The 57671-nt window shown below is 66.5% G+C and carries 45 protein-coding genes and 1 pseudogene (1 of these 46 running past the window's edge); 25 read left to right on the forward strand and 21 right to left on the reverse strand.

Annotation, left to right across the window (positions count from 1 at the left end):
* Positions 1–173: 173 nt before the first annotated feature.
* The 3 genes from ABE571_RS06455 to ABE571_RS06465 are packed head-to-tail and all read right to left on the reverse strand — an operon-like array spanning position 174 to position 5296.
* On the reverse strand, positions 174–3347 hold the full coding sequence (locus ABE571_RS06455) for a multidrug efflux RND transporter permease subunit (RefSeq protein ID WP_313210660.1): 3174 nt from the start codon (positions 3345–3347) through the stop codon (positions 174–176).
* A gap of 15 nt (positions 3348–3362) precedes the next feature.
* On the reverse strand, positions 3363–4637 hold the full coding sequence (locus ABE571_RS06460; RefSeq protein WP_346493394.1) for an efflux RND transporter periplasmic adaptor subunit: 1275 nt from the start codon (positions 4635–4637) through the stop codon (positions 3363–3365).
* A complete protein-coding gene (locus ABE571_RS06465) occupies positions 4637–5296 on the reverse strand; it encodes a TetR/AcrR family transcriptional regulator (RefSeq protein WP_313210664.1) in 660 nt (219 codons plus the stop codon). The genes ABE571_RS06460 and ABE571_RS06465 overlap by 1 nt, the downstream gene beginning before the upstream one ends.
* A gap of 347 nt (positions 5297–5643) precedes the next feature.
* On the opposite strand from ABE571_RS06465, the pseudogene ABE571_RS06470 reads away from it, so the two are divergent.
* The 3 genes and pseudogenes from ABE571_RS06470 to ABE571_RS06480 form a co-directional block, all read left to right on the forward strand.
* Positions 5644–10536 (forward strand): annotated as a pseudogene (locus ABE571_RS06470) (NAD-glutamate dehydrogenase domain-containing protein); the annotation flags it as partial.
* A gap of 275 nt (positions 10537–10811) precedes the next feature.
* Positions 10812–11582: an NAD kinase gene (locus ABE571_RS06475; RefSeq protein ID WP_070470529.1), complete on the forward strand. Its 771-nt coding sequence runs from the start codon at positions 10812–10814 to the stop codon at positions 11580–11582.
* A gap of 79 nt (positions 11583–11661) precedes the next feature.
* The gene (locus ABE571_RS06480; RefSeq protein WP_088434636.1) at positions 11662–12609 is read left to right on the forward strand and encodes a 5'-nucleotidase; all 948 of its coding nucleotides are present in this window, start codon (positions 11662–11664) and stop codon (positions 12607–12609) included.
* An 86-nt stretch (positions 12610–12695) separates the two neighbouring features.
* Here ABE571_RS06480 and ABE571_RS06485 read toward each other — a convergent pair whose 3' ends face one another.
* The 11 genes from ABE571_RS06485 to asnS form a co-directional block, all read right to left on the reverse strand.
* Positions 12696–13277, reverse strand: a complete 582-nt coding sequence (locus ABE571_RS06485) for a DUF2939 domain-containing protein (RefSeq protein WP_313210671.1) — start codon at positions 13275–13277, stop codon at positions 12696–12698.
* A gap of 61 nt (positions 13278–13338) precedes the next feature.
* Entirely contained in the window at positions 13339–14025 is a 687-nt protein-coding gene (locus tag ABE571_RS06490) for a DUF2461 domain-containing protein (protein ID WP_346493395.1), read from the reverse strand.
* On the reverse strand, positions 14022–15461 hold the full coding sequence (sbcB, locus tag ABE571_RS06495; RefSeq protein ID WP_346482527.1) for an exodeoxyribonuclease I: 1440 nt from the start codon (positions 15459–15461) through the stop codon (positions 14022–14024). The genes ABE571_RS06490 and sbcB overlap by 4 nt, the downstream gene beginning before the upstream one ends.
* Positions 15461–16828 (reverse strand): NAD(P)/FAD-dependent oxidoreductase, encoded by a 1368-nt coding sequence (locus ABE571_RS06500; protein WP_346493396.1) that lies wholly within the window; start codon positions 16826–16828, stop codon positions 15461–15463. Before ABE571_RS06500 ends, sbcB begins: the two co-directional genes overlap by 1 nt.
* A gap of 34 nt (positions 16829–16862) precedes the next feature.
* The gene (kynU, locus tag ABE571_RS06505; RefSeq protein ID WP_346493397.1) at positions 16863–18140 is read right to left on the reverse strand and encodes a kynureninase; all 1278 of its coding nucleotides are present in this window, start codon (positions 18138–18140) and stop codon (positions 16863–16865) included.
* A 421-nt stretch (positions 18141–18561) separates the two neighbouring features.
* Entirely contained in the window at positions 18562–19089 is a 528-nt protein-coding gene (locus ABE571_RS06510) for a 3-hydroxyanthranilate 3,4-dioxygenase (RefSeq protein ID WP_346493398.1), read from the reverse strand.
* A 24-nt stretch (positions 19090–19113) separates the two neighbouring features.
* Positions 19114–19776: a carbonate dehydratase gene (can, locus tag ABE571_RS06515; protein ID WP_313210683.1), complete on the reverse strand. Its 663-nt coding sequence runs from the start codon at positions 19774–19776 to the stop codon at positions 19114–19116.
* A gap of 74 nt (positions 19777–19850) precedes the next feature.
* A complete protein-coding gene (locus tag ABE571_RS06520; RefSeq protein ID WP_346493399.1) occupies positions 19851–20489 on the reverse strand; it encodes an FMN-binding negative transcriptional regulator in 639 nt (212 codons plus the stop codon).
* Between the two features lie 6 nt (positions 20490–20495).
* Positions 20496–20810, reverse strand: coding sequence for a hypothetical protein (locus tag ABE571_RS06525; protein ID WP_046273331.1), 315 nt, complete (start codon positions 20808–20810; stop codon positions 20496–20498).
* A complete protein-coding gene (locus ABE571_RS06530) occupies positions 20807–21112 on the reverse strand; it encodes a hypothetical protein (protein WP_102787980.1) in 306 nt (101 codons plus the stop codon). The genes ABE571_RS06525 and ABE571_RS06530 overlap by 4 nt, the downstream gene beginning before the upstream one ends.
* 23 nt (positions 21113–21135) lie before the next feature.
* A complete protein-coding gene (asnS, locus tag ABE571_RS06535; RefSeq protein WP_313210690.1) occupies positions 21136–22530 on the reverse strand; it encodes an asparagine--tRNA ligase in 1395 nt (464 codons plus the stop codon).
* A gap of 184 nt (positions 22531–22714) precedes the next feature.
* Between asnS and ABE571_RS06540 the strand changes: the two genes are divergently transcribed.
* The 6 genes from ABE571_RS06540 (at position 22715) to zipA (ending at position 29440) form a co-directional block, all read left to right on the forward strand.
* Positions 22715–23053: an iron-sulfur cluster assembly accessory protein gene (locus ABE571_RS06540; protein WP_313210692.1), complete on the forward strand. Its 339-nt coding sequence runs from the start codon at positions 22715–22717 to the stop codon at positions 23051–23053.
* A gap of 167 nt (positions 23054–23220) precedes the next feature.
* Entirely contained in the window at positions 23221–23661 is a 441-nt protein-coding gene (gene rpsF, locus ABE571_RS06545) for a 30S ribosomal protein S6 (RefSeq protein ID WP_088434172.1), read from the forward strand.
* 11 nt (positions 23662–23672) lie between these two features.
* Positions 23673–23903 (forward strand): 30S ribosomal protein S18, encoded by a 231-nt coding sequence (gene rpsR / locus ABE571_RS06550; RefSeq protein ID WP_002804494.1) that lies wholly within the window; start codon positions 23673–23675, stop codon positions 23901–23903.
* A gap of 155 nt (positions 23904–24058) precedes the next feature.
* On the forward strand, positions 24059–24511 hold the full coding sequence (gene rplI, locus ABE571_RS06555) for a 50S ribosomal protein L9 (protein ID WP_123729653.1): 453 nt from the start codon (positions 24059–24061) through the stop codon (positions 24509–24511).
* A 640-nt stretch (positions 24512–25151) separates the two neighbouring features.
* A complete protein-coding gene (gene smc / locus ABE571_RS06560) occupies positions 25152–28655 on the forward strand; it encodes a chromosome segregation protein SMC (RefSeq protein WP_313210695.1) in 3504 nt (1167 codons plus the stop codon).
* Between the two features lie 47 nt (positions 28656–28702).
* Complete coding sequence (gene zipA / locus ABE571_RS06565) at positions 28703–29440, forward strand: cell division protein ZipA (protein WP_346493400.1); 738 nt, start codon at positions 28703–28705, stop codon at positions 29438–29440.
* A 33-nt stretch (positions 29441–29473) separates the two neighbouring features.
* On the opposite strand, the gene ABE571_RS06570 is transcribed toward zipA, so the two are convergent.
* Positions 29474–30595: a pyridoxal phosphate-dependent aminotransferase gene (locus tag ABE571_RS06570; protein WP_313210699.1), complete on the reverse strand. Its 1122-nt coding sequence runs from the start codon at positions 30593–30595 to the stop codon at positions 29474–29476.
* Positions 30596–30721: 126 nt separating this feature from the next.
* Here ABE571_RS06570 and ligA point away from each other — a divergent pair, with 126 nt between their 5' ends.
* The 7 genes from ligA to ABE571_RS06605 all read left to right on the forward strand — a co-directional run bounded on the left by ligA (position 30722) and on the right by ABE571_RS06605 (position 42171).
* On the forward strand, positions 30722–33184 hold the full coding sequence (ligA, locus tag ABE571_RS06575) for an NAD-dependent DNA ligase LigA (RefSeq protein ID WP_346493401.1): 2463 nt from the start codon (positions 30722–30724) through the stop codon (positions 33182–33184).
* Positions 33185–33198: 14 nt separating this feature from the next.
* On the forward strand, positions 33199–33684 hold the full coding sequence (locus ABE571_RS06580) for a GNAT family N-acetyltransferase (protein ID WP_313210703.1): 486 nt from the start codon (positions 33199–33201) through the stop codon (positions 33682–33684).
* Positions 33681–34625: an EF-P lysine aminoacylase EpmA gene (gene epmA / locus ABE571_RS06585; RefSeq protein WP_346462667.1), complete on the forward strand. Its 945-nt coding sequence runs from the start codon at positions 33681–33683 to the stop codon at positions 34623–34625. Before ABE571_RS06580 ends, epmA begins: the two co-directional genes overlap by 4 nt.
* A gap of 109 nt (positions 34626–34734) precedes the next feature.
* Positions 34735–35457, forward strand: coding sequence for a DUF3011 domain-containing protein (locus ABE571_RS06590; RefSeq protein WP_346493402.1), 723 nt, complete (start codon positions 34735–34737; stop codon positions 35455–35457).
* A gap of 43 nt (positions 35458–35500) precedes the next feature.
* Complete coding sequence (gene mtnA, locus ABE571_RS06595; protein WP_313210709.1) at positions 35501–36565, forward strand: S-methyl-5-thioribose-1-phosphate isomerase; 1065 nt, start codon at positions 35501–35503, stop codon at positions 36563–36565.
* A gap of 212 nt (positions 36566–36777) precedes the next feature.
* Entirely contained in the window at positions 36778–39477 is a 2700-nt protein-coding gene (gene gyrA / locus ABE571_RS06600; protein ID WP_313210711.1) for a DNA gyrase subunit A, read from the forward strand.
* Between the two features lie 201 nt (positions 39478–39678).
* Positions 39679–42171, forward strand: coding sequence for a membrane-bound PQQ-dependent dehydrogenase, glucose/quinate/shikimate family (locus ABE571_RS06605; protein WP_346493403.1), 2493 nt, complete (start codon positions 39679–39681; stop codon positions 42169–42171).
* A gap of 83 nt (positions 42172–42254) precedes the next feature.
* Here ABE571_RS06605 and ABE571_RS06610 read toward each other — a convergent pair whose 3' ends face one another.
* Positions 42255–42647, reverse strand: a complete 393-nt coding sequence (locus tag ABE571_RS06610) for a DUF3037 domain-containing protein (RefSeq protein WP_313210715.1) — start codon at positions 42645–42647, stop codon at positions 42255–42257.
* The gene (locus ABE571_RS06615; RefSeq protein WP_346493404.1) at positions 42625–43401 is read right to left on the reverse strand and encodes a HipA family kinase; all 777 of its coding nucleotides are present in this window, start codon (positions 43399–43401) and stop codon (positions 42625–42627) included. Before ABE571_RS06615 ends, ABE571_RS06610 begins: the two co-directional genes overlap by 23 nt.
* Before the next feature lie 273 nt (positions 43402–43674).
* Between ABE571_RS06615 and ABE571_RS06620 the strand changes: the two genes are divergently transcribed.
* From ABE571_RS06620 to ABE571_RS06635, 4 genes are all read left to right on the forward strand, one after another.
* Positions 43675–46083, forward strand: a complete 2409-nt coding sequence (locus ABE571_RS06620) for a prolyl oligopeptidase family serine peptidase (protein ID WP_346493536.1) — start codon at positions 43675–43677, stop codon at positions 46081–46083.
* Positions 46084–46337: 254 nt separating this feature from the next.
* Positions 46338–48647 carry a patatin-like phospholipase family protein gene (locus tag ABE571_RS06625; RefSeq protein ID WP_346493405.1) on the forward strand — a complete coding sequence of 770 codons (2310 nt, stop codon included), beginning with the start codon at positions 46338–46340 and terminating at the stop codon, positions 48645–48647.
* Positions 48648–48722: 75 nt separating this feature from the next.
* Positions 48723–49055, forward strand: a complete 333-nt coding sequence (locus ABE571_RS06630) for a hypothetical protein (protein ID WP_346493406.1) — start codon at positions 48723–48725, stop codon at positions 49053–49055.
* A 15-nt stretch (positions 49056–49070) separates the two neighbouring features.
* Positions 49071–49742, forward strand: coding sequence for an HAD family hydrolase (locus ABE571_RS06635; protein ID WP_346493407.1), 672 nt, complete (start codon positions 49071–49073; stop codon positions 49740–49742).
* 32 nt (positions 49743–49774) lie between these two features.
* Here ABE571_RS06635 and ABE571_RS06640 read toward each other — a convergent pair whose 3' ends face one another.
* Positions 49775–50314 carry a thioesterase family protein gene (locus ABE571_RS06640; protein WP_313210727.1) on the reverse strand — a complete coding sequence of 180 codons (540 nt, stop codon included), beginning with the start codon at positions 50312–50314 and terminating at the stop codon, positions 49775–49777.
* Positions 50315–50396: 82 nt separating this feature from the next.
* On the opposite strand from ABE571_RS06640, the gene ABE571_RS06645 reads away from it, so the two are divergent.
* The 5 genes from ABE571_RS06645 to ABE571_RS06665 all read left to right on the forward strand — a co-directional run bounded on the left by ABE571_RS06645 (position 50397) and on the right by ABE571_RS06665 (position 53456).
* Positions 50397–50972 carry a TetR/AcrR family transcriptional regulator gene (locus tag ABE571_RS06645; protein WP_313210729.1) on the forward strand — a complete coding sequence of 192 codons (576 nt, stop codon included), beginning with the start codon at positions 50397–50399 and terminating at the stop codon, positions 50970–50972.
* A gap of 58 nt (positions 50973–51030) precedes the next feature.
* The gene (locus ABE571_RS06650) at positions 51031–51792 is read left to right on the forward strand and encodes an SGNH/GDSL hydrolase family protein (RefSeq protein ID WP_313219213.1); all 762 of its coding nucleotides are present in this window, start codon (positions 51031–51033) and stop codon (positions 51790–51792) included.
* Positions 51793–51794: 2 nt separating this feature from the next.
* On the forward strand, positions 51795–52178 hold the full coding sequence (locus ABE571_RS06655; protein ID WP_313218769.1) for a hypothetical protein: 384 nt from the start codon (positions 51795–51797) through the stop codon (positions 52176–52178).
* Between the two features lie 81 nt (positions 52179–52259).
* Positions 52260–52481: a hypothetical protein gene (locus ABE571_RS06660; protein WP_313210733.1), complete on the forward strand. Its 222-nt coding sequence runs from the start codon at positions 52260–52262 to the stop codon at positions 52479–52481.
* Between the two features lie 207 nt (positions 52482–52688).
* Positions 52689–53456: a cyclic nucleotide-binding domain-containing protein gene (locus ABE571_RS06665; RefSeq protein WP_346493408.1), complete on the forward strand. Its 768-nt coding sequence runs from the start codon at positions 52689–52691 to the stop codon at positions 53454–53456.
* Positions 53457–53483: 27 nt separating this feature from the next.
* Here the strand turns inward: ABE571_RS06665 and ABE571_RS06670 are convergent, their stop codons facing one another.
* From ABE571_RS06670 to hutU, 3 genes are all read right to left on the reverse strand, one after another.
* A complete protein-coding gene (locus ABE571_RS06670; protein ID WP_346493409.1) occupies positions 53484–55616 on the reverse strand; it encodes a TonB-dependent receptor in 2133 nt (710 codons plus the stop codon).
* Positions 55617–55850: 234 nt separating this feature from the next.
* Positions 55851–57281 (reverse strand): serine hydrolase domain-containing protein, encoded by a 1431-nt coding sequence (locus tag ABE571_RS06675; protein ID WP_346493410.1) that lies wholly within the window; start codon positions 57279–57281, stop codon positions 55851–55853.
* 116 nt (positions 57282–57397) lie between these two features.
* Positions 57398–57671 carry the end of a urocanate hydratase gene (gene hutU, locus ABE571_RS06680; protein ID WP_346465926.1) on the reverse strand. Its footprint extends 1394 nt past the window's final position, so the window shows 274 of its 1668 coding nt (coding positions 1395–1668); its start codon lies off the right edge, out of view; the stop codon is at positions 57398–57400.

Below are 57671 nucleotides of genomic sequence, written 5' to 3' on the forward strand. Positions count from 1 at the left end.
GGCCGGCAACCAGGCGGCCCTTCCCGGGCAACCGGAGGAGCCGGCCAGCGGCCGGCACTACCGGCATCGCTTCCGGTCAGCCACACATGGTGTGGCTCTACCCGTCATGCACCGCCCACAAAAAAGCCCCGGCTCGCGCCGGGGCTTTTCCGTTTCAGGGCGTCACCGCCGGATCAACGATCCGGACGGTGGGCCGTATTGGCTTCGCCCTGGCGCTCCAGGAACTCCTTGGACGGTTCGTCCAGCTTGTCACCCAGCATGCGGCGGACCACCACGAAGAACACCGGGATCATCAGCAGACCCAGGAAGGTGGCGAACACCATGCCGCCGATCACGCCGGTACCGATCGCGTGACGTGCGTTGGCGCCGGCACCGGTGGAGATGGCCATCGGCACCACGCCCATGATGAAGGCGAACGAGGTCATCAGGATCGGGCGGAAACGCAGGCGGGAGGCTTCGATGGTCGCCTCGCGCAGGTTCTTGCCCGCCGCCCGTTGCTCCACCGCGAACTCCACGATCAGGATCGCGTTCTTCGCCGCCAGGCCGATCACCGTGATCAGGCCGATCTTGAAGTACAGATCGTTCGGCAGGCCACGGGCGAGCGAGAAGGCCAGGGCGCCGAGGACACCCAGCGGCACCACCAGCAGCACCGCCACCGGGATCGACCAGCTTTCATACAGTGCGGCCAGGCAGAGGAACACCACCACGATGGACAGCACCAGCAGCAGGGTCGCGGCGTTGCCGGCCAGGATTTCCTGGTAGGACATGCCCGACCAGTCGTAGCCGAAGCCGGCCGGCAGGTCGTCGTTGACAATCCGTTCCATCGCCTGCATCGCCTCGCCCGAGCTGCGGCCTTCCGCCTGCGAACCGACGATGTTGACCGCCGAGTAACCGTTGTAGCGGCTCAGCGACGGCGGGGCGGACACCCACTCGGACTTCACCACGGTGCTCAGCGGAATCATCGCCTGCGTACCGTCGGCGTTGGTCTGCAGCGTGCTGGGCGTGTAGAAGCTGTTCAACGACTCCGCACCGGTGCGGTACGGGCCATCCGCCTGCAGGGTCACGCGCTTGATGCGGCCTTCATAGAAGAAGTCGTTGACGTACACCGGGGCCAGCATCAGCTGGATGGTGCTGTAGACGTCCGAGACCGACAGACCCATGGTCTGCGCCTGCACGCGATCCACGTGCAACTGCAGCTGCGGGGCGTTTTCCAGGCCGTTCGGGCGCACGCCGGTCAGCAGGTCGCTTTCCTGCGCCGCCTTGCCGAGCAGGATGTTGCGGGCCTGCGTCAGCTGCTCATAGCCCACGCCGCCACGGTCCTGCAGCCACATGTCGAAGCCGCCGAACTGGCCCAGGCCCTGCACGGTCGGCAGGTTGACCACGAAGATCTGCGCTTCCTTGATGCCGAAGAACGCGCCGTTCATGTTGTTGATGAACTCGGGCACCGTGATGTCGCGGTCCGCCCAGGGCTTGAGGCGGATGAAGCCCATGCCCACGTTTTCACCGGAGCCGACGAAGCTGAAACCCGCCACCTGCAGCATGCCTTCGAAGCCATCCTGCTTTTCCAGGATGCCGCGCATCTGGGCAAAGGCGTGGTTGGTCTGCGACTTGGTCGAGCCCGGCGGCAGCTGCACGATCGCCAGCGCATAGCCCTGGTCTTCTTCCGGCAGGAAGCTGCCCGGCATGCGCGTGAACAGGAAGCCGCAGAGCGCGGTCAGCACCACGAACAGGATCATCCAGCGCGGGGCATGCTTCACCGCCGAGGTGATGTGGCCCACGTAGGTGTTGCTGACCTTGTCGTAGTACTTGTTGAAGGTGCGGTAGACGATGTTCGGGTTGTCGTTGTGCGTCGGCTTGAGGAACGTCGCGCACAGCGCCGGGGTGAAGCCCAGGGCCAGGAAAGCCGAGAAGGCCATCGCGATGGCGATCGTCAGCGCGAACTGCTTGTAGATCTCACCGGCGGCGCCGCCCTGCAGGGCCGACGGAATGAACACCGCTGCCAGCACCACGGTAATGGCCACCACTGCACCGGTGATCTGGGTCATGGCCTTCTGGGTGGCGGCCTTGGGCGGCAGCTTCTCCTCGGTCATGATGCGTTCGACGTTCTCGATGACCACGATCGCGTCATCGACCACGATGCCGATTGCCAGCACCATCGCAAACAGCGTCAGCTGGTTGATGGTGAAGCCGATGATGCTCATGCCCAGGAACGTACCCAGCAGTGCGACCGGGATGACCAGGGTCGGGATCAGCGTGGCGCGGAAGTTCTGCAGGAAGATCAGCATCACCAGGAAGACCAGCACGACCGCTTCGATCAGGGTCTTGACCACTTCCTCGATCGAGATCTTCACGAAGGTGGTGCTGTCGTACGGCGAGAACCAGCTGACACCGGCCGGGAAGCTCGGCTTGAGCTCGTCCATCTTCGAGGTGACCGCATTGGCCACGTTCAGCGCGTTGGCGCCCGGCAGCAGCTGGATCGCGAACGCACCGGTCGGCTTGCCGTTGTACTGGGTATCAAAGCCGTAGTTGTTCGCACCGAAGGCGATCCGGGCGATGTCCTTGAGCAGCACGCGCGAGCCGTCTGCATTGGCGCGCAGGATGATGTTCTCGAACTCTTCCGGCGAGCTGAAGCGGCCTTCGGCCGACACGGTCGCGGTGAAGTAGTGCCCCTCGGGCGAGGGATCCGAGCCCAGCGAACCGGCCGCGAACTGCACGTTCTGGTCCTTGATCGCGGCCAGCACCTGCGTGGCCGACAAGCCATAACCCTGCATCTTTTCCGGGTTGAGCCAGATGTTCATGGCGTACTCGGAACCGAACTGCTGGGTGCTGCCCACGCCGGGGATACGCGAGATCTGGTCGAGCACGCGCGAACCGACGATGTCGTTGAGCGCATCGCGGTCGATCGAGGCGCTGTCGGACTGCAGGGCCACCACCATCAGGAAGCCGGCGTTGGCCTTGGCCACCACCACGCCCTGCTGGGTCACTTCAGTGGGCAGGCGAGGCGTTGCCAGCGAGACCTTGTTCTGCACCTGGACCTGGGCGATATCGGCATCGGTGCCGGTTTCGAAGGTCAAGGTGATGGTGACGCGGCCGTTGGAGGCCGAAGAGGAGCTGAAGTACAGCAGGTGATCGATACCGGTCAGCTGCTGCTCGATCACCTGGGTGACCGACTTTTCGGCGGTGTCGGCGCTGGCGCCGGGGTAGGTGGCGCTCACCGTCACCTGGGGAGGCGCGATGCTCGGGTAGGACTCCACGCCCAGACCCAGGATCGAGATCACGCCCGCAAGCGAGATCAGGATCGCGACCACCCAGGCGAATACCGGGTGTTCAATGAAAAATTTAGGCATGACGGAGGATTCCCGTTATTGCTTGTTCGGTTCGGCAGCCGGAGCGGCGTCGGACTTTGCGGCGGCATCAGCCGGGGCGGCCGCGGCGTCAGGTTTGGCGGCAACCGCCGGAGCGGCCCCTGCCGGAGCAGCACCCGCCGGGGCCTGGCCATTGCCGTTGCCGGCGGCCGGGTTCCACGGGGCGGCCTTGGCCGGTTCGCCTTCCTTGACCTTCTGCACGCCGGCCACGATCACCTGATCGCCGGCATCCAGACCACCGCTGACCAGCCAGTTGCTGCCCTGCTGGCCTTCGCTCTTCACATTCTTGCGGGCGACCTTGCCGTCCTTGCCCACCACCAGCACGTAGCCGCCGGTGGTGTCGCGCTGCAGCGCCTGCAGCGGGACCAGGTAGGCGTTGTTGCGCTCACCCAGCGTCGCCTGGAAGCTGACGAAGGCACCCGGCAGCAGGATCTGCTGCGGGTTCGGCAGCACCGCGCGCAGCGAGACCGCGCCGGTGGCCGGGTCGACCGTGGTCGAGGAGAAATCCAGCGTGCCCGGCTGGTCATAGACCGTGCCGTCGGCCAGCTTCACCTGCACGGTGGACTTGCCGTCACCACTCAGGGCCAGTGCGCCCTTGGCCTGCGCCGCGCGCATCTGGGTCAGCTCATCCACGCTCATCGAGAAGTTCACGTACAGCGGGTCGAGCTGATCCACGGTGGTCAGCAGGGTCACATCGCCCTGGCCAACCAGCGCACCTTCAGTGACCTGCTGCTTGCCGGCGCGGCCGCTGATCGGCGAGCGCACTTCGGCATAGCCCAGGTTGATCCGCGCGCTGGCCAGCGAGGCCTGGGCCTGCTGCACGGCGGCAGCGGCAGTGCGCTCGGTGGCTTCGGCCGCATCCAGATCGGACTTGGAGACGTAAGCCTGCGGGGCCAGCGAGCGGGCGCGGTTGGCGGCGGCCTTGGCGTTGGCGGCGGTGGCCTGCGCCGACGCCAGCTCGGCCTGGGAGGCATTGAGTGCTGCACGCAGCGGCGCCGGGTCGATCAGGAACAGCACCTGGCCTTCCTTCACATCCGAGCCTTCCTGATAGACGCGCTTGAGCAGCACGCCTGGGACGCGGGCGCGCACATCGGCGCTGCGGAACGGCGACAGACGGCCGACCAGCTCACGCTGCAGCGGCAGGGTCTGCGGCTTGGCCTCGATCACGCCCACCTCCGGCGGCGGCGGGGCCTGCTGCTCTTCCTTTTTGCAGGCGGTCAACGCAAGGGCGACTGCGCACGTCAGGGCAAGGGTGCGGAGTGGGGCGATCATCAGGAGAAGCTCCGGTGTTGGTTTGAATACGAAGCCGTGGCCGCATCGGGCGCAGCGAATGCGCGCAGGAAGCTGTCGACGGAGAATTCTGCCCAGCGGCGGCGCACGGCGGCGTCATCGCGGTGGGGGATGTGGAAACGCTGTTTCTCGAAATCCAAGCCGGCGATCATGCTCAATAGCAGTTCAGCCATGAAGTGCGGGTCGTCATGCCTCAGCTGACCCTCGGCGGAACGCGTTGCCAGCCATTCAGAAACATGAAGTGCCAAGGCTCCGGCCCCGTTCTGGTAGAGCGTACGGGCTTCCTGCGGGAACTGACTGGACTCGGCGGCGATCAGGCGGCGGGCCTGGACCACATGCGGCTGGTTGAAGTGATCCAGATAGTCGTTGGCGAACCGCAGCAGACTGCCGCGCAGGTCGTCACCGTCGAGTGAGCGCAGCCCAGCGGTGGCGCGGCAGACGTGCCGCTGCATCACCCGCTTCAGCAGTTCCTGTTTATTGCCATAACGGCTGTAGAGGGTCTGCTTGGAACATCCAGCGTGCTGTGCCACCGCGTCCATGCTCAGTTGCATGCCCTGGCTGGCAAGCAGTTCGCGCACGGCATCGAACACGCGGTGATCGCGCGCGTCCAGGGTGCTGGCGGCGGGGGGTGGGGGAGTCACGGGGTGGACTATACCGTCCAGTTCAGAATTGTAGAAGCCTTGTTTTTCAGCGGCGTTTGATAGCCAACGTCAAGTGGCAACGGAAGCGGCCGATGCTGCGTCGGAGGAAACCCCGATGCGTTGATCCGTACTCGGCCGAATTGATCGTGCCGATGTAAACGGGACCCAACCCGAAAGACCTTATTCCGTCCTGCAGCAAGGTATTTCTGTGCGGTAGGCCTACAATTTCATTTTCCCAACTGAGCATCACGCACCGCTCCGTCATGAAACCGCAAAAACCAGCAGCCAAGACCGTGAAAAACAAATCCAAACCAGCCGATACGCAGACTGTTTCGCCAGTGGGCTTCTCGCTGGAGCCGGTGTACACGGCCTTGCGCAAGCGCTACCCGGCGGCCGGGCAGGCCGAGGCAGTGGCTTTTGCCGCCGACTTCTACAAGCGCATGGAGGCGGACGAGTTCCCGCACCACAGCGCCGAGGAGTGGGCCGCACTGGCAGCGGACACGCTGGAATTCGCGCGTGTGCGCAAGTCCGGCAAAGCCAACGTCCGCGTGTTCAACCCGACGCTGAAGAGCAACGGGTGGGAGTCGCCGCATACGGTGTTGCAGATCGTCAACGACGATATGCCGTTCCTGGTCGACACGGTGACGATGTCGCTGGCCGAGCATGGCGTGGGCGTGCATGTACTGGGTCACCCGGTGATCCGCTTCGCCCGTGACAAGGCCGGCAAGCTGACCGGTGTCAGCGACGGCACCGCCGAATCGGTGATGCTGCTGGAGATCGACCGCCAGCCGGCCGAGGCCATGGCCGACGTCGAGAAGGCCATCATCAAGGCGCTGGACGAGGTGCGTGCCATCGTCCGCGATTGGGACGCGATGCGTGCCAAGGCGCAGAGCCTGGCCGACGACCTGGGCAGCCGCCAGCTGCCGGTGGATGCCGCCTCGCGCGCCGAAGCGCAGGAATTCCTGCGCTGGGCCGCCGACAACCACTTCACCTTCTTCGGCTACCGCGAGTACCGCGTCGAGAAGCAGGGCAAGGAAGACGTGCTGGCGCCGCTCAACGACACCGGCCTGGGCCTGATGCGCGGGCAGGACAAGTCCGCTGCACGTCCGGTCAAGACGCTCGCTGCGCAGGGCCTCAATGCCACCACCGGGTTGAAGGACGCGCTGATCCTGACCAAGACCAATGCCCGCTCGCGCGTGCATCGCGCCGGCTACATGGATTACATCGGCGTGCTCGAATTCGACGCCAAGGGCAAGATCATCGGCGAGCAGCGCTTCCTGGGCCTGTTCACCTCCAGCGCGTACAACCGCCGCCCGTGGGAGATCCCGCTGGTGCGTCAGCGCCACGAGTACGTGATGAGCAAGTCCGGCCTGGCACCGAGCAGCCACAGCGGCAAGGCCCTGCGCCACATTCTGGAAACCCTGCCGCGCGAAGAGCTGTTCCAGTCCAGCGAAGATGAGCTGTTCCGCACCGCCATGGGCGTGCTGGGCCTGCAGGAGCGCGTGCGCAGCCGTCTGTTCCTGCGCCGTGACAAGTACAGCCGTTTCATCTCCGCGCTGGTGTACCTGCCGCGCGAACGCTTCAACACCGATGTGCGCCTGCGCATCGAAGCCATGCTCAAGGATGCCCTGCAGGGCGAGTACGTGGACAGCTCGGTCGTGCTCGGTGAGTCGCCGCTGGCCCAGGTGCACCTGATCGTGCGCCCGAAGGCTGGCCAGACCCTGGAAGTGGATACCAGCGCACTGGAGCAGAAACTGGCCCAGGTGCTGCGCAACTGGCAGGACGATCTGCGCGAAGCGCTGGTGGCCCGTCACGGTGAGGGCGAAGGCCTGCGCATCGCGGCGCGTATCGGCAAGGCGTTGCCGGCCGGTTACATCGAAGACTCCAGCACCGAGATCGCCGCCAACGACGTCAGCCAGCTCGACGCGCTGACCGGTCCGGACGACCTGCGCCTGAGCCTGCAGGCCGTGCAGCGCGAAGGCGGCGATGGCCTGCGCCTGAAGCTGTACCGCCAGCTGGACGATATTCCGCTGTCCGATGCGTTGCCGATGATGGAAAACATGGGCCTGCGTGTCATCGCCGAGCGTCCGTACCGTCTGACGGTCGATAACGCCCCGGTGTATGTGCAGGACTTCGAAGTGGAATCGGTGGCCGGTGCGATCGATGCGCCGAGCGTCGATGCCGCCTTCGGTGAAACCTTCGCCCGCGTGTGGCACGGCGATGCCGAGAACGACGGCTTCAACCGCCTCGTGCTCGCGGCCGGCCTGCACTGGCGCCAGGTGGCGATGCTGCGTGGCTACTGCAAGTACCTGCTGCAGACCGGCGTGCCGTTCTCGCAGGCCTATGTGGAAGGCACCTTCACCCGCTACCCGCTGCTGGCCCGTCTGCTGGTGGAGCTGTTCGAAGCGCGCTTCGATCCGGCCACCGGCCACGAGAGCAAGGACGCGATCGCCGAGGGCCAGGCCCAGCTGCGCGCGCATCTGACCGTGCTCGCCGGCGGTGACGAAGCCACCCTGAAAGTGCTCAAGACCGTGGTCGATGCGCGCAAGGGCGACCGCACCGTGCAGATGGACGCCGCGCGCGATGCGCTGCTCAAGCTGATGGACCGCGTCTCCAGCCTCGATGAAGACCGCATCCTGCGCAGCTTCATGGGCGTGATCGATGCGACCCTGCGCACCAGCTACTACCAGACCGATGCCGAGGGCCGTCCGGGCCACGTCATCAGCTTCAAGTTCGATTCGGCGCTGGTGCCGGACCTGCCCAAGCCGCGTCCGTACCGCGAAATCTTCGTGTACGGCCCGCGCGTGGAAGGTACCCACCTGCGCTTCGGCGCCGTGGCTCGTGGTGGCCTGCGCTGGTCGGATCGTCGCGAAGATTTCCGTACCGAGGTGCTGGGCCTGGTCAAGGCACAGATGGTCAAGAACACGGTGATCGTGCCGGTCGGCGCGAAGGGCGGTTTCTTCGCCAAGATGCCGCCGGTCAACGGTGACCGTGATGCGGTGTTCGCCAACGGCGTGGCCTGCTACAAGCTGTTCATCCAGGGCCTGCTGGACATCACCGACAACATCGTCAACAACAAGATCGTGCCGCCGGTGGACGTGGTCCGCCACGACATGGACGACCCGTATCTGGTGGTGGCCGCCGACAAGGGCACCGCGACCTTCTCCGACATCGCCAACGGCCTGGCCGTGGCGCACGGCTTCTGGATGGGCGACGCGTTCGCCTCCGGTGGCTCGGTCGGTTACGACCACAAGGGCATGGGCATCACCGCCCGCGGTGCGTGGGAGTCGGTCAAGCGCCACTTCCGTGCGCTGGGCCGTGACAGCCAGAGCCAGGACTTCACCGCGGTCGGCGTGGGCGACATGTCCGGCGACGTGTTCGGCAACGGCATGCTGTTGTCGCGCCATATCCGCCTGGTCGCGGCATTCGATCACCGCCACATCTTCCTGGACCCGAACCCGGATGCGGCCACGACCTTCGTCGAGCGTGAGCGTCTGTTCACCGTGCCGCGCTCCAGCTGGGCCGATTACGATGCCAAGCTGATCAGCAAGGGCGGTGGCGTGTACCCGCGTACGCTGAAGTCGATCGAGATCACCCCGCAGGTCCGTGAGGTACTCGGCCTGGACGAGGGCATCAAGTCGATGACCCCGAACGACCTGATGAGCGCGATCCTGAAGTCGCCGGTCGACCTGCTGTGGAACGGCGGCATCGGTACCTACGTCAAGGCGGCCAGCGAGCAGCACAGCGATGTCGGCGACCGCGCCAACAACGCGCTGCGCGTCAATGGCGGCGAGCTGCGCTGCAAGGTGGTGGGCGAGGGCGGCAACCTGGGCATGACCCAGCTGGGCCGTATCGAAGCCGCCCAGGCTGGCGTGCTGCTCAACACCGACTTCATCGACAACTCGGCCGGTGTGGACACCTCCGATCACGAAGTCAACATCAAGATCCTGCTCAATGATGTGGTGCGGGCCAAGAAGTTGACCGTCGAACAGCGCAACAAGCTGCTGGCCTCGATGACCGACGAAGTAGCCGCGCTGGTGCTGATGGACAACTACCGTCAGAACCAGGCGCTGAGCCTGATGGAACGCATGGCGGTCAAGCGCCTGGGTTCCAAGCAGCACTTCATCCGCACGCTGGAACAGCAGGGCCTGCTGGACCGCCAGATCGAGTACCTACCCTCGGATGCGGAACTGTCCGCACGCAAGGCGCGTGGCCAGGGCCTGACCCGTCCGGAGCTGTCGGTGCTGTTGTCCTACTCCAAGCTGGTGGCCTTCCAGCAGCTGCTCGAGTCGGACATCCCGGAAGATCCGTACCTGTCCAAGGAGCTGCAGCGCTACTTCCCGACGCCGCTGCAGAAAAAGTACGCCGATGCGATGGAGCGTCACCGCCTGAAGCGCGAAATCATCGCCACGGCCGTGACCAACCAGACCATCAACCGCATGGGCGCCACCTTCCTGATGCGCATGCAGGAAGACACCGGCCGCACCGTGGCCGAGGTCGCCAAGGCGTACACGATCAGCCGTGAAACGCTGGATGCACGCGCGCTGTGGGCACAGATCGACGCCCTCGACGGCACGTTGCCGGAGTCGGTGCAGATCGATGCGCTGGAAGTGATCTGGAAGCTGCAGCGTTCGTTCGTGCGCTGGCTGCTCTCGCGCCCGGGCGCCATGCCGGGCATCACCGAAGCCGTCAACCGCTACCAGGCCGCGTTCAACGACATCCGCGACGCCTCGGGCGTGCTGCCGGATTCGCAGCGCCCGGCCTACGAGGCCAGCGTGCAGGAGTGGAAGGACAAGGGCCTGCCGCCGGCGTTGTCGCAGCAGCTCTCGGAACTGCAGTTCCTGGAGCCGGCGTTCGACATCATCGAACTGGCCCGCACCCGCAAGCTCAAGCCGGTGGACGTCTCCAAGGTCCACTTCCGCCTGGGCGACGCCCTGCAGCTGCCGTGGCTGTTCGAGCAGATCGACGCGCTGGAGGTCAACGGCCGCTGGCACGCCGTGGCCCGTGGCGTGCTGCGCGACGAGCTGGCCGCCCACCATCGCAACCTGGCCGCCCAGGTTCTGTCGATGAAGGGCAGCAGCGCCGAAGCCAAGGTCGCCGCCTGGATGGGCCGCGATGACAGCAGCCTGCGCTTCACCCTGGCGATGCTGGCCGAGCTGGCCGAGCAGAAGACCCTGGACTACCCGACCGTTTCGGTCGCGGTCCAGCGCCTGGGTCAGCTGGCTTCGCATGGTGCGTAAGCATGGTGCGTTGGCGCATTCGCGCTGACGCCCCACGGTTTGCCTTGCAAACCGTGGGCCCCATGCAAACGATGCTTCCAGACCCCCGCGCCTTCGGCGCGCCCCCCTGACTCAGGGGGGCTCTGCTCCAGAGGGATGGGCGGGGGCCGGTAACGGCATTGCATGAGAAACACACGGCTCCGCTTCGGCGGGGCCGTTTTCGTTTCCGTCCGTGCCGGCCCGCGACCGGCACGAACGGTTATGCTCTTGCCGGCATACCCCACCCGGATTCACCGATGAGCGACACCCCCCGTATCGCCTTCATGGCCAGCTCCACCGAAGCGGCGCAGCTCGCCCTGGCACAGATGCGGGCCCGCTATGGCGACTACACGCCCGAGCAGGCCGAGGTGCTGTGCCCGTTGGGGGGGGATGGCTTCCTGCTGCAGACGCTGCATCGCTATGGTGCGCTGGAAAAGCCGGTGTTCGGCATGAAGCTGGGCACGGTGGGCTTCCTGATGAACCAGTTCCGTGATGATGATCTGCCCGCGCGCCTGGCGGCCGCGGAGCCGGCCAACCTGCGGCCGCTGGAGATGCTGGCGTTGACCGAGTCCGGCACCACCACCGGCTCGCTGGCCTACAACGACGTCTCGCTGCTGCGGCAGACCCGCCAGGCCGCGCATATCGGCATCGACCTCAATGGCCAGGAGCGCGTGGCCGAGCTGATCGGCGACGGGGTGCTGGTCGCCACCCCGGCCGGCAGCACCGCCTACAACTATTCCGCGCATGGCCCGATCCTGCCGCTGGGCTCGCACACGATCGCGCTGACGCCGTTGGCGCCGTACCGCCCGCGCCGCTGGCGGGGTGCGATCCTCAAGGCGGACACCGAAGTGCGCTTCCGGGTGCTCGACCCGTACAAACGCCCGGTCAGTGTCACCGCCGATTCGCACGAAACCCGCGATGTGGTGGAAGTGACCATCCGCGAATCGCGCGAGCGCCGCGTCACCATGCTGTTCGACCCGGAGCACAACCTGGAAGACCGGATCCTGAGCGAGCAGTTCATGTTCTGACGGCGCACGGCCGTGCTGGCCATGCACTGTGGGAGAATGGCTGGCCGGCCGCTGCGGCCGCATTGGATTGCTGATTGCCATGGGCGACAACACCCCCCGTTTGCTGACCGTTGCCGTGACGTCGCGGGCCCTGTTCGATCTGGAAGAGGGCCACGCGCTGTTCGAGGCCGAAGGCGTCGATGCCTACGCCGAGTACCAGCGCAAGCACGAAGATGATGTGCTGCGCCCCGGCGTGGCCTTCCCGGTGGTACGCAAGCTGCTCGCGCTCAACCAGGGCCAGTCGCCGGAACAGCCGCGGGTGGAAGTGATCCTGCTGTCGCGCAACTCCGCCGATACCGGCCTGCGCATCTTCAATTCGATCCAGCACTACGACCTGGGCATCATCCGCGCGACCTTCACCGCGGGCGAGCCGACCTGGCCGTATGTGAAGCCGTTCGGCACTGATCTGTTCCTGTCGGCCAACCCGGAGTCGGTGCGGCGCGCGCTGCTGCACGGGATCGCTGCCGCGACCATCCTGCCCAAGCCGCCGGGCGAGACCATCGCCGCAGCCGAACAGGTCGATCTGGGCCGTCCGCTGGGCCAGCTGCGCATCGCCTTCGATGGTGATGCGGTGATCTTCGGCGATGAGAGCGAGCGCATTTCGCGCGAGCAGGGCGTGGAAGCGTTCGGCCGCCATGAGCGTGAGAACGCCCGTGAGCCGCTCAGTGGCGGTCCGTTCCGCAACTTCCTCTCGGCCCTACACACCCTGCAGGCCGTGTTCCCCTCGGGCGAAGATGCGCCGATCCGCACCGCGCTGGTCACTGCGCGTTCGGCACCGGCGCACGAGCGGGTCATCCGCACGCTGCGCGAGTGGGGCGTGCGCCTGGACGAGGCGCTGTTCCTGGGCGGCCGCCACAAGGGCCCGTTCCTGGAAGCGTTCGGCGCGGACATCTTCTTCGACGATTCCCAGCACAACATCGACAGCGCGCTGCAACACCAGAGCGTGGCCGCCGGGCACGTGCCGCATGGGGTCGCCAACGACGGTTGATGGTGCGTGGGGGCCATGTACCCACCAACGGTGGCGCCCATGTACCCACCAACGGTGGCGCCTATGTACCCACCAACGGTGGGTGCCTACTGGATCGGCAGGACCGACGGGGCGGTGCTTTCGGGGTTCAATGGCAGCCGGATGTCGACCAGGCGCCAGCGCAGCCCCGAGCGCTGCAGGATGAAGACCACCGGCGCGCCCTGCGGGGTATGGGTGGTGGCGGTGAACCGCGACAGCGACTCGAAATGGTGGGTGGCGCCGTTCAGCGGCCGCGCCGGCCGTGGCGCCGCGTAGGCATCGTTGCTGGGGCTGTCCAGGTCGTTGCTGGCGCGCTTCCACAGGGTGTGGCCCTCCAGCAGCGCACCGATGCCGGTGGGGGTCACCAGTGCGTCCACGGCGGTCGCGCTCAGCCGGTCACCGGCCGAGAGCAGCAACGCACCGAACAGGCTGGACTGCATGTCCGGACCCGCGCGGCGCACCACGTAATCGCTCAGCTGGGCGCGCAGGTTGGCGCGCAGCATCGGGAAATCCACGTAACGGTCGAGTCTGGCGGTGTCGCGCTGTTCGATCGCGCGGCTGAGACCATGCACGGTCACGTAGGGGCCGCCGAACACGATGCCGGCCAGCACCAGCAGCACGGTGACCAGCAACCAGAGCAGCTTCTTCATCGGATCTGCCTTGTCGTCATGGTGCCCAGCTTGACCCAGCCGGCGTCAGCGCACGTGAAGCTCAGAATTCCAGGTCCAGCGCCGCACACAGGTAATCCACGAACGGGGCCAGCGTGACCAGGTCGGCTGCGATGGTCTGGCGCAGTCGCGGCCCGGTCATCGTGGCGTCGTCCAGCGAGCGCCAGAACACCCAGTTGCGGTGCTTGAGATCGTCGATGAACTCGAACTCCGGCTCGAACCCGCGCGGGGCCCGCACCAGCTTTTCGCTTTCCTCGAAATCGAACTTCTTGCGCAGCGCCGGCGAATGCGCGGCGGCCTTCCAGCTGCCCGGGTTGTCGACGATGAAATGCCGCACCTTGCGCTGCGTGGCCGGCTCGGGATGCCACAGGCCGGCGCCGACGAAGCTCTCGCCCGGCTGCAGGTGGATGTAGAACGACGGGGCTGGCACCTGCTTGCGCCGCTCATGGAACAGGCGCGCGCCCTGCCAGCTCTTGTAGGGCGATTTATCGTTGGAGAAGCGCGCATCGCGGTAGATGCGGAACAACGACCCACCCACGGTGCGCGGATCGGCGCGGAAGTGCTCGCTGACTGCGGCCAGGTCCGGCTGCAGATCGGTGATCAGGCGCAGGAACGGCTGGCGGACGTGCTCTTCGTACTTCGGCTTGTGCTCGTTGAACCAGGTCTTGTCGTTGTTGCGGGCCAGGCCGCGCAGGAAGGTGAAGGTGGCCGGGCTGAAATACGTACTCATAGGCTGCTCTGCAGGTGGGTGCCCCAGTCGCGCAGGTGCTGCAGCAGGGCGAGCTTGCCGGCATCGTCGGCGTGCTCTGCGGCCAGTGCATCCAGCTGCGCGGTGAACTGCGGCAGGGTCTGTTCGCCCAGCGATGCATCGCCGAGCAGGCGCTGGCGACGATAGTCGTTCCAGCGTGAGCGCTCAGTGGTGTCCAGGGTGTCCGGGTAGTTCCGGGCGCGGTACCGGAACAGCAGCTCGGGCATGCGCGGGTCGCGCAGGCGCTCGGCGAAGCTGGCCAGTTCGGCCGGCGGGCTGGTGCGGATGCGTGCCATCAGGGATTTGTCGCCGTCGGCCAGGAAGCCGTCGTAGAGCGAGGCGTCCACATCGCTCGGCGCCAGCGAGCGCTCACCTGAATACACCTGGCGAACTTTTTCGGCCAGGGCCGGGCCGATCTGTCGCAGGCGCTCGGCGTTGGCTTCGATCGCGGCCGGGTCGATGCCCAGCCGCGCATGGTCGGCCGGGCGTAGATGGTTCCAGGCGACCAGCGCCGGGACCTTGTTGAGGTGCACTTCCTTGAGCGGCACGCGCTGCTCACCGTCGGCCATGTCGGCCGCGCGGGTGTACAGGCGCGCGGCGATGGTTTCCGGCGGCAGATCGAGCAGCGGCTCGATATCGCCCTCCAGATCGAACGCGATGATGCGGTTGTTGATGAAGGGATGGCGCGCCAGTGGCAGCACCGGTGCCGCGCACATGCGCTGGGCCGGGTAGCGCATCGAGATGTGCAGCACCGGCTGCATCGCATCCACATCCAGCAGGCTGCCCACGAAGCGCTTGTCACGCAGCTTCAGCGCGTAGTCCCAGAGCCGCGGCTGGGCCTGCTTGAACAGCTTCGCCAAGCCGATCGTCGCGTGCACATCGGACAGCGCTTCATGTGCATCGCCCTCGCGGACGTTGTTGGCCGTGGCCAGATGCTCGAGCTTGAATGACGTGGCGCCGTCTTCGCGCTGCGGCCAGACAATCCCGTCCGGGCGCAGCGCATGCAGCAATCGCATCATGTCCAGCAGATCCCAGCGCGAATTGCCGTTGCGCCACTCGCGTTCATAGGGGTCGTAGAAGTTGCGGAACAGCCCGTGGCGGACGAACTCATCGTCGAAGCGCAGCGTGTTGTAGCCCAGCGAGCAGGTACCCGGCTGCGCCATCAGGTCGTTGATCCGCGCGAACGCTTCGGCCTCGGTGACGCCGGCGCTCAGCGCGTGCTGCGGGGTGATGCCGGTGATCAGGGTGGCGATCGGGGAGGGCAGCAGATCATCGGCCGGTTTGACGTAGAAGCTGACCGGTGCTTCGATGATGTTCAGATCGGCATCGGTGCGAATACCGGCGAACTGCGCGATGCGCGTGCGGCGCGGGTCCTGACCGAAGGTTTCCAGGTCATAGAACAGGAAGCTGTCGGCCATCAGTGCGCACCCTCCAGGACGGGCAGTTGTTCGTGGACCAGCCGCTCCAGTGCGGCCCAGTCGATATGCGCCAGGCTGTCGTGCCCGGCAGTGGCTTCCTCCAGCATGCGCCGCTGCAGCTCGGTGCGCGCCAGCGCCACGGCGTACGGGGTACGCAGGAAGGTGACCATCGTGTAGTGCGGCACGAAGCGGGTCGGCCAGCGCGCCTGCAGCGCCTGTTCCAGTTCGCGCTGCAGCAGGAACTGCGGATCGGCCACGCGGTCGCGCATCTCCAGGTAGTTCTCCAGCGCCATCTGCTGGATCGCCTCGGCGTTCGGCTTGCGGTCCGCTTCGAATGCAGCGAAGGCCTCGCCCAGCGAATCCTGCTCCAGCAGATGCGCGGCCAGGGCGATGCAGTCTTCGAAGGCGCAGTTCATGCCTTGGCCGTGGAACGGGACCATCGCGTGCGCCGCGTCGCCGATCAGCACCGCGCGGCCCTTCATATGCCAGTGCTTGAGATGCAGCGTGCCCAGCAGGCCCGGCGGATGCTGCTCCCAGTCGCGGCGCAGGTTCGGGATCAGCGCCAGCGCATCGGGGAAGTCGCGCGCGAACAGCGCTTCGGCCTCGGCCCCGCTGTTGGTGGTGGCAAAGCTCGGATCGCCCTCGTTGGGCAGGAACAGGGTGACCGTGAACGTGCCTTCGTCGTTCGGCAACGCGATGCACATGTAGTGCCCGCGAGGCCAGATGTGCAGTGCATTGGCCTCGATCCGGAAGCCGCCATCGTCGGTCGGCGGGATTTCCAGCTCCTTGTAGGAGTGGTCCAGGAAGTCGATGCGCTCGTCCAGCGGCTGCTTGCGGTTCATCGCCGCGCGCAGCGCCGAGCCGGCACCGTCGGCCCCGATCAGGGTGTCGAAGCGGATGTCGTGCGGCTGGTCGTCGCGGTCGTCGATGAAGCGCGCGTAGCCGGCATCGAAATCCACCGTGTGCAGGCGGCGGTGGAAGTGCACGGTCGCACCGGCATCCTCGGCCAGCTGCAAAAGCGTGGTGTTGAGGTCTTTGCGGTGGATCGACCAGATCACTTCGCTGTCGTCGCGCCCGTAGCGTTGCAGCTGCGGCTCGCCTTCGCGCGGGTGGATCATGCGCCCGCGCATCATCACCGCCTTGGCCATGACGGCGTCTTCCACGCCGGCTTGGCGCAGTGCGTGCCGGCCGCGTTCGGCCAGCGCCAGATTGATCGAACGACCGGACTCGTAATCGCTCACGCGCGGATCGCCGCGGCGCTCATACAAGGTGATCTGCCAGCCCTGGCGGGACAGCAGGATGGCCAGCAGTGAACCGGCCAGGCCAGCGCCGATGATGCTCAGCGAGCGGGAGGGGGTAGCGATCAAGGCGATGTCCGTGGGGGCGGGGAGGGCGGTCGGGTCAGCGACCGGCCCAGGCGTCCACTTCCTCGACGAAGTGGTGCAGGTCGAGATAGCGGTTGTACAGCGGTGTCGGCGAGATACGGATCACGTCGGGCTCGCGCCAGTCGCCGAGCACGCCCACGGTCTGCAGGTACTCGAACAGGCTGCGGCCGCGCTCGCGGCCACCGGCCACGCGCAGCGACAGCTGGCAGCCGCGGCGATCCGGCTCCGAAGGCGTCAGCACCTCCAGCACGCCTGAAAGGCGCGCACGCACCAGCGCATCCAGCATGCCGGTCAGGCGCAGCGATTTGGTCCGCAGCGCATCGATGCCGCCGGCTTTGTCGACAACATCGAGGGCCGCGCGCAGCGGGGCCAGGCCCAGCACCGGCGGATTGCTGAGCTGCCAGCCTTCGGCACCGACAGCGGGCACGAACTGTGGCGCCATCTTGAAGCGGGTGGCTTCTTCATGGCCCCACCAGCCGGCGAAGCGCGGCAGCGTGGTATCGCGGTGATGGCGTTCGTGCACGAAGCAGCCGGCCACGGCGCCCGGGCCGGCGTTGAGGTACTTGTAATGGCACCACACGGCGAAATCCGGCGCGATATCGTGCAGCTGCAACGGCACATTGCCGACCGAATGCGCCAGATCGAAGCCGACGCGGGCGCCCTGCAGGCGCGCCATGCGGGTGATGGCGTCCAGATCGAACACCTGGCCACTGCGGTACTGCACGCCAGGCCACAGCACCAGCGCCAGGCGCGGGCCGTGTTCGGTGATGGCGCGTTCGATGGCCTGCAGCGAGATCGTGCCGTTGGGCTCGTCGGGCTGCACTTCGATCAGATCGGTATCGGGGTTGAAGCCATGGAAGCGGATCTGCGATTCCACCGCATGCCGATCCGTCGGGAAGGCGCCGGCCTCCATGAGGATGACGGGGCGCTCGACGGTGGGCCGGTAGAAGCTGACCATCATCAGGTGCAGGTTGACGCTGAGGGTGTTCATCGCCACGACTTCGCTGGGCAAGGCGCCGACGACGCGGGCGAGCTGTTCGCTGACCAGGCGGTGGTAGTGCAGCCACTGGGTGTCGCCGGTGAAGTGGCCTTCGACCGCCAGCGAGGCCCATTTGTCCATGACTTCCTGGACGGCGGCACGTGCCCCGCGCGGCTGCAGACCCAGCGAGTTGCCGACGAAGTAGGTCTGGTCGCGATGGTTGTGCTGCGGGAAGACGAATTCGTTGCGCAGGGCGCGCAGCGGGTCGGCGGCGTCCAGGGCAACGGCATGGGTGCGGCTGAGGAGTTCGGACATGGTGCAACCGGCGGTGTCAGTGAGCCGACAGTTTATCCGGGTGGTGGGGGCGTGGGCTGAATCTGGCTTGCGGTGCTGATTTGGCGGGGGCTGGTGATTGGCAGCTGGCGCTCAAGGGACCCAGCGCCAATGCCGAAGCCAAAGCCAAAGCCAAAGCCAAAGCCAAAGCCAAAGCGTACGGAGTGACGTTCCAGTGTACGGGCCGGTGTGGGTGGGCCTGCTGGACCCGCCGCAAGTACGTCCATGTAGGCTCGTAGTGCGGCATCCATGCCGCACACGGTCCTGCAAACCCACCCCCGCCGGCCCACTCCCAGGCGCCTCAACCGCGGGCTCTAAAGCTCTAAAGCTCTAACGCTCTAAAGCTCTAAAGCTCTAAAGCTCTCAGGCTTTCAAGTCCTGACGCCCTGGAGCGACCCAGCCATCACCCCCCAACAGCGACCTTCGCAGGCAGCGGATCCACATGCCCGCACGCATCGCACGTGCGCAACGCCAATGACGAGTGATAGCGATCGAACACCTTCGGCAGATCCGTCTCGATGTTCTCCAGCGCGAAAAACTCCTCGTACAACTTGTGATTGCACCGCTCGCAGAACCACATCAACCCATCGCGCTCATGCGCCAGCCGCTTGCGCTCCACCACCAGGCCCACACCGCCTGGCGGGCGGCGCGGCGAATGTGGCACACCGCCCGGCAGCAGGAAAATATCGCCCGCGCGGATCGGAATGTCGCGCACCGCGCCATCTTCCTGCACCTTCAGCGTCATCTCCCCTTCAAGCTGATAGAACCACTCCGGGCCCTCGTCGTAATGGAAATCCGTGCGGCTGTTCGGGCCGCCGACCACCATCACGATGAAATCGCCGTTCTCGATCATCTTGTTGCCGACCGGCGGCTTCAGCAGATGCCGGTTCTCTTCGATCCAAGCGAGCAGATTGATGGGCGAGGCAAGCATGGGAGATGTCCGTAAAAGGAAGAATCAGTCGCGCCGACCGTGGCGCGGCACGTAGGACAGTGCCTTCTCGTAGGCCGGCTGCAGGTCTTCCGGTGCGCCCACGTCAATGCCCATCTCGCGCACCCGGCCGTCCTTCAGGCTGTATACCCAACCGTGCACCATCAGCTTCTGGCCGCGTGCCCAGGCATCCTGCACGATCGTCGAGCGGCAGGCGTTGACCACCTGCTCGATCACGTTCAACTCGCACAGGCGCGCATGCTTCAGCGCCGGATCCTCGATCGCCTCCATGATCGTCGAATGTTTCTGCGCGACATCGCCGACATGGCGCAGCCAGTTGTCGGCCAGGCCCACGCGTGTGTTGTTCAAGCTGGCGTGCACGCCGCCGCAGCCGTAATGGCCCACGATCAGGATGTGCTTCACCTTCAGCTGATCCACGGCGTACTGGATCACGCTCAGGCAGTTCAGATCGGTATGCACCACCACGTTGGCCACGTTGCGATGCACGAAGACTTCGCCCGGTGCCATGCCGATGATCTGGTTGGCCGGCACGCGCGAATCGGAACAGCCGATCCACAGGTATTCCGGGTGCTGCTGCTTGGCCAGCTGGTGGAAGAACTCCGGGTCTTCTTTCTCGATCCGGTCCGCCCATTCGCGGTTGTTCTGCAGCAGCTTGTGGATGTCTTTCATCGTGCGGGGTCCCTGGCGTCGGGTGGGGGCAAGGCGCGGCCAGGGTGGCCGCGTCGTCGCAGGAGCGGGGAAGGTCAATCGGCGGCAGCGCCGCCCTCGCGGCGCCAGCGCATCCACTGCGCCAGCTCGCGAGATGCCGGGGCGTCCAGTGCCGACAGCGCGTCGATCACGCTGGACTGGTTGGCCTCGGGGTGGTTCTGGCTGAGCTTGAGTTTGATCTGCACCTGCGCCGGGCGGAAGCGGAAACCGACGATGCCGCCGAGCATGCGCTGTTGGCGCGGCTCGATCGGCAGCAGCTCCCAGTCGCCACCGACCTGTGCTTCATAGTGCGCGCTCAGGCCGTCCAGCATGGCGATCAGTGCCTCGTCATCGGTGACCGGTTCCAGCACGCCGCGCAGTTCCGCGGCGGCGTAGTTCCAGGTCGGTACGCGCGCCTGCGCAGCCTTATCGGGATACCAGCCTGGCGATACGTAGGCGTGCGGGCCCTGCACCAGCATCAATGCAGGGCCGGCGTGTCCCGCCTGCGGGTTGGGCTTGGCCCAGTGGCCTTCGATCAGGATGCCGTCGGCATCGCGCCGGTACAGCACCGGCATCCGCGTGGCCTGCGGCAGGCCGTCAGCGCCGCTCGTGACGAGGGTGACGAACGCATCGCGCGCCAGCAGCCGGTCCAGCCAGATCAGATCGGTCTCGACGAAGGCGGACGGGATGAACATCGGCGGTTACGCGCGGGCGCCCAGGCTCTGGATCATGCGGCCGTGCAGGGCGTCATCGCTGTCGGCCTGTGGCGGCTGCACTTCATGCAGCGAGAAGCCGCGCACCAGGGCGTCTTCTTCATCCAGACCATCGTAGGCGACGAACTCGGCGTCGAACAGCTGCGAGCGCGCGGTGTCTTCGCTGTCATAGCTCAGCGTGTTGCCGTCGCTGTCCAGCACCTCGGCGGTGCCGGCCGGGCGCACGCGCAGGCGGGCCCAGATCAGGGTGTTGCCGAGGCTGGCCAGGAACCACTCGTCGTGGTGGGAAGTGTCGTCGTTCATGTGATTACCATCGAAAGCAGCCAGAGCAGGGCAGCCATGCCCAGTCCAGCAAGAAGCGTAAGCAGGGAGAGCCAGGCCGGCGCGGCCAGGCCGGTCAGCGAGCGGTCGGTGCTCTGGCGATAGTCGCGGCCGAGCAGCCAGCGCAGCGCATCCGGGCGCAGAAACGCGCCCGTGCCGAAACGATCCGCCAGCGCCGGGTGGCGGTCGCGGATGTGGACCAGGGTCAGCGGCCAGAAGATCACGAAGGCACTGAACCCGGCGATCGCCACGCCGACGAAACACAGCGCGAAGAACAGGGTCATGGTTCAGTGCCTCCGTAGGTCGATCAGAATTCGGCGCTGCCCGGTGCGCGCGGGTAGGGGATCGCGTCGCGGATGTTGCTCAGCCCGCAGACGTAGACCACCAGGCGCTCGAAGCCCAGGCCGAAGCCGGCGTGCGGCACCGAACCGTAGCGGCGGAAATCGCGGTACCAGCCGTAATGCGCCGGATCCAGGCCGAACTGCGCCATGCGCGCGTCCAGCACATCCAGGCGCTCTTCGCGCTGGCTGCCGCCGATGATCTCGCCGATGCCCGGGGCCAGCACGTCCATCGCCGCGACGGTCTTGCCGTCATCGTTCAGGCGCATGTAGAACGCCTTGATGTGCTCGGGGTAGTTGGTCACCACCACCGGGCGGCCGATGTGCTCTTCGGTCAGCCAGCGCTCGTGCTCGGTCTGCAGGTCCAGGCCCCATTCGACCGGGAAGTCGAACTTCCGGCCGGAGTTCTGCAGCAGCTTCACCGCTTCGGTGTAGTCGATCTGCTCGAACGGTGCGTTGATGAAACCTTCCAGCTTGGTGATCGCGTTCTTGTCCACGCGCTCGGCCAGGAAGGCCAGGTCGTCGCCACGCTCATCGAGCACCGCGCGGAACAGGTACTTCAGGAACTGCTCGGCCAGGCGTGCGTCTTCGGCCAGATCGGCGAAGGCGATTTCCGGCTCGATCATCCAGAACTCCGCCAGATGACGGGTGGTGTTGGAGTTCTCGGCACGGAAGGTCGGGCCGAAGGTGTAGACCTTGCTCAGCGCCAGGCAGTAGGCCTCGACGTTCAGCTGGCCGGACACGGTCAGGAAGGTTTCCTTGCCGAAGAAGTCGCGGCTGAAATCCACCTCGCCCTTTTCGTTGCGCGGCAGGTTGGCCATGTCCAGGGTCGAGACCCGGAACATCTGGCCGGCACCTTCGGCATCGGACGTGGTCACGATCGGGGTGCTGATCCAGTTGAAGCCGTTCTGGTGGAAGAAGCGGTGCACGGCCTGGGCCAGGCAGTTGCGGATGCGGGTGACCGCACCGAACAGGTTCGTGCGGGGGCGCAGGTGCGCCACTTCCCGCAGGAATTCCGGGCTCATCGGCTTGGGCTGGATCGGGTAGGTAAGCGGGTCTTCGACCAGGCCCACGATCTCGATGTCGCTGGCCTGGATCTCGAAGGACTGGCCCTTGCCCTGGGATTTGACCAGGGTGCCGCGGGCGATCACCGAGCAGCCCGGGGTCAGGCTCTTGATGTCGTCGAAGTTGGCCAGGGTGTCATTGGCCACCACCTGGATGGGGGCGAAGCAGGAGCCATCGGTGACATTGACGAAGGCAAGCGCCGCAGAGCCGCGCACCGTGCGGACCCATCCGCGTACTGTTGCCTCGCCGCCTTCCGGGATCTTCCCGGCAAGCGCATGTTCAACGCTGACCACCGTCATGACTTGAATCCTCTGTTGATCGACTCGATCTCTGAACACGGAGTTTAACGGGTGCGGTGTTCGGCTTGCGAGGCATTTCTCGCGTCCCCCGGGGCTGCGCGCCGTGTGAACCGCAGCTGCGGCCGCCGAGGCCGGGCCGCGCCATACCCTCTATAATGATCACGATCCGCTGGAGTTGCCCGTCATGGCCGTAAGCCTTACCCCTGTTGCCTTTGCCCGTGTGCAGAAGTTCGTCGAACAGACCCCCGGTGCGCTGGGCCTGCGTTTCGGCGTGACCCGCACCGGCTGTTCCGGCTGGGGGCACATCACCGATCTGGCCCGCGATGAGCGCGAAGGCGACACCGTTTTCGAGCAGGATGGGGTCCGCATCTATGTGGATGCCACCAGCCTGGCGCTGGTGGACGGCACCGAGATCGACTTCGGCAAGCACGGGCTGAGCGAGACCTTCACGTTCAGGAACCCGAACGCGACCGCCGAATGCGGCTGCGGCGAGAGCTTCACGACCGAGGCCGACAAGGCCTGATCGCCCGCGCGCCGGGCCTGTTCTGCCCGCCCGGCTTGCCTGCAACCCCTTCTGCTGCCACAATGCGCGGCTTCCTGCCTGATTCCGGGCAGGACCCTTGCCCCACCGCGTTCACCTGCGGGGGGCTGTCCGGCCCTCAAAGGGCCACATCCGAAAGGTAAAAACACATGAGTCGTCATTACGAAGTCGTGTTCCTGGTCCATCCGGACCAGAGCGAACAGGTCCCGGCCATGATCGAGCGCTACAAGGCGCTGGTCGAGAACGGCAACGGCACCATCCACCGTCTGGAAGATTGGGGCCGTCGTCAGCTGGCTTACCCGATCCAGAACCTGGTGAAGGCCCACTACGTCATGCTCAACATCGAGTGCGACCAGGCCGTGCTGAGCGAGCTGGTGGAAAGCTTCCGCTTCAACGACGCCGTGCTGCGCAACCTCGTCATCAAGCGTGACGAAGCTGACACCGAGCAGTCGCTGATCATGAAGAGCAAGGACGAGAAGGGTGACAAGCCCGAGCGTGGCGAGCGTCGTCGTCGTGATGACGAAGAAGGTGAAACCACCCCCGCCGCCGCTGACACCGATGCCGGCGATGACGCCGCTTCGGCCGCTTAAGGAGCACTGACATGTCCAAGTTCTTCCGTCGTCGCAAGTTCTGCAAGTTCACGGCCGAAGGTGTCAAGGAGATCGATTACAAGGATCTCAACACCCTGCGCCAGTACCTCACCGAGAACGGCAAGATCGTGCCGAGCCGCGTGACCGGTACCAAGTCGAAGTACCAGCGCCAGCTGGCAACGGCCGTCAAGCGCGCCCGTTTCCTGGCCCTGATTCCGTACACCGACAACCACGACGTCTGATGAAGGCAGGCGGCCTTCCGGCCGCCGCTTTCGCGGATCCTGCCGCCCGCGCTGTAAAGCGTCGGGCGGTTTCAGGATTCGCCGTTCGGATATTCGGACAGCCATCCGCTGCGGGGCCTGAGCCTCGCTAACGAATACATATTTGGAGCTACACCATGAAGCTGATTCTTCTTCAGAAGGTCACCAACCTCGGCGGTCTGGGCGATCTGGTCGACGTGAAGCCGGGCTACGGCCGCAACTTCCTCGTCCCGACCGGCAAGGCCGTTCCGGCCACCGCGACCAACGTGGCGGAGTTCGAAGCCAAGCGCGCTGATTACGAAGCCAAGGCCCAGTCGATCCACGCTGACGCCGAAGCCCGCAAGGCGAAGCTGGAAGGCAAGAGCGTCACGATCGCTGCGAACGCTTCGACCGAAGGCAAGCTGTACGGTTCGGTTGGCCCGCGCGATATCGCCGAAGCCTTCACCGCTGCCGGCCTGCCGCTGGAAAAGAGCGAAGTGATCCTGGGCGAAGGCGCCTTCCGCAACGTGGGCGAGTACGAGGTGACTGTTCACCTGCACGCCGACGTGGAAACCACCGTCAAGGTGGTTGTGGAAGCCGAAAAGGCCTGATCCCTGCCGAAAGGCGGGAGTCACTGAAACGGGCGCCCGCGAGGGTGCCCGTTTTTGTTTGTGGCAACGGCAACGGCAACGGCAGCGGCAGCGGCAACGGCTTGGCGCCTTGATGACATCGGTGGGAGGGCGCCGGGTAGCCTGGGCCGGGACCCGCCGTAAACCCGTCCATGGGGGCTCGAAATGCGCCATCCATGGCGCATTACGGTCCCGGCCCAGGCTACCCGGCACCCTCCAGCCAAATGTCCGGTCCGGGCGGTTGGAAGAGCTGGCGTCCGCCGGCTGGGGCGGGCGGTACCCAAGCCGGCATGCTCCGGGTCCAGGCCCAGGTAGATCCACGACATGCGTGGATGTTCTTGCTTCCCCGTCCCCCAGCCACGCATGGCGTGGCTCTCCCGCGCCGTCCCGCCACGCACCAACCTGAAATGCCGGTTCTGCTCTGGCTCTGCCTACCGCTACACGGCCACGGCCAACACCAGCCACGCAGCCCGCCGAACACCCGCCCCGTTATACTCAGGCTATCGCGTCGCCCCCGGGGCCATTGAAACCCTGCAACATCAATGGCTTGAAGGGTAAATCCGCTCCGTAATCCACCATGGTGGGGGTCGCTTCAGGCCTTCGCCCGGAAAACCATCACGCCATGCGTCTGTCCACGATCAAGCTGTCCGGATTCAAATCCTTCGTCGATCCGACCACGCTGCACCTGCCGACCAACATGACCGGCGTGGTGGGCCCCAATGGCTGTGGCAAATCCAACATCATCGACGCCGTGCGCTGGGTCATGGGCGAAAGCTCCGCCAGCCGCCTGCGCGGCGACTCGCTGACCGACGTCATCTTCTCCGGCTCCTCCGCCCGTAAGCCCGTCTCGCAGGCCGCCGTCGAACTGATTTTCGACAATACCGACCACACCATCACCGGTGAGTACGCCTCGTTCAACGAGATCTCGGTCAAGCGCACCGTCAGCCGCGACGGCAGCAGCAACTACTACCTCAACGGCACCAAGTGCCGCCGCCGCGACATCACCGATCTGTTCCTCGGCACCGGCCTGGGGCCGCGCAGCTATTCGATCATCGAGCAGGGCATGATCAGCAAGATCATCGAGGCCCGGCCCGAAGATCTGCGTGTGTATCTGGAAGAAGCCGCCGGCATCTCCAAGTACAAGGAGCGCCGCAAGGAAACCGAAACCCGCATCCGGCACACCCGCGAAAACCTGGATCGCCTGGGCGACCTGCGCGAGGAAATCGGCAAGCAGCTCGAGCACCTCAAGCGCCAGGCGCGCCAGGCCGAGCAGTACCAGGCGTTGCAGGAAGAGCGCAAGGTCAAGGATGCCGAGTGGAAGGCGCTGGAGTACCGCGGCCTGGATGGGCGCCTGGGCGGGCTGCGCGAAGCGTTGTCGCGCGAGGAAACGCGCCTGCAGCAGTTGATCGCCGAACAGCGCGACGCCGAAGCGCGCATTGAAACCAGCCGGCTGCGCCGAGAAGAAGCCTCCGATGCGCTCAACACCGCGCAGGCCGAGGTGTACCAGGTCGGCAGCACCCTGGCGCGCCTGGAGCAGCAGATCCAGCATCAGCGCGAGATGTCGCAGCGACTGAACAAGGCGCGCGATGAAGCCCAGCAGGCGCTGGCCGATCTGGGCCAGCACATCAGTGGCGATGAGGCCAAGCTGATGGTGCTGCGCGAGGCGGTCGATGACGCCGAGCCGCGCCTGGAGCAGCTGCAGGAAGAGAACGAAATCAAACAGGAAGCCCTGCGCGATGCCGAGGCGCGCCTGGCCGATTGGCAGCAGCGCTGGGAAAGCCACACCCGCAGCACCTCCGAGGCCTCGCGTGCCGGGGAAGTCGAGCGCACCCGCGTGGACTATCTGGACCGCCAGGTGCTGGAAGCCGACCGTCGCCGCGAGTCGCTGCAGGCCGAACGTGCCGGGCTGGATCTGGACGCATTGGCCGAGGTGTTCGAGGAGCTGCACATCCAGCACGAGACCCAGAAGGCCTCGCTGGACACGCTCAACGAGCAGGTCGAAGAACGCAAACACGCCGTGGCCGGGTTGCAGGATCGCCAGCGCACCGGGCAGACCGAGCTGGCTGAGATCCGCAAGCAGGCCCAGGCCGCACGCGGCCGTTTGTCTTCGCTGGAAACCCTGCAGCAGGCCGCGCTGGGCCAGGAGCAGGGCGCGGCGGTGGCATGGCTGAAGGCGCGGGGGCTGGACTCCGGCGCGCGCGTCGGTGAGCGCCTGACCGTGGAGAGTGGCTGGGAAAACGCCGTGGAAAGCGCGCTCGGTCAGCTGATCGAAGGTGTGCTGGTCGATGCACCGGAAACGCTGGTGGATGCGCTGGGCGAACTCGGCGAAGGCCGCATCGCGCTGGTCTCGGCCGAGCAGGACGCGCTGGACGTCGCGCCGACCTCGTTGGCCGCGAAGGTACAGGGCCCCACCGCGATCCGTCGCCTGCTTGCGCGCCTGCATGCCGCCGAGGATCTCGAGGCCGCGCGTGCACTGCAGGCGACGCTGGGTGAGGGCGATTCGGTCATTACCCGCGGTGGCGAGCGCCTGGGTGAAGGTTGGGTGCGCGTGTCGCGCTCCGGCGCGGCCAAGCAGGGCGCGCTGCTGCGTGAACGCGAGATCGTCACCCTGCGCGAGCAGATTGAAACGTTGCAGGACCGCGAAGCGGCCCTGGAACAGCAGTTGTCCGGTTTCCGTGACCAGTTGCTGGCCGGTGAGCAGCAGCGCGAAGACGCGCAGCGCCAGTTGTATCTGGCGCATCGCAGCGTGTCCGAACTTGGTGGGCAGTTGCAGAGCCAGCAGGGCAAGGTGGAAGCCGCCCGAACCCGCATCGATCGTATCGAAGGCGAACTGGTGCAGCTGCTGGAAACGCTGGATGCCGGCCGTGAGCAGGTGCGTGAAGCACGCGCGCGCCTGGACGATGCGGTCACCAGCATGGGGGATCTGGAATCGGTCCGCGCGGCGCTGGAAGGCGAGCGCCGCCAGCTCACCGATGCGCGCGACCAGGCGCGTGACCAGGCCCGCAACGTACGCGAAGCGGCGCACTCGCTGGCACTGACCCTGGAATCACAGCGGGCGCAGATCGCCTCGCTGAGCCAGGCACTGGAGCGCATGAGTACGCAGCGCGGGCAGCTGGATACGCGCCTGGGCGAACTGCATTCGCAGCTCGACGAAGGCGATTCGCCGGTCAAGACGCTCGAAGCCGAACACCAGAACGCATTGGGTGAGCGCGTGCGTGCCGACCGGGTGCTGGGCGAGGCGCGCACGCTGCTGGATGGCATCGATGCCGAGCTGCGCACGTTTGAACAGACCCGCCATCAGCGCGACGAACAGGCGCTTGCCCAACGCGAGCGAATTTCCCAGCGCAAGCTCGACCAGCAGGCGCTGGTGCTCAGCGCCGACCAGCTGTCGGCCTCGGTGGAGAAGGCCGGCTTCGTGCTGCAGGATGTGATCAACGGCCTGCCCGAGGATGCACGCATCACCGACTGGGAGCAGACGGTCCATCAGATCGACGGCCGCATGCGCCGCCTGGAGCCGGTGAACCTGGCCGCCATCCAGGAATACGGCGAGGCCTCGCAGCGTTCGGAGTATCTGGACGCGCAGAACACAGACCTCACCACCGCGCTGGAAACCCTGGAAGACGCGATCCGCAAGATCGACCGCGAGACCCGCGGCCGCTTCAAGGACACCTTCGACCGGGTCAACGCCGGCGTGCAGCAGCTCTATCCGCGTCTGTTCGGGGGTGGTCACGCCTATCTGGAATTGACAGGTGAAGACCTGCTCGACACCGGTGTTGCGATCATGGCGCGGCCGCCGGGCAAGCGGGTGTCGAGCATCTCGCTGCTGTCCGGTGGCGAGAAGGCGATGACCGCGGTGGCGTTGGTGTTTGCGATCTTCCAGCTCAACCCGGCGCCGTTCTGCCTGCTGGACGAGGTGGACGCGCCACTGGACGAAGCCAACGTCGGCCGCCTGGCCAACATGGTCAAGGAAATGAGCGAGAAGGTTCAGTTCCTGTTTGTGAGCCACAACAAGGCCACGATGGAGGCTGCGCACCAGCTTTCCGGCGTGACCATGCGCGAACCGGGCGTCAGCCGACTGGTCAGTGTCGACCTGGAGGAAGCCGCACGATTGGCGGGCGCGGCGTGACGTGCCATCCTTAAGTACCTGAATGATTTAGCCGGAGAACCTCCCGAATGTCCGACATGGCACTGCTCCGCATCGGCATCCTGGCCGCCGGCCTGCTGTTGATCGCTGCGATCTTCCTGTTTGGCCGTCCGAAAAAGAAAATGCAAGGCCGCCGCGTCGAGGGTGCCGAAGGCGCCAACGGCCAGCGCCGCGAGCCCGTGCTGGGCGAGGGCGAGAGCCCGGCCGACGGCGCCGCGCCCGTGGTGGGCGAAGACGGCGTGACCCAGCCCGAACTCGGCCTGCCCGAGGTGGATGCCGGTGCGGCCAGTGACCTTGGCAAGCGCACCACCCAGGATTTCGACAAGATCGTCTCGCTGTTCGTGGCCGCCCGTGCTGGTGAGCAGCTGCGTGGCGAAGACATCGTCGTCGCTGCGGAAAAGACCGGCCTGGTGTTCGGCCACATGAATGTCTTCCACCGTCTGGTCGAAGGCCATCCTGAGCGCGGCCCGATCTTCTCGATGGCCAGCATCATGAAGCCGGGCAGTTTCGACATGGCCAACATCCGCGAGATGGAAACGCCGGCGATCGCCTTCTTCCTGACCCTGCCGGCGCCGCTGACCGCGCTGGACGCCTGGGAAAAGATGCTGCCGACCGTGCAGCGCATGGGCGAACTGCTCGACGGCGTGGTGCTCGATGACAGCCGCAACGCCCTGGGCCGCCAGCGCATCGCGCACATCCGCGACGAGCTGCGCGCCTACGACCGCCAGCACCAGGCCCCGCCGCTCACCAAAGCGCCGCGCTGGTGATCAAGGAGAGCCGACCAACGGTCGGCTCTCCATTTACCCGTTGCGGCTGACCACCGCCTCGAACGCCTCGCGGAACCGCGCCATCTCGGCCTCGGTGCCGACCGTTACCCGCACCCGCTGCGGCCAGATCGGCCAGCTGCGGCCGATGACCACGCCGCGCTTGGCCATCGCTGCGGAAAACGCTGCGCCGTCACGCTGCACATCGACCACGAAACAGTTCGCTTCGGAAGGCATGCAGGTAAAACCGCGCTTGCCCAGCCAGCCGATGGTCTCCTGCCGCACCAGGGCATTCTCCGCGTTGCGCTGCGCGATCAACCCGGGATCGCGCAGGCTCGCCAGCCCGGCGGCCACCGCCGTGACCGGCAACGGGTTGTCGCCCAGGCTGGCCAGTTCCTTCAGCCGATCCGGATGCGCAGCCGCCACGCCCAGGCGCAGTCCGGCCATCCCGTAGAGCTTGGAGAAGGTGCGCAGCACGATCACGTCATCGCGCTGCATCACCTGGGCGATCACCGAGCGTTGTTCGCTGTACTGCAGGTAGGCCTCATCGACCAGCACCCGGGTCTGCGCAGGCGTGTTGGCCAGCAGCCAGGCGATGTCGGCCGTCGGGGTGATCGAGCCGGTGGGATTGTTGGGGTTGCACAGGTACAGCAGGCCGGCATTGACCGTCGCGGCAGCCGCCGCCATCGCACGCACGTCGTGTGCCCCGTCGGCGCGCAGCGGCACCTTGACCACCGTGGCCCCACGCGCAGCGGCAAGATCGCCCAGCGCCTCGAAGGTGGGATCGGCGACCACCAGCCCCGCACCAGGCGAGGTCCAGAGCACTGCCGCCCGGTTCAGTGGCTCGCTGGAGCCCGGATACAGCCGCACGTGATCCTTGCCGATGCCTTCCTGCTGGGCGAACAGATCGCGCAGCTCGCCCGCCAGAGCAAACAGATACCGCCCGCTGCCGGCGACGATGTCACGTGCCGCGGCCTGCGCGGCAGGCGATGGCCCATAGGGGCACTCGTTGAAGTTCAGCAGCACCGGTCCCGCACTGGCGGGGAGCGCGCGCGACGGCGTGGCCGACGCAGGCAGTACGCCCAGGCCGGACAACGCCAGGCCGGTACCGGCCAGTTGCAGAAACGAGCGACGGGAAGCGGCAAGGGCAGGGCTCACGGTGCACCGGCAAAGAGGGGTTCGACGCAACCTAGCGCCACTGCGAATCGGCGGCAAGCATTCTTCACTGCGCGCAGGAGCGGGGGGAGGGGTAAAATTGAATGCCCCGCCAGGATCGCCTTCCGCATGACCCCCAGCCCCGCCGCACGTGCCGACGTCCTGCGCCGCCAGATCGAGGATGCCGGCAAGGCATACCACGAGCGCGACGAGCAGCTGATTCCCGACGTCGAGTACGACCGGCTGGTGCGCGAGCTGGAAGCGATCGAGCAGGCGCACCCCGAGCTCATCACCGCAGACTCGCCCACCCGGCAGGTGGGTGGCAAAGCCTCTTCGCGCTTCGCCGAGGTTCGCCATGCGGTGCCGATGCTGTCGCTGGGCAACGCCTTCAGCGATGAGGAAGTCCAGGATTTCGTGCGCCGCATCGGCGAGCGCCTGCGCCGGCGCACGCTTTACTTCTCCGCCGAACCCAAGCTCGACGGCCTGGCGATCAGCCTGCGCTACGAGAATGGCCGCTTCGTCCAAGGCGCAACCCGGGGTGATGGCGCCACCGGTGAGGATGTCAGTGCCAACCTGCGCCAGATCAGCGTGATCCCGCAGGCGCTCACAGGCGAAGGCTGGCCCGAGGTGTTGGAAGTACGCGGCGAGGTCTACATGGCCCGCGCTGATTTCGAGGCCTACAACGCCGATGCCCGGCTGCATGACGGCAAGGTGCTGGCCAATCCACGCAATGCCGCGGCCGGCTCGCTGCGCCAGCTGGATCCGAAGATGAGCGCCAGGCGCAAGCTCAGTTTCTACGCCTATGGCATCGGCCAGGTCGACGGCGGTGAACTGCCGCCCACCCATTCGGCCACGCTGGCCCAGCTGCGTGCATGGGGCTTCCCGGTCAGCGACCTGTGCCAGGTGGTGGAAGGTGCGGACGGGCTGCTCGCCTATTACCGTGACATTGGCGAGCGCCGCGATGGCCTGGCCTTCGATATCGACGGTGTGGTCTACAAGCTCGATGACCGTGCCGGCCAGGAACAGATGGGCTTCGTCGCGCGTGCTCCGCGCTGGGCGATCGCACACAAGTTCCCGGCACAGGAGCAGACCACCACGGTGGAGGCGATCGAGATCCAGATCGGCCGGACCGGCGCGGCGACCCCGGTGGCGCGGCTGGCACCGGTGGCCGTGGCCGGCGTGATCGTGTCCAACGCGACGCTGCACAACGCCGATCAGATCGCGCGTCTGGATGTACGTGTCGGCGATACGGTGATCGTGCGCCGCGCCGGCGATGTGATCCCGGAAGTGGTCAGCGTCATCGCCGATCGCCGCCCCGCCGGTACCACGCCGTGGCAGATGCCCTCGCAGTGCCCCGTATGCGGTTCGGAGATCGTCCGCGAAGAGGGCGAGGCCGCCTGGCGCTGCTCGGGTGAGTTGAGCTGCCCGGCGCAGCGCAAGGAAGCCATCGCGCACTTCGCCTCGCGCCGTGCGATGGATATCGACGGGTTGGGCGGGAAGTACATCGAGACGCTGGTCGATGCCGGCATCGTGCGCGGCGTGGCGGATCTGTACCGCCTGCAGCGCGATCAACTGCTGCAGCTCAAGCTGGTGCTGGATGCCGAGTCGCCCGAGGCGCTGGCCAGCCAGATCGGCCTGCATCTGCCGCCGGAAGGCAGCGGTGACTATCTGCGCGGTCTGCTCAAGCTGGATGGCAGCGATGCGGGATGGCGCGCACAGGCGCTGGCGATGCCGACCACGTTCACCTGGAACACGAAAAAGATCGCCACCAAGTGGGCCGACAACCTGATCGCCGCCATCGACGCCAGCCGCACCACCACGCTGGAGCGCTTGTTGTTCGCGCTGGGCATCGAGCACGTAGGCGAAAGCACCGCCAAGGCCCTGGCCACCTGGTTCGGCGATCTGCAGCTGATCCGCCACCTGCCGTGGCCGCTGTTCAAGCGCGTGCCCGATATTGGCGGCGAAGTCGCGCGCTCGCTCGGCCACTTCTTCGAGCAGGCCGGCAACCAGGAGGCGATCGATGCCTTGCTGCAGGTCGGTCAGGTACGCATCAGCGATGTGCACCCGCCGATCGCCAAGCTGCGCGAGGGTCTGGATTTCGCGCAGTTGCTGGTCGAGGCGGAGATTCCGGGCATCACCCGCCTGCGCGCCGAGAAGCTGGTCGCCATGCTGCCGGACGCTGCCGCGGTGCTGGATGCCGAGGCGGTGCGCTTTGTGGCCGCTGGCCTGCCCAACGAGGTGGCCATGGGCCTGGCCGACTGGCTGGACAGCGAGGGCCATGGGCCGATGCTGCTCAAGGCCGAGGATTACCGCCAGAAACTGCTGGCGCTGGCGCCGGAACAGGCCGAGCAGGCAGCAGGTCCGCTGGAGGGCCAGACCGCTGTGCTGACCGGGACGTTGTCGCAGATGAATCGCGATGACGCCAAGGCGCGCCTGGAAGCACTGGGTGCCAAGGTGGCCGGCAGTGTGTCCAAGAAGACCTCGTTCGTGGTGGCGGGTGCCGAGGCCGGGTCCAAGCTGACCAAGGCACAGGAACTGGGCGTGCCGGTCTGGGATGAAGACCAGCTGGTCGCTTTCCTCGCGAAGTATTGAACAAGAGAGATCGCATGCAGACCATTCCCCTTGATTTCCGTCTGGCCACCGTGGCTGACACCGCGTTGTTGATCGGGCTGATGCGCGATTTCTACGCCGAGGACAAACTCGATTTCGACGACACCCGCGTGCGCACTGCCTTGGCCGCACTGCTGGAAGATCCGCGCAATGGCGAAGTGTTGTTGTGGCTGGACGAGGCGGGCACGGTGGTGGGCTACGGTGCCCTGGCGATGGGCTTCAGCCTCGAGCAGGGCGGTCACTTCGCGCTGCTGGACGAGCTCTACCTGGCCCATGCCGCGCGCGGCCGCGGGCGCGGCAAGCAGGCGCTGGCGATTCTGGAGCAGCGTGCCAATGCGCGGGGCGTGGAACGCATGCGCCTGGAAGTGAACCACCACAACGAACTGGCGCGCCGGTTGTACCTGGCCACCGGCTATGTGGATGACACCCGCGATCTGCTGACGCTGCCGTTGGCCCAGCGCCTGAAGGACGCGCGCGCATGATCGCCGCGCTGCGCCAGCGAGCCGTGCTCAACGCGCTGATCCGCAGCTTCTTCGCCGCGCGCGATGTCCTGGAGGTGGAAACGCCGATCCTCTCCGCCGCCGGCAATACCGAGCCGAACATCGACAGCTTCCACACCCGTTTCAGTGGGCACGTGGATGCAGGCACGCCGCAGCGATGGCTGCGCACCTCGCCGGAGTTTCCCCTCAAACGGCTGCTCGCCGCCGGGGTGGGGGACTGTTACGAACTCGGCCGCGTGTTCCGTAATGGCGAGGCCGGTGGCCGCCACAACCCCGAGTTCACCATGCTGGAGTGGTACCGGGTCGGCTGGGATCACCGCCGCTTGATGGGCGAGACCGCCGAGCTGGTGCGCGCCGCGCTGCAGCTGGTCCAGCGCGAGGCCACGTTGGAGGTCATCGATTACCGCGGTCTCTACCAGCGGCATATCGGGCTGGACCCGTTCCAGGCCAGCCTGGAACAGCTGCAGGCGCCGCTGGCCGAGATCCGCATCGATGCCGATGGGCTCACCCGCGACGACTGGCTCGATCTGCTGATGACCCACTGCATCCAGCCGCACTTCCGTGACGACACGATGACGGTGGTGCACGACTGGCCGGCCACCCAGGCGGCACTGGCGAGGATCCGCCCCGGCACGCCCGCGTTGGCCGAGCGTTTCGAGCTCTACTTGGGCAATGTGGAGCTGGCCAACGGCTATCACGAGCTGAACGATGCGGCTGAACAACGCGCTCGCTTCGAGCGCGACCATGCGATACGCACCGCACGTGGCGATGTGCTGCCCCCGGTGGATGAACACCTGCTCGCGGCCTTGCCGGAACTGCCCGATTGCGCGGGTGTCGCGGTCGGTGTGGACCGCTTGTTGATGGCGATGAACCGCACCGGCCGGATCGCCGATGTACTGGCCCTGGATTTCGCCCACGCTTGAGGCGTTTTGACGCATTCGCGTCTTGCGCGGCCTGCATGATGATGCTCTGATCACACCGGATGTCCGAAGGTGGTCAGGTGATCGTTCAGGCGTGGCAGGGATCGAGTTGATGAAGCTGTTGGTAGGCGCGGGCATGCCCTTGTGGCCGGTGTTGCTGTGGACTGCGCTGATGCCGGAGACGGCCCTCGCGCAGGCGGGCGGCTACGCCGGCGAAGTGGTGCGCTGCGAATCGCGCGATATGGGATGGGTGCACTGCGATATTCCCACCGAGCGCGGCGTGGATCTGATCCGCCAGCTCTCCGACAACAGTTGTGTGCGTGGCTCGGAGTGGGGCACCGATCGCTCCGGCGTCTGGGTCACGCTGGGCTGCCGCGCCGAGTTCCGCGCACGCACGGCCATGGCGGCGACCCGCAGCGATGGAGAGCGTCGCACGCGCCGCGTCGTGCGCTGCGAATCCAATGGCCGCCCGCAGAGTTGTCCGGTGGTGTTGCAGGGTGCGCCGGTGCGTCTGCTTCGCCAGCTCACCTCGCTGCCCTGCCGCGAAGGCCACAGCTGGGGCTACCGCCGCAACGAGATCTGGGTGACCCGCGGTTGCCAGGGCGAGTTCGAGGTCGGTGCCGCCGATGGCAGCGGCTTCCTCAACGTGCCGCGCATTCTCGTCTGCGAATCCAAATCCCGTCAGCGCCGCTTCTGTGGTGCCGGGATCACCCACGGTGCCACGCTCAACAAGCAGCTCTCCGGCACGCCCTGCGAGCAGGGCAGCAGCTGGGGCTGGGACAGCCGCGGGGTGTGGGTGGACAAGGGCTGCCGCGCCGAGTTCGCGGTCAACTGAGCACGCGATTCCGCCCGCATCGGCGCGCCGCTACAATGGCCCGATGAACGCATCCACCGACATCGACTACGCCCGTTACGACCATATCCGCCCGATCCTGTGGACCGGCGATACCCTGCAACTGCTCGACCAGCGCAAGCTGCCGTTCGTGGTGGAGCACGTGGAATGCCGCGACAGTGACGCCGTGGCCGAGGCCATTCACGCGCTCACCGTACGCGGCGCGCCGGCCATCGGCATTGCCGCCGCCTGGGGCGTGGTGCTGGCGGCCAACGAGGTCCAGGCCGATGATGGCGCCCAGGCGCTGCTGAAGCTGGAACCGGCCCTCCAGCGCCTCAATGCCTCCCGCCCGACCGCCGTGAATCTGGCCTGGGCGCTGGCCCGGATGCGCCGCGCGCTGGGCCCGGCCGGTGCCGACTGGCGTGAGCTGCTGGCCGCCGAGGCCCAGGCGATCGCCGAGGAGGACCTGGCCGCCAACCGTCACATGGGCGCGCTGGGCGCTGGCTTGATCGAGGCGGGCAGCGGCGTGCTGACCCATTGCAACACCGGCTCGCTGGCCACCGCCGGGTTCGGCACCGCGCTGGGCGTGATCCGCGCCGGCATGGCCCAGCACCGCATCGCCAAGGTCTTCGCCGGGGAAACCCGGCCGTGGCTGCAGGGCGCGCGCCTGACCGTCTGGGAGCTGCAGCAGGATGGCATCGATGCCACCCTGATCGCCGATTCGGCGGCCTCGCACCTGATGAAGACCGGCGCGGTGCAGTGGGTGATCGTTGGCGCCGACCGCATCTGCGCCAACGGCGACACCGCCAACAAGATCGGCACCTACCAGCTGGCCATCGCCGCCCGCCACCACGGCGTGAAGTTCATGGTGGTGGCGCCGTCCTCCACGGTGGATATGGACACCGCCGACGGCGAGCAGATCGAGATCGAGCAGCGTGACCCGGGCGAGCTGTACGGCGTGGGCGGCACCCGCACCGTGGCCGAGGGCATCGCCGCCTGGAACCCGGTGTTCGATGTCACCCCGGGCAGCCTGATCGATGCCATCGTGACCGAGCGTGGGGTGATCCTGAACCCGACCACGGCGAACATGCAGGCCGCGTTCGGGGGGTAATGGGCGGGCGTGGGTCGGCAGGGCTCCGGCCCGGGCGCCCGTCGGCCGGCAACGCTCCCGTAAGTTCCTGATTCTTGCCGGTAAAACCCCCGTAAAAGCGGGCGGGAAATGGCCTGCTGTGGTAGAATCCAACGGTTAATCGAGATTCCGGCGCAACCGCCCCGAAAGGGCGGTCGTGACGGACTGGACCGCTACCAGACAACGGAACCCGAATGGCAGAAACCGCCAAGGAAATCATCCAGGTCAACCTGGAAGACGAGATGCGCAAGAGTTACCTCGATTACGCGATGAGCGTGATCGTGGGGCGCGCACTCCCGGATGCGCGCGATGGCCTCAAGCCGGTGCATCGCCGCGTGCTGTTCGCGATGAGTGAACTCAACGCGCACGCCAACAAGCCTTACTTCAAGTCGGCGCGTATCGTCGGTGACGTCATCGGTAAGTACCACCCGCATGGCGATCAGTCGGTGTACGACACGCTGGTGCGTCTGGCGCAGCCGTTCTCGCTGCGTTACATGCTGGTCGATGGCCAGGGTAACTTCGGTTCGGTCGACGGCGACTCCGCCGCCGCGATGCGATACACCGAAGCCCGCATGTCCAAGCTCACCCATGAGCTGATGGCGGACATCGAGAAGGAAACGGTCGATTTCCAGCCCAACTACGACGAGAAGGAACTGGAACCGACGGTCATGCCGACCCGGTTCCCGAACCTGCTGGTCAATGGTTCGGCCGGTATCGCGGTGGGCATGGCGACCAACATCCCGCCGCACAACCTGACCGAATCGATCAACGCCTGCATCGCGCTGATCGACAATCCCGAGATCGACGTCGATGGCCTGATGGAGTTCATCCCGGGCCCGGACTTCCCGACCGCAGGCATCATCAACGGCACCGCCGGCATCGTTGCCGGGTACCGGACCGGTCGTGGCCGTGTGCGCATCCGCGCCAAGGCCGAGGTCGAAGTGGCCGACAACGGCCGCGAATCGATCATCGTGACCGAGATCCCGTACCAGGTGAACAAGGCCCGGTTGATCGAGAAGATCGCCGAGCTGGTCAAGGAAAAGAAGCTCGAAGGCATCAGCGAACTGCGCGATGAGTCCGACAAGGACGGCATGCGCATCTTCATCGAGATCAAGCGTGGCGAGTCGGCGGAAGTTGTGTTGAACAACCTCTACCAGCAGACCCAGATGGAGTCGGTGTTCGGCATCAACATGGTGGCGCTGGTCGATGGCCGCCCGCAGTTGATGAACCTCAAGCAGATGCTCGAGGCCTTCGTGCGCCACCGCCGCGAAGTGGTCACCCGCCGCACCGTGTTCGAGCTGCGCAAGGCGCGTGCGCGTGCGCACGTGCTGGAAGGCCTGACCGTCGCGCTGGCCAACATCGACGAGATGATCGAACTGATCAAGACCTCGCCGAACCCCACCGAAGCGCGCGAACGCATGCTCGCCCGCCTGTGGGAGCCGGGCCTGGTCGGCTCGATGCTGGGCGCCGCCGGTGCCGAAGCGTCGCGTCCGGATGATCTTCCCAAGGGTGTGGGCCTGCTCGAGGGCGGCTACCAGCTGACCGAGATCCAGGCGACCCAGATCCTGGAAATGCGCCTGCACCGCCTGACCGGGCTGGAGCAGGACCGCCTGACCGACGAGTACAAGCAGCTGCTGGAAGTGATCGCCGGGTTGATCGAAATCCTGGAAGATCCCGACCGTCTGCTGCAGGTCATCCGCGAAGAGCTGATCAACGTGCGTACCGAGTTCGGTGATGAACGCCGCACCGAAATCCGCCACAGCGAAGAAGACCTGGACATCCTCGACCTGATCGCCCCGGAAGACGTGGTGGTCACCCTGTCGCACGCCGGCTATGCCAAGCGCCAGCCGGTCAGTGCCTATCGGGCCCAGCGCCGCGGTGGCCGTGGCCGCAGCGCGGCGTCGACCAAGGAAGAGGATTTCATCGAACAGCTGTGGCTGGTCAACACGCACGATACGTTGCTGACCTTCACCAGCGCAGGCAAGGTGTTCTGGCTGCCGGTGCATCAGCTGCCGGAAGCCGGTTCCAACGCCCGTGGCCGCCCGATCATCAACTGGATTCCGCTGGAAGCCGGTGAGCGGGTGCAGGCCGTGCTGCCGGTGCGTGAGTATGCCGAAGGCCAGTTCGTGTTCTTCGCTACCCGCAACGGTACCGTCAAGAAGACCCCGCTCAGCGAGTTCGCGTTCCGTCTGGCACGCGGCAAGATCGCGATCAACCTCGATGAGGGGGACGCGCTGGTCGGCGTCGGCCTGACCGACGGTGAGCGCGACATCCTGCTGTTCGCCTCCAACGGCAAGACCGTGCGCTTCGGTGAGGACAAGGTCCGCTCGATGGGCCGTACCGCTACCGGCGTGCGCGGCATCAAGATGCCCAAGGGCGAGGAAGTGGTCAGTCTGATCGTGGCCGAGAGTGCGGGCGGCAGTGAAGACGAGAACGAGGATGAGAGCCAGGTCGACGAGACCGTGATCGACAGCGGTGATGCCGTGATCGAGAACGGGGCTGACGACGACAATGCGCTGTACATCCTGACCGCGACCGAGAACGGCTACGGCAAGCGCACCCCGCTGCCGGATTACCCGCGCAAGGGCCGTGGCACCCAAGGCGTGATCGGCATCCAGACCACCGAGCGCAACGGCAAGCTGGTGCGTGCGGTGCTGATGGGGCCGCGCGACGAAGTGCTGCTGATTTCCGATGGTGGCACCCTGGTGCGGACCCGTGGTTCGGAAATCTCGCGCGTCGGCCGCAACACCCAGGGCGTGACCCTGATCCGTCTGTCCAAGGAAGAGAAGCTCCAGGCCGTTGAACGCATGGACGCTTCGCTGGACGAGGGTGTGGAAGAAGAGGCACCGGCAGCCGTCGAGGCCAGCCCGGTGGTGGCACCGCCGGAGGCGTAAGCCTGCCAGTGGGAGTCACACGGAGAACGCCGGCTTACGCCGGCGTTTTTCGTTGGAGGGCAGGGACTTGCCGGGTTTCATCGTCGGCTGTGCCGACGTTGGCGACCGCTGCAAAGAACGCGCAACGTTCACGACCCCGGTGGGATAAGAGCCGCGGGGCCGGCAGCAACGTCGGCGATCTTCGCGCTTCAGGAGAAACCGATGTCCACCACGACGCAGACCCGCCACCGCCGCCATTGGCTGGTGGCTGTGCTGGCAATTGTCATTCTGTTGCTGGGCGTTGTATTCACCGCGGGGGGCGCCTGGCTCGCCAGCCTCGGTGGTTCCTGGTACTACGTGCTGGCCGGTGTCGGCCTGTTGATCTCCGGCGTACAGCTGTGGCGGGGCCGTTATAGCGGCGCACTGTGGTTCGCGCTGGTGTTCGTCGGCACGTTGCTGTGGACGTGGTGGGAGTCGGGCAGCAATTACTGGCGCTGGGTGCCGCGCCTGGGCCTGATCGTGGCCATCGGCTTCGTGCTGTCGCTGCTGTTGCCCACGCTGGATCGTCCGGTTTCGCGCAAGGTCTCGCGTGGCATCGCCGGCGTGCTCGCGCTGGTGTTCGTCGCCGCCTTCACCCTGGCCTTCGTGCCGCACGGCGTCACGGCCGCGCAGGGCGCGTTTCCCGAACCGATGACCAGCACCGGCCTGACTCCGACCGCCGATGCGCCCCTGCAGCCGGCCGACCGTCCGGTCGATGGCGACTGGGCCGCCTATGGCCGCAACAATGCCGCCACGCGCTTCTCGCCCCTGCAGCAGATCACCCCGGACAACGTCGGCAAGCTTGAACAGGCCTGGTTGTTCCGCACCGGGGATCTGCCGGAGAAGCGCTGGGGCGCGGAAACGACGCCGCTGAAAGTCGGCGACAGCCTGTACCTGTGCACCGCGCGCAACCAGCTGGTCGCGCTCAACGCCGCCGATGGCACCGAGCGCTGGCGCTATGACCCCAAGGTCAAGGACAAGTCCATTCCCTACACCGCGGCCTGCCGTGGCGTCTCCTACTACGAAGTGCCGGCTACCGCGCAGGACACCGCGCTGAACGATGTCGCCGCCGATCTTGCCGTCCCCAGTGGCGTGCCGGTGCTGACCCAGGTGCCGCGCGGCGCCTGCGCCGCCCGCATCATCGAAGGCACCCTGGATGGTCGATTGATCGCAGTCGATGCCGCGACCGGCAAGCCGTGCACGGGCTTCGGCAACAACGGCCAGGTCGACATCACCGTCGGCATGGGCGACAGCCCCGCCGGCTATGTCTCCATCACCTCACCGCCGGCGATCGTGCAGGGCGTGATCGTGACTGGCCACCAGGTGCTGGATGGCCAGCGCCGCGACGCGCCGTCCGGCGTGATCCAGGCCTACGATGCCGTCACCGGCAAGTTGCGCTGGGCCTGGGACATGGTCCGCCCGGAGCGCAACGGCGCACCGCCGCCGGGTGAGACCTATACCCGCGGCACCCCCAACATGTGGACCACCGCGACCGGCGACGACGCACTCGGCCTGGTCTACCTGCCGATGGGCAACTCGGCCGGCGATTACTGGAGTGGTTCGCGCACCGAAAACGAAAACAGGTACGCCACCTCGCTGGTGGCGATCGACGTCAACACCGGCAAGCCGGCCTGGCACTTCCAGGCGGTGCGCAAGGATGTCTGGGATTACGACATGGGCTCGCAGGCGACCCTGATCGACTACCCGACCGCCGCCGGCAAGGTCCCGGCGCTGCTGCTGCCCACCAAGCAGGGCGATATGTACATCCTCGACCGCCGCACCGGCAAGCTGCTGACCCCGGCCGAAGAGCGCAAGGTGCCCACCGGTGGCGTCGAGCCGGAACAGCGTTCGCCGACCCAGCTGTTCTCGCTGTATCACACGCTGCGCAAGCCGGACCTCACCGAGCGCGACATGTGGGGCATGACCCCGATCGATCAGCTGGTGTGCCGCATCCAGTTCCGTGAAGCCAGCTACGAAGGCTTCTATACCCCGCCGACCGTGGACCGTCATTCCATCGAATATCCCGGCTACAACGGTGGCTCGGACTGGGGCAGCGTTGCCGTGGATCCGCGCCGCGGCGTGATCGTGGCCAACTACAACGACATGCCCAACTACAACCGGCTGGTGCCGCGCGAAAAGGCGGACAAGCTGGGCTGGCTGCCGCGCGAGGACGTCAAAGCGGACAAGGGCGGCGCGGAAGGCGCGGGGGATCCGCAGGTGGGCACGCCGTATGCCATCGACGTCAACGCCGGCTGGCGCCTGCCGTTCACCAAGCTGCTGTGCAAGCAGCCGCCGTACGGCGGCATCCGCGCCGTCGACCTGCGCACCGGCAAGACGCTGTGGGACCGCCCGTTCGGCAGTGCGCGCGGCAATGGGCCCTTCGGCATCCGCTCCGGCCTGCCGATCGAAATCGGTACGCCGAACAATGGGGGCTCGGTAGTGACGGCCAGTGGACTGATCTTCATTGCGGCGGCAACCGATGATCTGCTGCGCGCGATCGATCTGAAGACCGGCAAGGAACTGTGGCATGCCAAGCTTCCCGCGGGCGGCCAGGCCAACCCGATGATCTATGAATTTGCTGGGCGCCAGTACGTGGTCATCATGGCCGGCGGCCACCACTTCATGGAAACCCCGGCAGGCGATTACGTGATCGCCTACGCGCTGCCGAAGGGGTGAGGGGCAGGGCCGCGGTTCGCGCGGCCCGCAATGCCAGTGACACAGCACCGGGCTCTGCCCGGTGGCTGGTCAGGATCGACGCGCTACGCCGGTACCCGCACCATCTTCCGCATCAGATGCGCCACCACACCTGACGGATCGGCGGTGCGGCCCACATGCGTACTCGACATCTGCACCACCGAGCTGCGCTTGGCGGTCAGGAAATGGAAGCGTGCGCGCGCGGGCAACTGCGCGATGGGGCCTGCGTTCGCGTCGCCGCGGCAGATTGCCACGATGGCATCCAGCCACGGCTGCAGGCCTTCGATATCCAGGGCCGGCGCGAAGGCGCGCAGCCGTTCCAGATCCAGCTCGATCGCCGCTTCCAGGTGCTTGGCGCCCGGGCAGGACACGATCACCCCGACGTTGATGAACTCCTCGCGCTCGACGCGGGGCACCACGCGGATCACCGCATAGTCATACGTGTGCAGTGTGGGCACGGACGGCCTCCTGGACAAAGGCGGCGCGGACGCGAAGACGGTGTTGCAGGTAATCGATGTACGCCTGGCGGTAGGCGGTCGGGCTGTCGAAGGCGGGTTCGTCCACCAGCCAGCTGTCCGGCACCAGGCCGACGATGCGCTCGATCTCCGCATCGGGCAGCATCACCGCGAGACCGGCATCGACCTCGGCAATCTGCGTGGCGACGGGCAGCAGTACATGATCGCGGATCAGCACGAAGGGCTTCTTGCAGGCCTCGCCGGCACTGGCCCAATCGTGATGGAAGTACATCGCTGCACCATGGTCGATCAGGTACAGCTTGCGATACCACACCATCAGGTTGGGATTGCGGGCGGTGCGGTCCACGTTGCTGGTGAACGCATCGAACCACACGATCTTCGAGGCCAGCTCGGCGTCGGGTTGCATCGCGGCCGGGTCGTAGTTGATCGCGCCGGGCAGGTAATCACTGCCCAGGTTCAGGCCTTCGCTGGCGCGGATCAGGTCCTGGATCTCCGGGTCCGGCTCGGTCCGCGCGAACTCGCGGTCCAGTTCGACGAACAGGATCTCCGGAATCGGCAGGCCGAGCGTCCGGGCGATTTCACCTGCGATCAGTTCGGCGATCAGGGCCTTGGGCCCTTGGCCGGCGCCGCGGAATTTGAGCACCACCATGCCGTCGTCGTCGGTCTCGACCACGGCGGGCAGGGAGCCGCCTTCGCGCAGCGGGGTGACATATCGGAGGGCGTGCACGGTCCGCACAGCAGGGCACCTGGAAGCAGTTGAACGACAAGGGTACCGCACCGCGATACCGGTCTCGATGGCCGCCTGCGGCAGGCTTTGCCGGATCAGGTGAAAAGCCGCCGGCCATTTCTTCTGGCCCATCTTCGGGAAGGACGGCAGTGCTAGATTCGAGACGTGCCGACCGACGACCCTGCCGTGCCGGCTCCCACCATATCCAAGGGGACACGCATGCTTGCTCGTACGTTCTGGTCCACGGCGTTCACCGTGACAGCCTTCGCCACGCTGGGCACGATGCCCGCCCATGCCAGTGGCTACGCCACACCACCGGAGAGCCTGCTCAAGGTGCTCAAGGCACCGCCGCCGCCGACCCCCAGTGTCGATCCGACCGGCCAGCGCCTGCTGCTGACCACCACGCAGACCTATCCTTCGATCACCCGCGTTGCCCAGCCGTACCTGAAGCTGGCCGGTGTGCGCCTGGAGCCGAAAAACCGCAGCCGCCACGACACCCCGGGTGGCTACGGCATACCACCGTGCGTGGGCGACTTCACCGTGGTGGAGACCGCCACCGGCCGCTCCACCAAGGTGGCGCTGCCCAACGGGTGCGCCGGCATGGCGCAATGGTCGGCCGATGGCCAGCGCTTCGCGTTCCAGAACGTGGCCGATGACAGCGTGCAGCTGTGGGTTGGCGATGCGGCCACCGGCCAGGTCCGCCAGGTGCCGAACGTGGCGCTGAATCCGATCTTCGGCAGCACCGTGCAGTGGCTCGGTGGCAGCCAGCAGTTGCTGGTCAAGCTGGTTCCCGCCAGGCAGGGCCCGGCACCGTCGGCGGACGGTGCGATCGGCCCGGACATCCAGGAGTCGCTGGGGACTGCCGGTGAGAGCAGCACCTATGAGGCCCGCGATACGCTGACCAGTGCCTACGATGAAGCGCTGTTCGCCTATTACGGCCAATCGCAGCTGGCGGTGGTGGATACCGCCTCCAACACGGTGCGTACCGTCGGTGCCCCGGCGCTGTTGGACAGCGTCGGGTCCGCGCCGGATGGCGTGCACGTACTCACCAGGACGCTCAAGGCGCCGTTCTCGCATGCGGTGACCTACCAGCGTTTCGCCAATGACGTGGCGGTGCTGGATATCGCCAGCGGCCGCAGCACGCCGATCGCCAGCCTGCCGCTGGCCGACCGCGTCCCGGTTCACGGCGTACCGGAAGGCCCGCGCGATTTCGATTGGCGCGCGACCGATCCGGCCACGCTGGTGTATGCCGAAGCCTTGGACAAAGGCGATTGGAAAGTCACCGTGCCGCAGCGTGACCGCGTGCTGATGCTCAAGGCGCCGTTTACTGCCAAACCGACCGAGATCGCCCGTACCACGCAGCGTTTCGAAGGCCTGGCGTGGACCGCGCAGCCGGACGTCGCTTTCCTGGACGAGAACGACGAGAACCGCCACTGGCGCCAGACCCGCATCGTCAACGTGGACAACCCGAAGCAGGAAGGTCGCCTGCTGTGGGATCTCTCCAGTGATGAGCTGTACGAGGACCCGGGCAATTTCGTGTACCAGCGCCTGCCCACCGGCGCCTACGTGGTGCGCCAGGAAGGCAATAGCGTGTTCCTGCGCGGGCAGGGCGCTTCGCCGCAGGGGGATCGTCCCTTCCTGGATGCCCTCAACCTCGACAGCCTGAAAACCGAGCGCCTGTTCCGCAGCGATGCCGATGCCTATGAGCAGTTCATCGGCTTCAGCGCCCTCCCGGGCCACCTGATCACGTGGCACCAATCGGTGACCGATGCGCCGAATGCGTTCGTGCGCCTGCTGGGCGAGCGGGTCGCCGTCGCCACGCCGGGCGAAGCGCAGTTCGTGTCCAAAGCGGACGCACTGACCCACCTGGTGGATCCAACCCCGGAAGTGCGCCAGATCAAGAAGCGCCTGGTCACCTACAAGCGCGCCGACGGCGTGGACCTGTCGTTCACCCTGTACACCCCGCCGGGTTACAAGGAAGGCCAGCGCGTCCCGGCGATTTTGTACGCGTACCCGGCTGACTTCGCCAACGCCGCGCAGGCAGGACAGGTGTCTGGTTCGCAGCAGACGTTCACCCGCCTGGCGCCGTACCGGCTGATGCTGCTGGCCGGCTACGCGATCATCGACAACGCCTCGTTCCCGATCGTCGGCGACCCGAAAACCGCCTACAACACGTATCTGGAACAGCTTGAGGCCGATGCCAAGGCTGCGGTGGACAAGGCGGTGGACCTGGGCGTGGTCGACCGCAACCGGATCGGTGTCACCGGTCACAGCCATGGTGGCCTGATGACCGCCAACCTGATCGCGCATACCGACCTGTTCAAGGCCGGCGTCGCCACCAGCGGCTCGTACAACAAGACGTTCACCCCGTTCGGTTTCCAGAACGAACGCCGTTCGGTCTGGCAGGCGCAGGACGTGTACCTGAAGGCCTCGCCGTTCTTCTATGCCGACAAGATCAAGCTGCCGCTGCTGCTGGTCCACGGCGAGGATGACGCCAACCCGGGCACCGAGCCGTTCCAGTCGCGCAAGCTGTTCCAGGCGATCCGCGGCAACGGGGGCACCACCCGCCTGGTGATGCTGCCGCACGAACCGCACTGGTACACCGCGCTGGAATCCAATGAGCAGCTGGTGTCGGAAATGCTGACCTGGTTCGATACCTACGTGAAGAATGCGCCGCCGGCCAAGCACTGAGGTGAGGCATCGGTAGCGCCGTTCATCAGTCAGCTGCGCTTCGCATCAGACCCACGGCCGCCCTCGATGGGCGGCCGTTCTGCGTTCCGGGCGGGTGATGGAATTACACTCGGGGCAGACCACAAGGACGCAGGCATGAATATCCAGTCGTGGGGACCGGCGGGCAGCGGTGTCGTCGGCGCCGTCACCGCACCACGATCCGGGCTGCCAACGCCCTGTTCTTCGTGGGATTACCAGGGGGCGTGGACCGGGGAATGAGGGATCGAATGCAGCAGTCACCACTACAACCCACCGGTACTGCCACGCGGCGTGGGTGCAGCCGCTGGCTGTTCGTCCTGGCAGCGCTGGCGTGCGCCCCGCTCATGGCGGTGGCGCAGACCGCTCCAGCATCCGTTGATTCGGCAACGCAGGATCCCGACCGCCCCCGCACCTGCCTGGTGCTCGGCGGCGGTGGTGCCCGCGGCGCGGCCCACATCGGCGTGCTCAAGGTGCTCGAGCGCGAGCGCGTACCGATCGACTGCATCGTCGGCACCTCGATGGGCGCGGTGGTCGGCGGTCTGTATGCCTCCGGCTACACCGCCGATGAGATCGAGGCGGTGCTGGACCGGATCGACTGGGCCGAGGTGCTGCGCGACAAACCGCCACGCGATGAGCGCAGCATGCGCCGCAAGGAAGATGACCTGCGCCTGCTGGGCGGCGTCGAAGTCGGCCTGAGCAACGGCAAGATCGCGTTCCCGCAGGGCCTGATTCAGGGTCAGAAGCTGGAGATGCTGCTGCGCCGCCTGCTGCTGCCGACCTGGCAGGTGCGCGACTTCGATCATTTGCCGATTCCGTTCCGGGCCATCGCCACCGATATCGTCAGCGGCGAGAAGGTGGTGTTCGCGCAGGGCGACCTGGCGTTGGCCATCCGCGCGAGCATGTCGGTGCCGGGCGTGTTCGCGCCGGTGCGCTATGAGGACCATCTGCTGGTCGATGGTGGTGTGGTCGACAATGTCCCGATCGATGAAGCGCGGCGGCTGGAAGCGCAGCGGTTGATCGTGTCGCGGGTCGGCTCGCCGCTGATGACCGAGGCGCAGCTGGATTCACCGTTGGCGATCAGTCACCAGATGGCCAGCGTACTGATGCAGCGCGAAGTACTGGCGCAGTTGGCCACGCTCGGCCCGCAGGATCTGCTGATCACGCCGCCGCTGGGCGACATGGGCAGCCAGGATTTCAACCGCTCGCCGCAGGCCGTCGGTGTCGGTGAGCAGGCGGCGCAGGCTGAGGTCGCGGCGGTTCGTCGATTCCAGGTGGACGATACTCGCTACGCCGCCTTCCAGCGCCAGCATCGGCCGCCGGCGTATGAAACGCCGATCGTGGCCTTCATCGATGTGCTGCGCGATAAGACACGTACCGCACGCTATATCGAGCAGCGCCTGCAGCCGGAGGTCGGCCAGCCGCTGGCGCCGGACCGCGTGGAGCAGAAGGTGGCCACGGCCTACGGCGAAGGTCGCTACCAGCAGGTGCAGTGGCGGCTGGAGGAGCGCGACGGGCAGCAGGGCCTGGTGCTCGCTCCGCAGGACAAACGCTGGGGCCCGGATTTCCTGCACTTCGCGCTGCGCCTGTCCGACGACTTCGACGGCAGCAGCAATTACCAGCTGATCACCGAGCTGACCCGGACCGGCCTCAGCGAGCAGGGCGCAGAGCTCAAGCTGCGCCTGGGGCTGGGCGAAGTGGAAGAGGCGTTCGCCGAGTACTACCGGCCGTTCGGCAGTAGTGGCCGGCATGCACTGTCCACCTATGCCAAGTACCGCGCCACCGATCTGGACCTGGCGCTGATGCGCGGCGGCGCACTCGCCGAGTTCCGTTACAGCCAGTGGCTGGGTGGACTGCGCTGGGCATATTCGCCACATCCGGATTGGGAAATCGCGCTGTTCGGCGAGCGCGGCCGTGAGCGCCTGCGCCTGGACGTCGGCAACCCGACCGAGCTGGGCAATTACCGCGCGGACATGGGCAGCGTCGGCTGGCAGCTGCGCCACGATTCGATCGACAGCTCGGCCTTCCCCAGTCGCGGCCAGCGCGTGTCACTGACACGCCAGCACTATCTCGATGCGCTCGGCACCGACAATTCGGCGGCGGTGACGCGGGTGCAGTGGGATGGGGCATGGGCGCACGGCCACAACCGCTGGCTGGGGGGGCTGCGCGCCTCCTCGGCACACGGCGGCGATGATCTGCTGGCCACCTACGGCTTCCTGGGCGGGTTGGGCAATCTGTCCGGGTACCCGGAAGAATCCATCTTCGCGCCGCAGACCGCGCTGGCCCGGGTGGTGTATTACCGTCGCGTCGCGCACGCCGATTCGCTGCTGACCATCCCGCTGTACGTCGGCGGCAGCGTGGAGTGGGGCGGGTTCTGGCAGCGCCGTGAGGATGTCAGCCTTGATGGCATGCAGACCGCGGGCAGCGTGTTCGTCGGTGCCGATACGTTCCTTGGGCCGGTGTTCCTGGGGTATGGGCGCGCGCAGGGTGGACACGACTCGTTCTATTTGACCTTCGGCTCATTGCTGCGGACGCTGGATGGGTTCTGAGCTGACAGGCGCAGTGACGTCCCGCAGCGCGCCCCGCGCTTTATCCTGTGCAGCCGCACCCATGATGTGATGCCGATGAAACCGATGTTCCTGTCATTGTTGCTGCTTCTGTTCGCCGGCCACGTGCATGCCGCTGATGCCCCGGCGTTGCCCGCAGCCTGGACCCAGATCGGTCTTACCGTCGGCATGCCGTACGCGCAGGCCAAGGCATTGCTGCTCACAGCGGGCTGGATCGCCGGTGCGCCGGACAATGAGGGTGACCCCGTCTTCGCCGCGCATCCCGAGGTGGATTGCGGGCAGGGCTGGGACGCGATCTGCTCGGCAGGCTTCCATCGTGGAAACGAGGCTTACGGGTTGGTGCTCACACCGACCGATGACGACAAACTGCTGGTGCAAGGCGTCTTCTGAAAGGAGCTGATACGGATGTCAGACCGCACCGTGGTGGTATTTGATTTCGACTTGACGCTGACCCGCTGGGAAACGGCAAGCCGGTTCTTCAAAGGTCTGCTGCGCCGCCAACCGTGGCGGATCGCCGGCGTCATGCTCGCGCTGCCGGTGCTGGTGCCGCTCTGGGCACTACCGCGCACGCGACGGAGGCCGGTACGTTTCGCCGTGTGGATGGCGACGTTCGGACGCAGCCGCGAGGCGCTGGCCAGGCTTGCCGTGGCGCATGCCGACGAGGTATTCGCCGGCCCGGAGCCTGTGTTCCTGCCTGAGGGCGTTGAACGACTGCGCCACCATCTTGCCCAGGGCGACGAGGTTGTCATCGCCACCGGCTGCTGGGAGCCGTTGGCGCGTGCGCTGCTGGAACGCGAAGGTCTGAAGGACGTACCGCTGGTCGCCTCGACCCTGCGGCCGTGTGTCGGCGGTTGGGTCAGCGAAAAACACTGTCTTGGCGCCAACAAGATTCCCATGCTGACCGAGCGCGGTTATCCGCCACCGTGGCGCACGGCCTACACCGATCATCGCGCGGACCTGCCGCTACTGCGCAACAGCGAGCAGTGGTATCTGGTCAGCCCGGGGGAGAAGTGCCTGCGCCTGATCGAACAGACGATGATGACCAAGGCGCAGATCCTTCCTTGGCGCAACGCCTGAGCGCTCCCGTCACTGCGCGACCAGCGCGAGCCTCAGTCCTCTTTCATCGCCACTTCCGCCGCGAGCAACGCCTGCGCGGCCTTGCTCAGTTCCGGCGAAGGCACGATGGGCGCGCCGATGGCCTCCATCATCTGATCGGTGGAAACGAACCGGCGATGCCGGCGGTCGTAGATGCCGGTGATCAGCAGGGCACGCGTGGCGACCTTTTCCTCCTCGCCGATCAGCACCCGCTGCTCCATGATGATGCGCGTGCCGACCCAGCCGGCCAGACGGGTTTCCAGCACGAAGCGCTGGAACGGCTTGAGCTCCCGCCGGAACTGGATGCTGCCTCCGCTGACGATCGGGGCCCACTTGGAGCGCCATGCCACCCGGCCCAGGCCCATCCGGAACACCAGATCCAGCCGGCCCAGGTCGAAGATCGTCCAATAGCGGCCGTTGGTCATGTGCAGGTTGCTGTCGATGTCGTTGGGCAGCACCCGGAAGTTCAAGCGCGACACCGCGAACGGCGCGCTCAACTTCGGGCGGAATGGCGAGGACAGCAGCAGGAACAGGAGGCGGAACCAGAGATTCATGGGCAGGGACGCTCATCTATAACAGGTGTCATAATCGAAATACGCTAATCTATGACACTCGTCTTAGCAAGGAGTCCGGCTCATGAGTGCACGTCATTCCGATGCACCGCAGCGCGTCGTGGCTGCGGCCGCGGAAATGCTGGCCACCTACGGACTCAATGCCTCCAGCGTCCGTGAGGTCGCCAGGCGCGCGCAGGCGCCGTTCGGCTCCACCTACCACCACTTCCCCGGCGGCAAGCAGCAGGTCCTGGCCGAAGCCACGACCTTGGCGGGCACCAAGGTGGATGCGCTGCTCGATACCTGCCTGCAGGGAGCGGCCCCCGACGGGCTGTACCTGTTCCTGGCAGCGTGGCGCGAACGCTTGATCCGTTCGGATTTTCACGTGGGGTGCCCGGTGCTTGCGGCGGCGGTCGAAGAGCCGATCGACGATGCCCCCGACGATGCACGGCGGGCCGCGGCCGAGGTATTTGCGCGCTGGGAAGCCCGTCTGACCGAAGCGCTGGCCCGCGGTGGCCGCTCGCCCGAGCAGGCCAACGGCATTGCGACCATGATCATCGCCAGCATCGAGGGCGCGGTGGCGATGAGCCGGGCCACGCGCGACATCGGCCCGTTTGATCGCGTCGCAGCGCAGCTTGTTTCCCTGGTCGCCGATCGCTGAGACTGTCGGCCTGCCGCAACCGGAGTGCCGCGCTTTGACCGCCTTGATCCGTTCCACCATGTTCGCCGCGACGCTCGCCGCGTGCGCCCTGCATCCGAGTGCGCACGCGCAGGAATCACCTGCGACCAATCCGCTGTATCGGGTGCCTGCCGAGCAGGCGACGCCCGCGCAGATCACTGAGATGCAGCAGCGCCTGCTGGACTGGCCACAGCTGCAGCGCTACCGCGGCGAGAACGCCGCGCTGGCACCGGTCGCGCCGGGGACGAAGCGCGTGGTGTTCTACGGCGACTCGATCACCGAAGGTTGGGGACCGACCGGCAGTGATCGTTTCTTCCCGGGCAAGCCGTACGTCAACCGCGGTATTTCCGGGCAGACCACGGCGCAGATGCTGCTGCGCTTCCAGCAGGACGTCATCGCGCTGAAACCGGCGCTGGTGGTGATCCTCGCCGGCACCAACGATATCGCCGGCAATACCGGGCCGACCACGCAGGCGATGATCGAAGACAACCTGCATGCGATGGTGGAACTGGCGCAGGCGCACAACATCCGCATCGTGCTGGCCTCGGTGCTGCCGGTCAGCGATTACCCGTGGCAACCCGGCGTGCAGCCCGCGGGCAAAGTGACGGCGCTCAATCGGGCGCTGCGTGCTTACGCGGAGGAGCAGGGCCTGGTCTATCTGGATTACCACACGGCCATGACCAACAAAGACGGCGGGCTCGACCCGGAAATGGCCGCCGATGGCGTGCATCCCACGCCGGCCGGTTACGCGAAGATGGTGCCGTTGGCCGAAGCGGCGATCGCGCGGGCGCAGGCGCGTTGACGATGAACAATCCCTACTCGGTGGCGGCACGAGCCGCGCTCCCGCCTGCCTCGCGCGGCTACGGCCTGCTGGCGGTGGGCGTGCTGAGCAGTGGCTTGACCGCGATCGTGATGACCGCCATCGGGTTCTTCGTGGTGCCGCAGTTCCAGGAGGTGTTCACCAGCTTCGGCGTGGCGCTGCCGTGGCTCACGCGCGCGCTGATCCACGGATATGGCTGGGCCTGGATCGCGCCGATGCTGGTGCTGCTGCAGTGGTTTCGCGGTCCAGGCGGTCTGTATCGCCCCCACTTGGCGGCCGTGTTGGGCGTGCTGTCGATGCTGGCTGGCGCGCTGGTGACTGTGTTCGGGCTGTATCTGCCGATGTTCCAGATCGGTGCGGTGGTCTGACAGCCGCCTGCGGCCGGCCGGTCAAGACCGCTGAATACGGTCGGCTGGTCCGGCAATACGCGTCGGCTTGATCCAGGTCATGTGGCCGGGCTGCGCCAGGTCGACACCCTCGGCGATGATCTGCTCAGCATCAATTCGCTGATCTACCTCGGCGCCTGCCTGAGCGCGTATTGGGCGCTGCGCACCCGCCGGCGCAAGCGCAACCAGTTCCTGGAAGGCCTGGCGGATTGGCTGTTCCTGATCGGCCTGGCGGTCAGCGCGGTCGCCACCGGTTTCATCACCTGGGCCATTACTGGCACCTAGGCGGCTGCGGGCGCAGCGGCGATATGGGGCGTGCGCCGCGTGACAGCGTCCTATCGGGCGCAGACTGAATGCTTCAGTCCGGATGCGCGGTGCGGTCAGGTGCAAGCAGATCAAACCAGTAGAAATACTGGCCCCTGGATATTGCACAACCGGGCCACTCAAAACAGTATGAATCGGCCATCGCAGCATCGCAGGAGACCCACGATCATGCGCATCATCGCTGGCACGCCGTCGGCGCGTTGCTGGGCGTGTTGTTCCTGTCCAGTGGCCCCGGAGTGCTTCCCGGGTGTGCTCGCCGCTGCACACCTGCAGGAGCTGGAGCGGCGCGTCGAACACACCGCGCCGGTGCATGCCGGCGGTCTGCTGTTCCGGCAGGGCGATCCGTTCCAGTACATCACGGTCATCCGCCTCGGCATGGTCAAGACGTACGCCGTCGATCGCGACGGGCGCGAGCAGACGCTCGGCTTCCATATGCCGGGGGATTTCATCGGTCTCAGCGCCATCGATGAGCAACGCTATCCCTGCAATGCGATCGCACTCGACACCGTGACCCTGTGCCGATTTCCGTTCCATGAGATTGCCGAACTGGCCACACGCATGCCATCGCTGCAGGCCAAACTGTTCCGGTTGATGAGCCGGGATATCGCGCGCGCCACGCAGCTGGCCTGCAACAGCATGGCCGACGAGCGGCTGGCCGCGTTCCTGATCGACATGGCCGACCGCATGGCGGCGCGGGGGTACGCCGCGAACCGCTGGCAGCTCACCATGTCGCGGATGGATATCGCCAGCTACCTGCGCTTGGCACCGGAGACGCTCAGCCGCTTGCTGCGTCGCTTCCAGGCCGAAGGGCTGGTGACTGTAGAGGGGCGCGATGTGGAAGTCCGCGGCCGCGACCGTCTGCAGGCAATGGCGGCCGCCGACCCCATGCGGCGGAGCGCTGCAGTCGGCGTGCAGGTCCGCAACCAGGCGGCCTAGCGCGGCATGCCGCACGGCCCTAGGCGCTCAGTCAAAGCGCCAGCGCACCCCGGCATACACACCGCGCCCATCACCCGGCGTGGAACGCGCGACATCCTTGCCCGCATCGTCGTAGCCCGGGGTCACCGTGGCGGCATAGTGGCGGTCGCTCAGGTTGCGCAGTTCCGCCCAGGCCTGCCAGCGGCCACCGGGGGCGTCGTAGCCGATGCGGGTGCCGAAGATTACGTGGCTGTCGGCGGCCATGCTGTTGGCATAGTCGACGAACATTTTCGACGCGTACTCGGTGTTCAGCCCGGCGTAGAAGCCGGCCGGGTGGTCGTAGCGCAGTTCGGCCTGGTAGTAGTGGCGTGGCAGGCCGGGCAGGCGATTGCTGCCGAAGCGCGCATCATCGCGGTAGCGGAAATCGCTGAAGGTGTAGGCCTGGCGCAATGACAGCCGCCCGCCGACGCCTTGCCACAGCGCACTGTCCAGACCAGCTTCGATGCCACGGTGCACGGTCGGGCTGGCGTTGGATTCGGCGATGAACAGGTTTGGCACCGGTTGCACTTCCACGGTGAGCAGTTCGTGGTTGAGGCGTGCGTAATAGCCGGTCAGCTCCCAACGGCCGAGTGCGCTGTCGCCGCGCGCGCCGAGTTCCAGCGTGGTCGCGGTCTGGTTGTCCAGGTTCACCGGTCCGCGCTGGCGGCCCGTGGAGGCACCGTTGCCGGCGGCGAAGTACTGGTTCGAGCCCCAGATCATCGACCACGGATGCGCCGGTTCCACCGAGCGGCTCAGGTTGCCGAACCACTGCGCCTGCGGGGTCTGCTGCCAGGTGAAGCCCAGCCGCGGCGCGTAATCCCACTGGCGCTCGGACAGTTTCTCCGGCGTCGCCGGCCAAGTGACTTGCACATCGCGGCGGGTGTGGATCAATGCCATGCCGGTCTGCAGGCGCAGCGTGTCGCTCAGTGCCAGATCATTGCCGATGTGGAGCACGCTGTCGGTGCCGTAATGCTCAAAGTCGCGGGTGTGCGTGCCGGCCGCGTACCCGTTGCTGGCGAAGCGCAGGGTCTCGCGCACGTTGGCATCCAGATCGTGGGTCACGCGCAGTCCGATCGTGGTCACGCTGTCATGCCCGAACAGCGCGTGCCGGCGGCGGTAGTCGAGCGTGCCGTTGAGGTTGGCGTAGTCCAGCTGCTGGCGGTACAGGCTCTCGTTCAAGTCCATCGGGTACTTGTGATACACGAGGCCGGCCTGCAGCGACGCATCTTCATCGATGGTGTAGGTGGTGGTGTTGCCGATCCAGGTGCTGCCCGGCTGCGGGCGGCGCGCGTCGATCGCCAAGTTGGCCGGATTGGCAGCGCGGGGATCGTTGCGGATCTGCGCGCGGGTCAGGCGCCCCGGGGTTTCGTGATCGGTCTCGCGGTAGCGCAGGAAGAAGCGCGTCTCCAGATCCGGCGTGAGCTGCCAGCCGACGTTGGCCACCGCACCCTTGCCCTTGCCGGCGGCGTGCTGCTGATAGCCGTCGTACTCGGTGTCGGTGTAGGCCAGGAAATAGTCGACAGCGTCGTGCAGGCCGCCGACGCTGATGCCTCGCTTCTGGTACCCGCGTGCGCCGGCTTCGTAGTGCAGCTCCAGCCCGGGCGTATCGCGGCCGCTGCGGGTGATGTAGTTGATCGCACCGCCCAAGGCCAGCGCGCCGCGCTCGAACCCGTTGGCACCCCGCAGCACTTCGACGCGGCTCATCCACAGCGGCTCCAGCAGCTCGTACGGCGTGCCACCCGGGCCGGTCAGCGGCAGACCATCCAGCGAGACCGACAGGCCGGAGGCATGCGCACCCGGCGCCCGGTTGAGGCCCGAACCGCGGATGGAGACCTTGACGCCTTCATTGCCGGCGCTCTGCGCGCTGATGCCGGGCTGGTAGGCCAGCACATCGGCGGTGCCGGCGACGCGGCCCTGGGCGATCTGCGCCAGATCCACCACGTTGCCCGCGCCGGGGACCCGGTCCAGCGCACGGCGCACCGCCTCGGTGGCATCGGCGGCGGTGACGTTGACCGCGTCCAGGGTGACGGCCTGGCCAGCAGGGGCGGCGCGGGCGGTGTCGGTGGCGGCAAGGCTGGCCAGCAGGGCGGCGGCGAGCAGGGACAGGGCAGGGGCGGTGGAGTGATTCGGGAGGACAGTCATTCGTGCGCGGTATCAGTGTCGACAGGGCGCGTGTTGGTGCGGCACCCTGTCAACTTCATGTGGGGCGCGCAAGTTAACAGGATGTGGGGGTGTTCGTCACCCTTGTGGGGCGTATGGGTGACGAACGCCGACGGCGGGATGTCCGTAGTGCCGGCCGCTGGCCGGCTCGCCAGGATCTACGCGATCCCGTCGCGTGAGACCCATGATCGCGTGGTTGCCGGCCCGCGGCCGGCATTACCGGGCCGCTGCCAGCGCTTTCGACTTGGCGTACAGCCGTTCGGCCTGCTTCGCGTCGCCCAAGGCGGCATACGTTTCTGCCAGGCTGTCCCAGGCATTGGCCGAGCGCGGGAACAGCGTCGCGTTGAAGGCGAACAGCGGCAGCGCGGTGGCATGGCCCAGGTTCTCGGCCACCGCGTAGCCCACGCGGTTGATGTCCTGCTCCAGCATCGGCTGATCACCGCGCCCGGTAGTGATGAGCCACTGTTTCAACGCGGTTGTGCGTGCGGCCGTCTGCGGCTCCAGTGCGTAGGTGATCAGCCTTTCCGACAAGGCCTCGCGAGGGAACTGCATCGGGGCCACCACCGCCATGGTGCTGTCCACCAGCGTGCGCGACCACACATTCGTCGCACTGCCGTTGGTGAGGTAGATAAAGCTGTAGGTATCCCCGCCCAAGCCGTCCAGGAAGGCTATCCGTGCACGTACCCGCGTGCCACCGTCATGCCCCACGAAGCGGTACTCGCCGCTTTCTTCGAATTCCCAACCGGTGGAGAAGCCGCTGCGCCGTCCGTTGTCCAGCAACTGTGGCTGCCACAGCTGCTGCAGCGTGGCACGCCCCACCAGCTCACCGCGGGTCAGGGCCATCAGGAAGCGGTCCAGATCACCGACGGTGGTATGCAGTGCGGCATGCCCGTAGGCATAGGATGGCCAGGCGATGTCGTCTTCGCGCTGCAGGGCGCCCTGTTTGCCGATATAGGCGATGGCAATGGCGTGCGGCACATCCGTTGCCGGGCCCAGCGAGGTGTGCGTCATCGACAGCGGACGAAGCACGCGGTCTTGGACGATCTGCGCATAGGGCTGCTGGTACTGCGCTTCCAACAGCGCGGTGAGGACCAGATAGTTGGTCTGCGCATACCGATTGGCAGTGCCCGGCGTGAACTGCAGTGGTGCGCCGGCGAGTGCCTTGAACACCTCCGCCGCCGTGGTCGGGAAGCGGTTGCCCTGCGAGGTGATCACCTCACCTTCCCGATACTGGAAGTACTCGGGAACGCCGGACGCATGGTTGAGGAACTGCCGCACGGTGATCGCCTGCCAGGGCTCGGGCAGATCGGGAAGATAGCGGCTGGCCGGTGCATCCAGCTCGACCCTGCCGGCCTCCACCCGTTGCATGACCAGAGCGCTGACCAGCAGTTTGGCCAGGGAGTAAGCATTGAACACCGTTTCGGCGGTCACCGCCCGATGCGTGGTGACGTCGGCCTCTCCGGCGACGGCCTGCGCGAGAAGCGCGCCGTTGTGCCGTATCAGCACCGACTGCCCGGCGATGCCATAGCGCTCCGCGTTGGCATGGAGCTGCCGGGAGATCCGAGCGTCGAGGTCAACGGCACGAGCGGCGCCGGACGGTGTCGATACCGCGATCAGCAGGATGGCTACACAGGCGAAACGACGCATTGCGGGCATCCCCGTAGGTAAGCCAGCACAGTAGGAAGCGTGGGTACGCCGGTCAATGCGACGGAAGTCACCCTGACCATCACAAGGCCCCGGCACGCGGCCGGGGCCGACCCATATCAGCCCAGAATCCCAGGCAGATCCAGGCCCTTGTCCTTCGCACACTCCACCGCGATGTCATACCCCGCGTCGGCATGCCGCATCACGCCCGTGGCCGGGTCGTTCCACAGCACGCGCGCGATGCGCTTGGCCGCGGCTTCGGTGCCATCGCAGACGATGACCATGCCCGAATGCTGCGAGAAGCCCATGCCGACGCCGCCGCCGTGGTGCAGCGAGACCCAGGTGGCACCGCTGGCGGTGTTGAGCAGGGCGTTGAGCAGCGGCCAGTCGGAG

The organism is Stenotrophomonas sp. TWI273, from assembly GCF_039674765.1.
GTDB lineage: Bacteria > Pseudomonadota > Gammaproteobacteria > Xanthomonadales > Xanthomonadaceae > Stenotrophomonas.

What these genes read in the sequence shown, in the direction of transcription:
- ABE571_RS06540 (WP_313210692.1), top strand. Translation starts at nt 22,715, where the DNA reads ATGGCCGTAAGCCTTACCCCTGTTGCCTTTGCCCGTGTGCAGAAGTTC.
- ABE571_RS06480 (WP_088434636.1), top strand. Translation starts at nt 11,662, where the DNA reads ATGGGCGACAACACCCCCCGTTTGCTGACCGTTGCCGTGACGTCGCGG.
- ABE571_RS06530 (WP_102787980.1), bottom strand. Translation starts at nt 21,112, where the DNA reads ATGACCCTGTTCTTCGCGCTGTGTTTCGTCGGCGTGGCGATCGCCGGG.
- ABE571_RS06635 (WP_346493407.1), top strand. Translation starts at nt 49,071, where the DNA reads ATGTCAGACCGCACCGTGGTGGTATTTGATTTCGACTTGACGCTGACC.
- asnS (WP_313210690.1), bottom strand. Translation starts at nt 22,530, where the DNA reads ATGACGGTGGTCAGCGTTGAACATGCGCTTGCCGGGAAGATCCCGGAA.
- ABE571_RS06580 (WP_313210703.1), top strand. Translation starts at nt 33,199, where the DNA reads ATGCAGACCATTCCCCTTGATTTCCGTCTGGCCACCGTGGCTGACACC.
- ABE571_RS06675 (WP_346493410.1), bottom strand. Translation starts at nt 57,281, where the DNA reads ATGCGTCGTTTCGCCTGTGTAGCCATCCTGCTGATCGCGGTATCGACA.
- can (WP_313210683.1), bottom strand. Translation starts at nt 19,776, where the DNA reads ATGAAAGACATCCACAAGCTGCTGCAGAACAACCGCGAATGGGCGGAC.
- smc (WP_313210695.1), top strand. Translation starts at nt 25,152, where the DNA reads ATGCGTCTGTCCACGATCAAGCTGTCCGGATTCAAATCCTTCGTCGAT.
- ABE571_RS06670 (WP_346493409.1), bottom strand. Translation starts at nt 55,616, where the DNA reads ATGACTGTCCTCCCGAATCACTCCACCGCCCCTGCCCTGTCCCTGCTC.
- ABE571_RS06655 (WP_313218769.1), top strand. Translation starts at nt 51,795, where the DNA reads ATGAACAATCCCTACTCGGTGGCGGCACGAGCCGCGCTCCCGCCTGCC.
- epmA (WP_346462667.1), top strand. Translation starts at nt 33,681, where the DNA reads ATGATCGCCGCGCTGCGCCAGCGAGCCGTGCTCAACGCGCTGATCCGC.
- ABE571_RS06650 (WP_313219213.1), top strand. Translation starts at nt 51,031, where the DNA reads ATGTTCGCCGCGACGCTCGCCGCGTGCGCCCTGCATCCGAGTGCGCAC.
- rpsR (WP_002804494.1), top strand. Translation starts at nt 23,673, where the DNA reads ATGTCCAAGTTCTTCCGTCGTCGCAAGTTCTGCAAGTTCACGGCCGAA.
- ABE571_RS06490 (WP_346493395.1), bottom strand. Translation starts at nt 14,025, where the DNA reads ATGAGTACGTATTTCAGCCCGGCCACCTTCACCTTCCTGCGCGGCCTG.
- ligA (WP_346493401.1), top strand. Translation starts at nt 30,722, where the DNA reads ATGACCCCCAGCCCCGCCGCACGTGCCGACGTCCTGCGCCGCCAGATC.
- kynU (WP_346493397.1), bottom strand. Translation starts at nt 18,140, where the DNA reads ATGTCCGAACTCCTCAGCCGCACCCATGCCGTTGCCCTGGACGCCGCC.
- gyrA (WP_313210711.1), top strand. Translation starts at nt 36,778, where the DNA reads ATGGCAGAAACCGCCAAGGAAATCATCCAGGTCAACCTGGAAGACGAG.
- ABE571_RS06455 (WP_313210660.1), bottom strand. Translation starts at nt 3,347, where the DNA reads ATGCCTAAATTTTTCATTGAACACCCGGTATTCGCCTGGGTGGTCGCG.
- ABE571_RS06475 (WP_070470529.1), top strand. Translation starts at nt 10,812, where the DNA reads ATGAGCGACACCCCCCGTATCGCCTTCATGGCCAGCTCCACCGAAGCG.
- ABE571_RS06520 (WP_346493399.1), bottom strand. Translation starts at nt 20,489, where the DNA reads ATGTTCATCCCGTCCGCCTTCGTCGAGACCGATCTGATCTGGCTGGAC.
- ABE571_RS06460 (WP_346493394.1), bottom strand. Translation starts at nt 4,637, where the DNA reads ATGATCGCCCCACTCCGCACCCTTGCCCTGACGTGCGCAGTCGCCCTT.
- ABE571_RS06645 (WP_313210729.1), top strand. Translation starts at nt 50,397, where the DNA reads ATGAGTGCACGTCATTCCGATGCACCGCAGCGCGTCGTGGCTGCGGCC.
- mtnA (WP_313210709.1), top strand. Translation starts at nt 35,501, where the DNA reads ATGAACGCATCCACCGACATCGACTACGCCCGTTACGACCATATCCGC.
- ABE571_RS06630 (WP_346493406.1), top strand. Translation starts at nt 48,723, where the DNA reads ATGAAACCGATGTTCCTGTCATTGTTGCTGCTTCTGTTCGCCGGCCAC.
- ABE571_RS06640 (WP_313210727.1), bottom strand. Translation starts at nt 50,314, where the DNA reads ATGAATCTCTGGTTCCGCCTCCTGTTCCTGCTGCTGTCCTCGCCATTC.
- rplI (WP_123729653.1), top strand. Translation starts at nt 24,059, where the DNA reads ATGAAGCTGATTCTTCTTCAGAAGGTCACCAACCTCGGCGGTCTGGGC.
- zipA (WP_346493400.1), top strand. Translation starts at nt 28,703, where the DNA reads ATGTCCGACATGGCACTGCTCCGCATCGGCATCCTGGCCGCCGGCCTG.
- ABE571_RS06625 (WP_346493405.1), top strand. Translation starts at nt 46,338, where the DNA reads ATGAGGGATCGAATGCAGCAGTCACCACTACAACCCACCGGTACTGCC.
- ABE571_RS06485 (WP_313210671.1), bottom strand. Translation starts at nt 13,277, where the DNA reads ATGAAGAAGCTGCTCTGGTTGCTGGTCACCGTGCTGCTGGTGCTGGCC.
- ABE571_RS06525 (WP_046273331.1), bottom strand. Translation starts at nt 20,810, where the DNA reads ATGAACGACGACACTTCCCACCACGACGAGTGGTTCCTGGCCAGCCTC.
- sbcB (WP_346482527.1), bottom strand. Translation starts at nt 15,461, where the DNA reads ATGGCCGACAGCTTCCTGTTCTATGACCTGGAAACCTTCGGTCAGGAC.
- ABE571_RS06510 (WP_346493398.1), bottom strand. Translation starts at nt 19,089, where the DNA reads ATGCTTGCCTCGCCCATCAATCTGCTCGCTTGGATCGAAGAGAACCGG.
- ABE571_RS06590 (WP_346493402.1), top strand. Translation starts at nt 34,735, where the DNA reads ATGAAGCTGTTGGTAGGCGCGGGCATGCCCTTGTGGCCGGTGTTGCTG.
- rpsF (WP_088434172.1), top strand. Translation starts at nt 23,221, where the DNA reads ATGAGTCGTCATTACGAAGTCGTGTTCCTGGTCCATCCGGACCAGAGC.
- ABE571_RS06665 (WP_346493408.1), top strand. Translation starts at nt 52,689, where the DNA reads ATGCGCATCATCGCTGGCACGCCGTCGGCGCGTTGCTGGGCGTGTTGT.
- ABE571_RS06620 (WP_346493536.1), top strand. Translation starts at nt 43,675, where the DNA reads ATGCCCGCCCATGCCAGTGGCTACGCCACACCACCGGAGAGCCTGCTC.
- ABE571_RS06605 (WP_346493403.1), top strand. Translation starts at nt 39,679, where the DNA reads ATGTCCACCACGACGCAGACCCGCCACCGCCGCCATTGGCTGGTGGCT.